The sequence below is a fragment of the Bacillus cereus group sp. BceL062 genome (genome assembly GCF_051780025.1).
Classification (GTDB): Bacteria; Bacillota; Bacilli; order Bacillales; family Bacillaceae_G; genus Bacillus_A; species Bacillus_A toyonensis.
Genome location: NZ_JBPWGY010000002.1, coordinates 57672 through 115342, shown reverse-complemented (window position 1 = coordinate 115342; position 57671 = coordinate 57672). Strand labels below are relative to the sequence as shown.

Genomic DNA, 57671 nt, shown 5'->3' with positions numbered 1-57671 from the left:
ATAAGAATAGACTCCATAATTGCTGCATTCGTTAACGTTCCTGTTTTTATATTATCAATCGTAACCCCTAGTACTTTTGGGGGAATGACTTCAACTATATTTACAATTAAAAGCGCACCAATTGCGATACTATATCTCTTCCAATGCTCTTTAAAAAACCATCTTAACTTTAGTAATACTGAAAACAATGTAACCTCTCCCTTCTCGTTTTCGTTCCACTCTCATTTCTTTATCCGCTATCCAAACCAATCACATTTACATTTCGTAACCCATACAATCTCATCACATTTTTCCACCTTCCAAATTTCAGTTTTATAGTAACCATACAAAGTATGGAAACAAGCAAATTGGACAAAAAAAAGCATACCGTCGCTTGACGATATGCACAAAAATGCATAAAAGCGTACGTTACGATATACGCAACGTACGCTTTTTATAAGACAAAAATGCCCTATATATCCGTACGGGTTGCGTAATGATATGAATGTTTTCCGTTATTTAACAGAGCTAAGCCCATTACATTTACGATTACAATCATTACGCACACCCCTTTCATTTATTTTCCATTTATAATCTTATAACTTCTTTGAGTATTCTGTCAATTGTTTTTTTTGCAAATTGAAGAAAATAGATACCAATCACGATAAAATGAAGAGGATTTATGACGAGATAAAGCAGTTTGAAATAAGGGAATCTTCTGTAAGAAAGGGCATACAAAATAAAAAAAGAATAAGAAATCGTTTTCACAAACATTTCATTTGAAAAATATTATCAAACCCCCTACAATCACCTTATACTCACTCTTACAAGTTGCTATTTTAGGAGGACTAATCATGACAACTAGCAATACGTACAAATTTTATTTAAACGGAGAATGGAGAGAAAGCTCTTCAGGACAAACAATCGACATTCCATCTCCATACTTACACGAAGTAATTGGTCAAGTACAAGCAATTACTCGCGGAGAAGTAGATGAAGCAATTGCATCTGCAAAAGAAGCTCAAAAATCATGGGCTGAAGCTTCTCTACAAGATCGCGCAAAATATTTATATAAATGGGCTGATGAGCTCGTAAATATGCAAGATGAAATTGCCGATATTATTATGAAAGAAGTCGGTAAAGGATATAAAGATGCGAAGAAAGAAGTTGTTCGTACAGCTGATTTCATTCGTTACACAATTGAAGAAGCTCTACATATGCACGGAGAAAGCATGATGGGCGATAGCTTCCCTGGCGGAACAAAATCAAAACTTGCGATTATCCAACGTGCACCACTTGGTGTTGTATTAGCAATCGCACCGTTTAACTACCCAGTAAACTTATCTGCTGCAAAACTTGCACCAGCATTAATTATGGGTAACGCTGTTATTTTCAAACCAGCAACTCAAGGTGCAATTAGCGGTATTAAAATGGTTGAAGCACTTCATAAAGCTGGCCTTCCAAAAGGTCTTGTAAACGTAGCTACAGGACGCGGTTCTGTAATTGGTGACTACTTAGTAGAACACGAAGGTATCAATATGGTATCGTTCACAGGTGGTACAAACACAGGTAAACATTTAGCGAAAAAAGCTTCAATGATTCCACTTGTACTAGAACTTGGTGGGAAAGACCCTGGTATCGTTCGTGAAGATGCTGACTTACAAGATGCTGCAAACCATATCGTAAGCGGTGCATTCTCTTACTCTGGTCAACGTTGTACAGCTATTAAACGTGTACTTGTACACGAAAACGTAGCGGACGAGCTTGTTGAATTAGTAAAAGCGCAAGTAGCTAAACTATCAGTTGGATCTCCAGAACAAGACAGCACAATCGTTCCATTAATTGACGATAAATCTGCTGACTTCGTTCAAGGCTTAGTTGACGACGCTGTAGAAAAAGGTGCTACGATCGTTATCGGTAACAAACGTGAGCGTAACTTAATTTACCCAACATTAATCGACCACGTAACTGAAGAAATGAAAGTTGCTTGGGAAGAGCCATTCGGCCCAATCCTTCCAATCATCCGCGTTTCTTCAGATGAGCAAGCAATTGAAATTGCTAACAAATCAGAGTTCGGCTTACAAGCAAGTGTCTTCACAAAAGACATTAACAAAGCATTTGCAATTGCTAACAAAATCGAAACTGGTTCTGTTCAAATTAACGGACGCACAGAGCGCGGCCCTGACCACTTCCCATTCATCGGTGTAAAAGGTTCAGGTATGGGCGCACAAGGTATTCGTAAGAGCCTTGAGTCTATGACACGTGAAAAAGTAACTGTATTGAACTTAGTTTAATCTTATATAGAAGCTGATCTAGTTTTAGATCAGCTTCTTTTTATTTCACGAGTTGTTTTTCCATAGGTAAATTCACACATTCTACAGAAATTTCATATCCTAGCCAACGCTCAGCAATATGTTCAAATGATAAAACAGAGCCTGTTGTAAAAAATCGATGCTTCGGATTCAAATTGTCAGACAGGATTCCTTTGTGCTGTAAAATTGTGCTTAATTCTATCGCTGTTTCTTCTGCAGAACTAATAATCGTTACATCTTCTCCTAGTTCCTTTTTTATATAGGACTCTAAAAGTGGATAATGCGTACACCCAAGAATTAACGTATCTATATCTTCTTTCGTTAATGGCAGTAAAGCTTGTTTCACTTGCTGCGTTACATATGCTGTATCTTCTAATTGATTTTCTACAACTGTAGCTAAAGTCGGGCACGCGTGACTATGCACTTCCAAATATGTATCAAGCTCGTGTAATGCTTTTTCGTACATATTAGACTGTATCGTACCTACAGTTCCAATTACTCCGATTTCCCCTTTCTTTGTCACTTTAATTGCCGCTCTTGCTCCCGGATGTATAACGCCAATAACCGGAATAGACAGTGCTTCTTGCAGCGCAGTCAATGCAGCAGCTGCAGCAGTATTACATGCTACCACTAGCGCTTTTAACGGAAACTGTTTGAGGAACTCAACCATTTCAAATACGAAAGATTGTACCTCTTCTACACTTCTTGGCCCATACGGACAACGCTCATTATCACCAATATAATAAATGCTCTCTTTAGGCAATTGTCTTATAATTTCACTCGCAACTGTTAATCCCCCAACTCCCGAATCTAGCACACCTATTACTGAATGTTTATGACATACAGACATATACTTCATCCCCTTCTCAATCTTCTAGCGTCAATAACATTTATTATATTATGAAAATTCAATATTACATAATAATCCCTCTCTCTTTTAATCACAAACTCTTCTCTATAATCTGATTATTACTATATCCATTGACGTATAAAAATACATTTGTTACTCTTAAATACGTTAATTTAATATTTAAATCCTCATTCGTATCTCGGTGAGGTAGAGGTTGCAGTCATTAAGAGTATCATTTCAGGAGATGTAGTGGCATTGATGAAGAAATGAGAAAGGAATGATTGCCGAAGTAAGTCGTGTCCACCATGCACACTTGCTGGGTCTGCATTTAATAAGTGCAGAACTGTCACAAACGTTTCGTTTGTGGAGAGCTATCGAGAGGTATGTCGTGGGTTTCTTATAAGATAGAAAGCATGTAGCGGCAGATTACGTGCTTTTTTTGTTTTGTTTGGGACTTCTCTTCTCTAATCGGAAGACATACATATCTCCTCGCTTGACTTGGTTATACTAACTTTGGAGGTATTTTCTATGCAACAAAAAAAATGGGGCTTTTGGGTACTAACAGCTTTCGTTGTCGGTAATATGGTTGGCGCTGGTATTTTCATGGTGCCAAGTACGTTGGCACAAACAGCAAGCCCTCTCGGTGTCACTTTAGCTTGGTTAACAACAGGGTTTGGTGTTTTAATGCTAGCTCTTGTTTTCGGTAATTTAGCAATTCGTCGTCCTGATTTAACGACAGGACCACAAAGTCATGCATATGCTTTATTCTCAACACCAAAAAAGAAAAAAATGGCTGGTTTCAGTATGGTATGGGGATATTGGGTTGCAAACTGGGCAAGTAACGTTGCCATTATTACATCTTTCGCGGGATATTTATCACTCTTCTTCCCAATTATGAAAGATACACGACTACTATTTTCAATCGGTTCGTTTAACATAGAAGTCGGAAAACTAATTACATTTACGATTTGTTCCATCTTACTTTGGGGAACTCATATTATATTAACTAATGGTGTAAGCGGAGCTGGAAAGCTAAACTTCTTAGCAACAACAACGAAAGTAACTGGATTCCTTTTATTTATCGTCGTTACGTTATTTGCATTCGAAGCTTCTAAGTTTGGACAATGGTACACACCGATGATCGATAAATCAGGTGTATCACACGGTCTTCTTTCACAAGTAAATTTAGCCGCTCTTACAACGCTTTGGGCGTTTATCGGAATTGAATCAGCCGTTCTTTTATCAAACCGGGCTGTTTCTCCAAAAACGGTAAAACGGGCAACAGTTGCGGGATTACTTATTACAGTTGCAATTTACTTAGGAATTACAATTTTAACAATGGGTGTCCTTCACGTTGATACATTACAAGCTTCTGAACGTCCGTTAGCAGATGCACTAAATGCTGCAATGGGTCATGGCGGCGGGAAACTGATGGCATTACTTGCTCTTACTTCCCTATTCGGTTCTATCTTAGGCTGGATTTTATTAAGCTCAGAAGTACCGTATCAAGCAGCAAAAGAAGGTTTCTTCCCTTCCTTCTTCACAAAAACAAATAAAAAAGGAAGTCCAATTTACTCATTACGATTAACAAACATTATGTCGCAAGTATTCTTATTCTCAACATTATCAGGAACTATTGCGGAAGCTTATACATTCGTTATTACCGTATCAACACTGGCCTACCTCATTCCATATCTCGTTTCACCGATCTTCCAGTTAAAATTAGTCGCAACTGGTGAAACATATAAAAATGAAATGCGGGCAAGAATTACAGATGGTATAGTCGCAGTGATCGCACTTTGCTACGCACTATGGGTTATTAAAACCGGTGCATCCGATATAAAAACGTTCCTTCTCGGAATTGGTTTATTCGTAATTGGATTTGCTTTCTATCCATTAATGAATCGTGATCAGAAAAAAAATAACGAAAAGAAAAACGGGCAAGTTGCATAACGCAATTTGCTCGTTTTTTCTTTTGTAAAACATATATAATAGAACAAAGAGGTGAAAAACATGTCAATCGAATCACTATGGAGCAGTCGCTTCCAACAACACATTCAAAATATCATTACATACTTTGCACGTATGATTAACGGTTTATTATATAGCTTTATCTTTATTTCATGCGTTGGCGCATATTATTATGCTCAGTTTCTAAAAGCATCTCCTTCTAAAGGAATATCTCTCATACTCATAACGACCGTTCTTACATTTATTATAATGAGATGTCCCATTCGCACCTTTATTCAAAAACCGGATGCCGTCTATTTACTTGCGTTAGAAGAGAAATTAACATCTTATTTTAAAAAATCTCTTCTATATAATTACATCATTCAACTTTTCCCATTATTATTTACGTTCCTTATTCTCGTACCGCTTGCTATGCAATCATTACAATTAACTGTACCGTTCTTATGTACAATCTTTATCGTTTTAATGATTACGAAAGCTTGGAACCTGTACATATATTGGATGTGGCGTGATAGCCATGAAAAAAACATATGGTTCATTATTCGTATTGCTTGTAACGCCCTAATCATTTACATGCTATTTTACTCGGCACATGTTCTCATATTAGGCGGATTGCTCTTACTACTTGCTTTCCTACTTCTATATACGAAAAAACAGCCTACAAAACGAATACCGTGGGATTACATAATCGAGCAAGAAGAAAAAATGGATGTTCGCTTTTATCAATTTGCTAGCATCTTTACTGATGTTCCGCAACTTAATAAGCAAGTAAACAAAAGAAAATGGCTTACAAATTGGATTGAACCTTTATTACATAAAAAACGAGAAACTTTCTTCTATTTACATACACTAGCATTTTTACGCGGGAATGATTATTTCGGTATATATATTCGCTTAGGGCTGATTGGTGCCTTCGCCTTATATTTTATACCAAACACATACGTAAAAGGCGCTATCGCATATATCGTCCTATATATGATTTCTATGCAGCTTCGTTCCCTTTGGAAATATTTTTCGGGAAATATTATTGTAGCATTGTATCCGATTGATACTGAAAAACGAATGAATCAATTTCTTCGCTTAATCTTTATATTGCTAAGCATTCAACTCATTGTATTTTCGAGTGTTATACTCATTGCTACAGGTCAATTACTACATACCTTGATTATTATGATAATCGGGGTAATCTGGATCAAATTTATTATTGTACCAAAAACGAAGCAGCGTGTTTCTTCGTTTTAACGAAAAGAATTATCTTAAAAGCCAAGGAGAAAATAAATTATCTCCTTGGCTTTTTTATTTTTCTTCCTCAAACAACCGATATTTTATGATTTTTACATACAAAAACGATAATACATGTTTACGTCCTAATAAAAAGGGTATTTATTAAATTAACAGGGCAAAGGAACTGGAGGGAATGAAAAAACATGAATTAAAGTTTCACTTTATAAAAGGCATTGCTCAAGGATGATTCTGGAACCGATACTATAATATAAGGAGCTGACTGCAATGAGTAAAAAAATTGCTATTTTAATAACGGATTATTTCGAGGATACAGAATACACAGAGCCAGTAGAAGCTTTTAAGCAAAAGGGATATGAATTAACAACTATTGAAATGGAAAAAGGTAAAACCGTACACGGTAAGCAAAGAAAAAGTGAAGTCGTAATTGATAAAAGTATTGATGATGTTTCTCCAGAGAACTTTGATGCCCTCTTCATACCGGGCGGATTTTCCCCAGATATACTTCGTGCAGATGAACGTTTTGTTCACTTTAGCAAAACATTTATGGATGCGGAAAAACCCGTTTTCGCTATTTGTCACGGACCTCAGCTACTCATCACTGCACAAACACTTGAAGGACGCGATGTGACTGGATATAAATCCATTGAGGTCGATTTGAAAAATGCTGGCGGAAACTTTCATGATAAAGAAGTAGTCGTATGCCAAAATCAGCTAGTCACAAGTAGACAACCGGAAGATATCCCCGCTTTTATTGAAGAATCGTTGCGTATATTAGGATAGCTACTTTGGTTAACCTCTTTTATTTGTATGAAAAACAAAATGTAATCAGTGGGGGATTTTTTTCATCCCCCACTGATTATTAGTTCACACTCATCGCGTGTTTATGGGCAACCCGACTCCCACAAATACACCTCTTATCTCACTCTAAAATTCCCAATCACTATTCATAGGCAGTTCTCATATAGTGAAAATGACTATATAATTCCTATCCATAAGTTAAATCATGATTTTACACATATATAAATACAAAAGATGGGAGCCTAACTATGAACAATACTCCACCTTCAACGCCCCCAAATCCAACGGAAACGAATAATAATGAAGTGAGCTTACAAACGTTACGCGTCATTGGGCTTATTGTACTGATTAGTGGCTACATATTAGTAGCACTTTCTGAAGTAGGAACGTTAAAAAATCTTTTACTACAGCCGAATACCACTCCAAATTTAGCTGAAGTTGATCCGTTTTAAAAATGGTATAAAAAGCGCTCCTCATTATAACTGGTTCGCTTTTTATATCGTTTCACTTTATCCGATCTGAGAAACCTTCCCTTCATCTTGATATTTCTCTTTCCCTATCGCCTTCATAAATAATAAAATACTGCTCATACCAACAATAAAGTACAGAGCACTCATGCCCCAAGATGCAATAAATGAACCTAACATAACACCTAATGCCCCGTTCATTTTCGCCATTTGAAAGACCATCCCGTTAATCGCCATATAAGAACCTCTTGCCTCATCCGGCACCATATCTGCCATAATAGATTGACGCACTGGCACATACATCATCTCGCCTACCGTTTGGAAAAGCCCTGCAATTAATAAAATCCATAAACTATTGCTCGTTCCGAGTATTGTAAATCCAATTGTATAAATGAATAAACCTACATATAAGATTTTCAAATCGTTGAAGCTTTTCAGCATTTTAATAAGGAGTGCCGAACATAACACAACTAAAATTGTATTCTCTGCTGAAATCCAGCTCATCATTCGAATACCTGTTAAATCAAACGTCACACCATTCCTAAAGAAAAAGTGCACCGTTTCAAATTCCCGCTGCAAACGTACTCCTAAATAATTATTAACCTGAAACTCTAAAGATAATGTACATATACTTGCTGCACAAAAAATTAAAAACGCTTTATCTTTCATTACAACTTTATAACTATCTGCCATATCTTTTAAGACATTTTTCTTCTCTACTGTTTTTCTCGCTACATACACCTCTTCCATATATACAGCCATCACATATAAAGTAATAATGGCAACAAGCGTTAATACGATAAACAATTGTAATCTATAGTTTTCAAATAGTAGTCCTCCAAATATCGCTCCAATTGCAATGGATAAATTAATCGCCCAGTAGTTAATGCTGTACATCACTTTTCGATTTTCCGGTGTACTCACATCAATTAACATCGCCTCTGTCGCAGGATTCATAAGACCAGACCCTAAACTATTCACTAACATAAAGATAAATGTTAGCCACGGTGAATCTACATAATCTGAATTTGCAATCCCCATACAAGCGATTGAAATGACTTGTATACTTTGACCGATAATCATTACTTTTTTACGACCAAGTCGATCCCCAACATATCCACCGTATAAACCAATTACTAATGAAGCTATTACATTAATAAGTAGTAACGCACCAGCAATTGCACTACCTAATTTTATTGAAAAATAAATCGCCATAAATGGAAAAATCATCGTGGATACAGTACGTGTTAAAAACGAAGTTATAATTCTAATTTTTATATTTCGATGCATACTCCAAAACCCCATTGTTTCCCCCTCCTTATGCTTACTTATTTTACTTTGAAAAAAAGGAAGAAAAAGGTTAGAATATTCTAAAGAGTTTCCCCTTTTATGATAGAAGGAAGTGTATATATGAAAATTATGGACTATTACATTAGACTAAGACTACATGCACAAGATCAACAAAATATTCGAAATAGCTTACAAGAATTAGCGGATGTTTTATATTGCAGTACGAAAAACGTAAAGATTTTATTAAAGAAAATGAGCGAGGAGCAATTAATTAACTGGACTCCAGGGCGAGGCCGCGGGAATAAAACGGAAATTCTATTTATACATAATTTCGTAGAAGCGATTGAGTCCTATACAGATGAACTGTTAGCGCAAGAAAAATTAAAAGATATCTTTCTTCTTTTAAAAGAACCCCTACCCCTTGCACTTCAAAAAAAGATAGAAAATAAACTACATCATCATTTTGGATACGAACCTTCAAATGATATGTACGACATATTAAAGATTCCTATATCGAGAAAGATATTTCCATTAGATCCGGCTTTTGTGGCTGTAACTACAGAGAGCCATCTTACGAGTCAAATTTTTGATACGTTAGTCGTTTATAACGATGTTACTGAAAAAATGGAACCACACATTGCGCATACGTGGGAATTAAGTGAAGACGGGCTTACGTGGAATTTTTATTTACGAAAGGATGTATATTTTCATAACGAAACAGTTTTAACTTCTAAAGATGTACGATTTTCATTTGAAAGACTAAAAGAAATTCACTCTCCTTTCGAATGGTTAACAGAAGAAATTGTTCAAATTGAAACACCATCACCATTGCAAATTCGATTCCATTTAGCAAAACCAAATCTATTTTTCTTACACTATGTAAGTTCCATACAACTAGCAATTTTGCCACATGATGCTAGTATTGAAAATCATCATTATATAGGTACTGGACCTTTCAAACTTGCTCATTACTCTGAAGATAATATCGTGTTCGAAGCGTTCACTCATTATTTTAAAGAGCGCGCGTTATTAGACCGTATTGAATTTTGGGGTATTCCTGATCATGTACAAATCGATGCTGATTATGAACTACCAAATGAAGAAGAAAATGAAAGGCATAATATACAAATAGAAGAAATAGGTTGTATTTATGCTAGCTTCAACTTTAAAAAAACCGGTCCTCATCATGACATGTACTTTCGAAAGGCTTGGAGAGAACTATATGATGTTGAAACGATACTTCGTAGCATAGAGGGTAGACGAACAATTGCTGCATCAAGCTTTTTCCCTGAAAGAAGTCGCCAAGTTCCTAATAGGTCCTACTCTTTAGAAAAAGCGAAAGAGTATTTGAAAAAGAGTACCTATAATGGAGAAACGATACATATTTATTTCTTCGCATTTAAAGACAGTGCAAATGACGCACATTTCCTAAAAGAACGTTGCGAACAATTAGGAATACGCGTAGAACTTCACCCATTTCTCGTTTCAGATTATATGGATTGTTCTATCGATAAACATGCCGATATTATTTTCATGGGAGAAGTGTTTGCTGCTGATCATGAACTCGCATTCTTAAATGTGTTTAAAAATAAAAGTTGCTTCGTAAATCGATTTATGGACCCACACTATGAAAACCAAATTAACTGTTTACTCGATACCTTCTTATTAGAAGAAAATAAAATGAAGCGCTATGAGCTCATGTATGAAATCGAAGAATTTTTACAAGCAGAATACATCATTTTATTTAACTATCACGTTTTAAAAAGAAAAACATATCCTTCTGCTTTAAAAAACGTAACGATTGATTCATTCGGTTGGGCAAATTTTGCAAAGTTATGGATACAGCCATCCATGTCTTAAAATGTGAGTCATTATAAAAGGAGAGGAACTATGAAACGCAACCTAGAAAAAAGACTTTCCTATCTATACACAGGTGAGTTATTTTCAGTCATTACTTTTATCTTCACAAGTTACTTACTTAATTATGCTTATCCTACATTACATTTATATTCCCTATATTCTTTTTGGGTCTCATTTCTTCTTTTAGAGTTTATCTTATTACAAGGAGTAATTTACTGGTACGTAAAGTGGAAACGACTAAAAAAAGAGAAAACATCTGTTACGCCCATTAGGATGATTCAATATTTAAAAATACTTAAAAAGATAAATATAGCATTAATTATCACGGGATTTATTACGTTTACTATTGATTTTGTAATTTGGTATCCCCACTTACCTTTAGGTGGGCTATCATTCACCCTATTTATTTATATTTTTGCATTACTTGAGTACATTAACTATTATCATACTCAGCTTTCATACGATAACATCTCTGATATGAAACATTTAATCAAATCAAAAAAACTAAAGCAGTCCTGTATAAGTAAAGATTTTCAACGTATTTCATAAAAGAGAAGGTACTACATCCTTAGTAGTACCTTCTTCACAATACAAACTATTATTGAATTACTCCATCCAAGTGATTTTTCAAGTTCAATAAATATTGCTCAATATCCGGATTCTTCACCACATCATAACAAGCAAAACTCTTTAACGGACTCATACCGAGAAACTTCTGCACACGGTGTAAATGACTAAGCGTAGATTCTAAACTTTCTCCTTCAAAAAACTTCGTCTTATCTCCAAATGCTTTCTCCGGTGCGTTCCAAGTTGTAGAAAACATATACTCTTGCTCTTTTAATAAACCACCTGTTCCATATTCATCAGCACCTTTAAAGAACAAACCGTATTCATATACTTCATCCATATATGTTTTAAATAGTCCAGGTACACTAAACCAATAAATTGGTGTTTGATAAATCACAACATCCGCCCATAAAAACTTCTCTTGCTCTTCTTTAATACTATAGCCATCTTGAATCGTTGTTGTTTTCACATTATGATTCTCGCTTAATACCGTTACCATATAATCTACTAACGTTCTATTTAATCGTCCTTCTTTCGTACCGTATTTCTCATGTCCATTTATAATAAAAATATTTTTCATCGCTTTTCTCTCCCCTATATGATCTACTCTTCAGCTATTAAGCCCAGTTGCTGCTTCAGCGTAAGATTATCTTCTAAATGCCAGTCTTCCGTGATCTTTCCGTCTTTCACATGTAACATATCAATGGCGAAAAAATTGATTTTCTTATCATTATGCGTTCCTGTAAAAGAAAGACGAGCTGTTACTTTATCACCAACGACTAATAAATCTTCAATCTCGCAATGTATATTAGGAACGACTTTACGAAAATTTTGTGCCGCAAATTTTAGTCCTTCAGTGCCTTGTGGTCGCCCTTTCGGCAATGTATTATCGAAAAAATCTTTAGTAACAGTCTGCGGAATAAGTTCCTCCTTACCTGTATCCCAAAATGCATAAAAACGCTGCGCTGCATGAACCATTTCTGTCGCTTCTTTTTTACTTAGTGAGGGATCAATTGTCATTGCTTTTGGCTTTGGCATCTCTTTTAATAACTGAATTTCAGTTTTTTGCTCACCACTACATGCTACAAACACAATACAAATGACAAAAAAATTAAGGAACATAAACAACTTTTTCATACTCATGGAAATCACCTCCTCCTCATACAAACCCTTTGTATTTCGTATTGCTATTGTATATGCACTAACTTCCTTTATGGAAGTAGTGATATTTTTTTCATATAGTTACCAAAAGTATAGTTTTGTGATACTATAAAGCAAATTCATTCAAAAAATTTTTATGGAGGCTAGTTCCATGAACAATATAGATTCAGTTGTATTAACGAAAGGTTTACCTGGCATACCTTGTCCTATCGCTAAAACGCTTGACGTAATCAGTACAAAATGGACGTTTTTAATCATTCGTGACCTTCTTATTGAAGGAACTTTACGTTTTAGTGATTTACAAAAATCAATGGACGGCATTAGCCCAAAAACATTATCGCTTCGCCTAAAAGAATTGGAAGCACAAGGGATTATAACGCGAAAAGTATATCCAGAAGTTCCGCCCCGCGTAGAGTACACTTTAACGGATAAAGGAAAGCAATTAGAGGGGATTTTTATTGAATTAAAGCGGTTTGGATTAAGTTTATAAACGAAAAGCCCCTTACCATACAAATAGTAAGAGGCTTTTCATTATTCACTACATTACTTCGCAAAACTTTCAGCTAGCTGTTTCTCTCTCCACATAAATGTAATGCCGAGACCAACGATTAAAACAACTCCTGAAAATGCATATGGATAATGAATATTCATATCAAATAATATTCCGCCCATAGCAGGTCCTGCGATATTTCCTAAACTCGTATACGTTGAGTTCATACCAGCAACAAATCCTTGCTCTTTTCCAGCTGCTTTTGATAAAAACGTCGTTAAAGCTGGACGAAGTAAATCAAATGCTAAGAAAATGAAGCAAGTAACGAGAAGTACAATCCAATAATTAAAGACTACAGTGGATACAAACGCTAACACTGCTCCCACAATTAAACATATTTGAATTAACACTTTTTCACCAAACATGTCAACTAATTTTCCAAACATAAATACTTGCACAACTACCCCAAAGATTGAACTAATTGTAATAATTGCAGCAATATCTTTCGGCGTGAAACCAAATTTATGATCAGAAAACAGACTAAACACAGTTTCATATGCTGATAATCCAAATGCGAGTACAAATACAATAATAAATGCAATTGCATACATTGGGTTTAATGATTTCTTTAAATCTCCAATAAAGCTTGATTCTTTCGTATTAGAAGAAATTTCTGCAAGCTCTTCTTTCGTTAACGGTTCTTTTAAAATAAAGATCGAAATCACACATGCTATAAAGGCAATCACTGCTGCCACAAAGAACGGCACACGTATTCCGTATTCTGCAATAAACCCGCCGATTCCAGGCCCTATAATAAATCCAGTGCTAATAGCTGCTGAAAGATAACCCATCGCCTTTGGTCGTTCCTGAATCGATGTAATATCCGCAACATATGCTGTAACTCCCGGCATAATAAACGCAGCACTAATTCCGCCTAACACCCTCGCTACATAAAGCATCCACACATCTTTTCCTAATCCAAAAAGCAGCTCTGAAACACCAAAAATAAATAATCCAATGATTATCATTTTCTTCCTACCGTAAAGATCGACCCAACGACCTGTAATTGGTGAAGTTATGAGCTGAGCCATTGCAAACACTGCAACGAGATAGCCCATCGTTTTACCTGTTAAATTCATATCATTCATAAAGGACGGCATAACCGGAATGATTAACCCAATCCCTAAAAAAGCGATAAATATATTGCTTAAAAGAATGACCAATACCATCTTTTGTTCTTTTATCGGTTTCTTCACTTTTTAACACCTCTTCCCGTAAGTTCCTCTCAAAAATAATGCCCAAGAAACTTTTTCTTTATCCTGCTATTTGTGGGCTAATAATGAGTGGAGATACCCCCCACTCATTAAAGTTTCACTTTATCCTTCCACACATACACAAATACAGGGTGAATGACTATCATTCAGTTTTTCGTAGAAATGAACCTACCGTCTTAAGATAGGTTCACCTAACTGTTTTGTCCCCATTAATGCGGGCTAATAATCAGCAGGGAATGCCCCTACCAATTAAAGTTTCCCTTTATTTCTTTATATGTAGTGCATGTATTAAAAAATCTAGTACTTCTGCCTTTTGAAGCTCCACTTGCTCATCATCTTTATGATCGTATAAATAAACTTGTTCCGCTGCTGATTCAACAAGAGCGATAAATAACTTGGCTGTTCGCTCTGCGTGAACCGAATCACGAATTTCACCAGCTTCTTTTGCCTCGCTTAAAAATTCGCTTAGCCACATATAAAGAGGCTCATATACAGCTTCCCATTCTTTTATATGTTCAGTAGATGCAAGACCCGCATACATTAATGCTTGTATTTCACGATATTCAGCTATAAAGTTAAATACTGCATCTATTACTTGCTCAACTTTACTTGAAAAAGATGCATCGTTCTGTACTTTTTCTTTCACTGCAAGTATCATCTTCTCAACCATCACTTCTGCTATTGCAGGCATAACAGATAGCTTAGAAGGAAAATATAAATAGAAAGTTCCTTGTGCAATGCCAGCCAATTTCACGATATCAGAAATCTTCGTTTTTTCAACGCCCTTTTCCTGAAACACTTCAATAGCTGCATAGACAATTTTTTCTTTTTTATTCATCATCTAAACCCTTTCACACTCATATTGAATGACTGTCACTCATTTTATAAAATAACTAGCTGTACTGTCAATCATCATGTACTTTCATAATAAAAATCTCCCAACAGATCGTTAGGAGATTTAGCTTTAATATCCTTTTCTTATGAAAGGGCCTTTAATCCCGTAACTCCACATACGATAAGAGCTACGCTAATCAAACGTGCCTTACTTTTTGATTCACCAAACAGAAACATATTTAATAAAACTGCGCCTGCTGTTCCAATACCAATCCAAACCGCATAAGCCACACTTACTTGTAAGAACAAGAAAGAAGTGTATAAGAATGCGAAGGACGTTGCAAATCCACCTATATAAATCGCTCCATTTGCTAACGTCTTATCTTTACTATACATTTTAAGTCCTATCACACCGACTATTTCACTAATTGCGGCACAAAATACGAAAAACCAACCCATTTTTAAGCAGCTCCTTTCACAATTTCTTCCGCGGTTTCTTCTTTATTATCAGCCAGTTTTAAACCGATAACACCCGCTACGACCATCACGATAAAGAATAATTTCCCTACACTGAAACTGCCGCCGAAAAGGAATACATCCATTAGGAAAGTACCTACCGTACCAGCTCCGGCAAACACAGCATATACAGTCCCTGTTGCAAGATGTTCACACGCTTTAGAAAGAAAATGAAAATCAACAGCAATAACTCCTACAATAACAACCCAATGCCACCAAGTATGGGCTGTATTAAAACCGAACACCCAAAATATTTCAAAGATACATGTTAATATCACATATAACCAAGCTTTATTTTTCATATCTCTCACCTTCTATTATTATATGACTGACCGTCAGTCATTTATAATTTAAAAAATATAATCTCACGCAAACTACTATTTTAAAAAAACAATATCAGCCTCATTTATCCTTATATTTGTTCAGTTATTAAAAATTACTTATCTACACCCTTTCATAACAAATGACTGAATGTCATTCATAAATTATTTTACACGAATAATTTATAAAATGTCAATACCAACATTCCATAAACAATTTAACTACTTGTAATACTTTACATTTTTAGAAACCGTAAATTGCTTAACTTGATGGCAACAATGTCTCTTCCTCCATCAATCAACTTAATAAAAATCGGTACTCATTATTGTTAAAAATGTTATTCTTTCTTTATTAATAGGGGGCTAGCGTAAAAAAGACACCCTCACAGGTGTCCTTTTCATTATGGAAATCTCTTAAAATACATTTCTATTTAAAAACCTTTTGTTACATCATAATACCGTTATGTTTGAACGTATACCATTTTCCATTAATTAAATGTTTTCCAACTGCCATGTCACCGCTAGACTGTAAATAATACCAATTTTTATTTTCTTGTAACCAACCTGTTTTCATTGGGCCATCTTCAAAGTAATACCATTTCCCTTTATTGCTAAACCAACCTTGTTCACTTGCACCAGATTGATCATTAAAGTAATACCATCCTTCTTCTAGCTGTTTCCATCCTGTTAGCATTGAACCATCTTCATTAAAGTACCAAACCGTACCGCCTTCAGCTAGTTTCCCTTTTCGCATAGCACCAGTGTCATCAAAAACATAACGCTTTCCGTTTTCTTCTAACCAGCCTTCGTTCCAGTTATTTTCTGTGCTTTTCATTGATCCATCTGTATTTAAGTAATACCATACGTTATTATTTTTTAACCAGCCTGTTTGCATGACACCAGATGCATCAAAATAATACCATTTCCCTTTCACTTGTGCCCAACCTGTTGCCATAGCGCCATCTGCATTATAGTAAAACCATTTCCCTGTATAAGGCCCACTTTTAATCTCTTGCCAACCTGTAACCATAGTTCCATCTGCATTAAAAGTGTATGTTTTTCCTCCTATAGTCCTACGGCCATCAGACATGTAACCATCTTTGTCAAAGTGATACCATGAACCATTGATTTTTTTCCAATCTTTAGCCATAGAGCCATCTTCGTTAAAATAATGCCAAACTCGAACTTTCTTCCATCCTATTTGCATTGAACCATCTTCATTAAAATAATATGTTTTTCCTTGAATATTTTTCATATATGTAGCCATCATGCCTGTTTCATCAAAGTGATACCATTTTCCATTAATATTTTTCCAGCCTATGGCCAAAGAACCATCTTCATTATAGTACAACCAGTATCCCGTCCCTTGAAACCAACCACGTTTTTCTTGAACTTGCTCAATTGTATCCGCTTTCTTTTGAGAAACTACATTTTCTTCTGCATGAGACACTGCTGGTATGATAAACATTGAAGACATTAAAATCGGCAAAATAACTTTCTTCATTTTCCAAATCCCCCAATTAATGAATATTTTTAGTTTTTATTTCCACAAACAGAATTGTATTACGTTAGTTAAATATAGTCAACAGTTTTTGTAATGTAATTGTAATATTTTTTATAAATTAGAAACATATGAGTTTTTAATGTAATTATAATTACATAATCGTTATAATTAATCATCCATTTTTTCAAGTAATTCATTCGTTCCAAATATCAAAAAGATAAAAAGTATGGATTTCATAGTAGTCAAAACTTTGAGCGTATACATGAACTTTTTAATACTGTTATAATTTTAGTTAACACAATAGTCTTTCAAATTTTTAATCTAGTTTAATAAAATCAATATTCCGTCAATAATATTGATAATACGATACTTTCTCCACTCCCCCTTGGAGAGATCCCTTGAATGGAGCAGTTAGCTTTTGCTAGCTGCTCATTTTTATTTATCGACACACTATGGTGAAATACTCATAGATCAAATCCATTTTTCATCACGTAACAGGAAACAGCGTATTTTTTAATCTATTTATTTTTCACCGAGTCTTTGTATGCAATGATTTTATTTTCAAGCATCTTCTCTGTAACTTCTAAGTTTTCTCTTTGAATCTGAATAGATTTCCTGTGATCTTCTAGGAGCTGTAAACGAGCTTCAGTTGTATGCCCCCCTTCTAAATATAATCTAGCGTATTCTCTTATTTTCGCTATTGGCATTTGCGTTTGTTTTAACTTCATTACAAACTGCAACCACTTTATATGTGATTCTTCATACAGTCGATTTCCATTTGTATCGCGATTTGCAATTAGTATGTTCTCTTTTTCATAATAACGTAATGTATGTGTGCTCACTCCTAATAATGTAGCTACCTCGCTAATTGTGTACATACTCATACTCCCTCCGCATGCCATTTGCCCTCATATATTTTGCGTTCTTATCAAATTTATAAAAAACATTTGACTTAGAGTATACTCTAACAAATACAATCTAACCATAAATGAATTTGAACTTAGGGGGATTTTATATGAAATATACTGTTATTACTGGTGCTAGTTCTGGAATCGGCTATGAATCGGCTTTAGCCTTTGCATCTCGTGGAAAAAATATAATACTTGTAGCTCGAAGAAAAGAAGAATTAGATGGATTAAAATTGAAAATTAACGAAATGTATCCGGAGTTAGATGTTGTCATTCGAAGAACTGATTTATCCGTCACGGAAAATGTTTATAAACTTTATGAAAGTCTCCAAAGTTTTCAGATTGAAACGTGGATTAACAACGCAGGTTTTGGTAATTTTGCCTCAATCGCTGAACAAAATTTAAATAAAATAGAAACGATGTTGCATGTAAATATAGAAGCACTAACAATACTCTCTTCCCTTTTCGTTCGAGATTATTCAATGATTGATGGAACACAGCTTATTAACGTTTCATCAGGCGGTGGATATACGATTGTCGCTAATGCTGTTACGTATTGCGCTACGAAATTCTATGTAAGTGCATTTACAGAAGGATTATCTCACGAACTGAAAGAACAAGGTGCAAAATTACAAGCAAAAGTTTTAGCTCCTGGTGCAACTGAAACAGAGTTCGCGAAACGATCATTTGATATTGATGAATTCCAATACGATAATGTTGTACCAAAATTCCACACTGCAAAACAAATGGCACAATTTATGCTCGACCTTTATGATAGCGATAAAGTTATAGGGCTTGTCGATGGTTCTACTTATAACTATGAGCTTAAAAATCCCATTTTTAATTTTGCAGTAAGAAAAACAAATTCAAATTCTTAACAACATCTCATTTCTGCCTAAAATATAGATACCCACTATTTCTTAAATAATAGTGGGCTTTTTTCTCTCTAAACATTTCACCCAACATACCTAATCATCGCCACTTCATCACAATAATCAACTTTTGGACAATGTCTGCAATCAATCCACACTTTCTCTGGCAACACTTCCTTATTCACAAAATCAAACCCACACTTTTGAAAAAATTCCGTTTCATATGTTAAAGAAATTACCCTGTTCACTTTTATCTTTGCCGCCTCATCCATAACATGATTCACTAACATACGCCCTATCCCTTTCCCTGCATATGTATGCGAAACTACTAAAGATCGCACTTCTGCAAGATCCTCTCCTAATACATGTAAGCCAGCAACTCCAACGACTTCCTCTCCTTCTTTCATAACATATAAACATTGCAAATATTGATAGAGAGACAAAAGAGAACGCGGTAAAACAACCCCCTCTTTTGCATAAACTTCAATGAGACTATAAATTTCTTTCACATCACTCGTAACCGCATTACAGATTTTCATATTATATCCCCTTGCCCCCAATATTAATATTTATAACTTTAAATGAATTTTAATACATAATTTTATATAATAATACATCTCTCTTTTCTCCTCGTCAATCACTTTATACAAACAAAAAACCAAGCAATCTAATCGATGCTCGGTTCCTCATTTCGTATCGGCAATACCGTCGAATATTTAATTTCACGCAGTGCTAAACTTGTCTGTATCCGTGTAATACCAAGCTTGTTCAACTTTCTAATAAACTGCTCCAGTTCTTTACGATCACGATTTGCAACTTTTAATAAATAATCATATTCCCCTGTTAAACAATGACATTCTAACACTTCAGGCATCGATTCTAATTCTCGTTCTAGCACTTCAAGCTTTTCATACTGATGAATATTCGTACTCATAAAAATGAAGCATAGTAAATCAAAACCGAGCTTTTCTTGATTTAAAATTGCTACTTGCTTATCAATAAAACCTTCTCCATCTAACCTTTTTATTCTTGCATGCATCGCAGCTGGAGATAAATTAACACGGCGTGCAAGCTCTGCATTACTTACTTGTGATTCTTTCTGCAATATATCTAAAATTTGTACATCCAAATCATCTAAAACTTTAATAACAGATGACTCCATTATAATTCCCCCTTTTTTCTTACCGATGATTATTCGAAAAAACATCCCTTAATTCAAACGAAACTGAATATTATTCTTTAAGATACAAACAAAACGAAATATTTTATTGATTTTTAACCATTACACAAAAGAATATATTACACAATAAAGAAAAATGCTAAAATTATTTACAATTCGTATTGATTATAACAAAGGGGATTTTAATATGCCTTATTTTTATGTCTTTTTACTATTATTAACGAGCTTATTATGGGGAGGGAATTTTGTCGTTGGGAAATCTCTCGTCGATCATGCCTCGCCGATGACACTGACGAGTTTAAGATGGATCATTGCGATCGTTTGTTTATTACCTATGGTATGGTTTAAAGAAAAGAAAATCCTGCCACCGCGCGCTGCGATACTACCTTTAATACTGATGGGGATTTCAGGAGTCGCTCTCTTTAACATCTTTCAATTTTTAGCATTAGAAAAAACATCCGCAACGAATGTGGGTCTCATCTCTACATTGAATGCAATTTCAATTGCACTATTTTCGGTATTATTTCTAAAAGAAAAAGTAAATACACTTCAAATATTATCCATGACCCTTTCATTCTTCGGGGTTATCCTCGTTCTATTAAAAGGTGATTTCTCACTTTTATTTTCACTACATTTTAATAGCGGAGATTTATGGATGATTGCGGCAGTTTGTATTTGGGGGATATATTCTGTGTGCAGTAAATGGGCAACAAAAACAACTACACCACTAATGGCGACGTTATATTCTGGTATTTTCGGCATTATTTTATTATTGCCATTTAACATCGGAAACTTCACTGTTTCAAATATAAATACATCATTCATTACATCGCTTTTATATACAGGAATCATTTCAACAGTACTTTGTATGGTATTTTGGAACATTGGTGTACAAAAATTAGGAGCTACAACATCGGGAATTTTTCTAAACTTCAATCCGATTTTCACAGCTATTTTAGCATTCCTTTTTCTAGGAGAAGAATTAACATGGATACAAATTTTAGGTACAATTGTCGTCGTGACAGGATGTTATTTATTTTCTCATTTCAAAACAGTTGCTGTTCAGCCAACTAGAGCTTTACTGCGCAAACATTCTTAATCAAAAAAACATCGCCACCAAAGTGGCGATGTTTTTATTTACCTTTCATTTCTTTCACATACTTCTTTTCTTCTTCTGGCGATAAACGTTCTGTTGCCTTTCCAGTATCACCACCTTGAATTTCCCACAAAAAGTTATGCTCCTCAACCGTTTGTGAAAAATCCCCTTTCTCCCAGCGCTCCAAAGTAGCAAGTAACTTTGATTTATTTTTAAAATTTGTACTGCTTTCTACCGCTTCCTTCGCACTACGAATTTCCTTATTTGTCATTTCAATAAATCCCCATTTTTCAGAGGATTTCACTTTTTGATGTACCATCCTATGCATGGTAGAAATAATTTCATCTTCACTAGCTTGTTGCTTCTCTTCCTTTGCTTTCTTCCCTTGTTGCCCCGTTACATTTTGTGCTTTCAGACTCTTCTCCTCTTCTTCTATATAATTAAGAAGTTTCGTAACACCGAATACAGCTCCTATTGCAATTACAATCATTGTAATTGTCCCTATAATCCATTTTTTCATATTATGTATTCCCCATTCCCCTAATAATCACATAAACAAATGGAATCGCCTGCGCACAGCCGATTCCATTTGTTTCCTTATTATATTTTAAACCTTCATCGCTTCTCGCACAATAAAACTATCCACATATTGCTTAAATTTTATAATTTTCCCATTTTCAAGCTGCCATATATGAACAAATTCTGCTTCAAACAATTTTCCCGTTTCTTTATAAACTCCTGAATAAACACCTTCAGCAATAATTACATCTTTTCCGTTTACTTCATGATACATATTTACACTCGCTTTATAATCATCCCATTCTGATCCTAAACGACTAAATACATTTTCCATTATATCCTCTGTACCTATATACGTCCGCCGTACGGGAAACCTTTTGCCTCTGTCCATTCTATTTTTTCAGAGAGGGCTTCTGCTAAATGTTTTGCATTCGAAGAAGCTGATCCTTCATACGTACTTTGAATAATTTCTAAATTTGATTTAAGCATAGTAATTCCTCCCTCGTTTATTTATTCTTTACACAAGTCGTAACTAATGTAGTTACAACTTGTGTAAAAAAATATGCTAATTCATTTCATTCTTAACTTAGTTATTGTAACCATTATAGTTACAATAACTCTTTAAGTCAACAATTTATAAATAAAATTTACTTCGTTTTCATTACTTTCTCTTTTAAGAAACGATCTACATATCCTTCTGCTTTTACAACGAATAAATACGCACCCATTGATAATAATGCAAGATCTAATTCATATCCTGGATTCTTGCCATCTCCTAATAATCCTGCTGCTCCATTTACCTTTACGATAGCTCCAGCTAAAATAAGAGCGAATAACAATCCTACATATCGAACACCTAAACCGATAATTAATAATATACCACCAACTAATTCAACTGTCGCTATGCCATACGCAAGGCCACCTGGTAAACCGATACTTGTAAACCATCCTGCTACGTTATCTATACCTGATTGAAACTTTGCTAAACCGTGTGCAAAGAACGTAACTCCTAACACGATACGAATAATTAAATTCCCAATATATTGATTCATTTTGAACTCCCCTTTTTTGTTTTGTTATGGTGAACATTTATTCACAAGACAAAACAATACGGTATTTCGTTTCATTCGTCAAATGCTTTTTTTAAAGAAAACAAAAAACATTATCCGTTTTACGAATAATGTCTTTTATAAAATAGCGCTAATTCAAGCTTTTACTCAATCGCACAGAAAAAGTTGAAACTTTTTTCCAGCACCAATATAAGGCAATAACAGCACGTCCTCTTCCACAACCATTCCGACAACATTCACCTTCTCATCTGTAGGCAAATCATTTATAACAACTTGCATCTCCCCGGCATATCTACCGTACAATTCATTATCAATTGTGATACTGCCTTTCTTTCTTGCGATTGCATGCATCGGCTGTAAAATCACTTTATTTCCTTCCCTTGATTCTACTGAGCGAATGACATCACGTGCTGGGTCTAATCTATTTGTATGCACTTGCTCTACTACTTTTAATACTTCATTTTCATTTATAAATGACTCATATCGCAGCGGAATAATCCCTCTACTCACGCTCGCAATTTCTTGTACACTTTCTAAACTAGCACTTATATCTCCAATCAACACTTTATCGACATCACAATCTTGAACAAGTTCTAAAAACGCTTCAAGCGGGCGCATATTGCGGTGCTTTTCTAACGTTGGTAACCCTTCATATAACGGGCCACGTTTATCCTCATCTCCCGGAATAAATGCCATCGTTGTTATTCCACACGCATGTAAATATTGATTTTGCTTTTGTAAAAAGGACCTTGCTAGTCCTGTTTCTGGGCGCGGATAAAAATTATGCCACGCTTCTACATTCTCTACCCGTATATTTTCCGCAAGTAACTCTTCCCAGAAAGATTCTGTAATCGTACTCGCATTTAAAGCTACTTTCATCTTATGAGATACACGCGCAATTTCCTTCGGCGCAATGCCATAATCCATTCGTAAACCAGTAATACCAAAGCCCAATAACACTTCCACATTTTCATACGTTATTCCTAAATGATTTAACGACTTTGGAGATATATCCACCATTAATTCCATTTCATTTTCGAGAGCCTGTTTCCCTAATGTTTGAATTAACTCTTTATACGTATCTGGATCGTCTTCCGGAATATGAAGTGATGTAAAAATAGATGAAAATCCGTTTTCCTTCGCTATTTTTAGCCACTCTTTTTGTTTGTCTGCTTGCCCTTTTGAAAGATAAATTGAAACTCCTATCATATGAATCTCCCTTTCTATGAATAGAAAAAGAGAAAGGAATCCCTTTCTCTATATGTTTTCTGCCATTTCTTCTTTAAATCCGAAGAAGTACGTGAAGATAAATCCGAAAGTATATGCAATGACTAAACCTAAGAAATATAGTAAATATTTATTATCAGCAATTAACGGGATTAAAGATAATCCTGATACGCCAATTCCGAGTGAAGCCGTTTTCATAACTGCTTGGAATGCACCACCGACAGCCGCTCCTAAACAAGCAGTGATAAAAGGTTTTCCAAGTGGTAATGTAACCCCGTATAATAACGGCTCACCAATCCCTAAAAACCCAACTGGCAATCCACCTTTAATTACGTTACGAAGTCGTTTATTTTTTGTTTTTACATAAATTGCAATCGCTGCGCCCACTTGACCGGCACCAGCCATTGCGAGTACTGGTAATAAAGGTGTTACGTGCGTTTGATTAATAAATTCCATATGAATCGGTGTTAAACCGTGGTGTAATCCGACCATAACGAGTGGTAAAAACGTTCCGGCTAGCACTGCTCCAGCAAATGCCCCACCAACATTTAAAATTGCGTTAATACCGCTCGTAATACCATCAGATAAAAATCCCGCTGCTGGCTGAATCGCTAACATCGTTACTATACTTACAGCTAATACAGTAATAAGCGGTGTTACAATAATATCTACTGCATTCGGCACTGCTTTTCGTACTCTTCTCTCAACTACTACCATAAGCCACGCTGCAAAAATAACTGCAAACAATCCGCCCCGCCCAGGTACCATTGCCTCACCAAATAATTTCACATTTGCCATCGCCGGATTGAAAATTAAAATACCCGCAATCGCCCCAAGAACTGGTGTCCCGCCAAATTCTTTCGCTGTATTCCAACCGACTAAAATCCCTAAAAATGTAAAGATACCGCCGCCAATGAGTAGTAACATTTGTAGCCATGTAGCATTCGGATCAGCACCAGCGTTTTTCGCAAAGTTAGCAACTCCGTTTATAATTCCTGATGCAACAAGACCAGGTATTAACGGAATAAAAATGTTACCTATTTTTCGTAAAAAGTTCTTCACTGGTGTATTATTTTTCTTCTTCATCTCTGATTTAATCTCTTGACCAATATCTTCAAGATGATGATCTGCAACCTCACCAATTCGTAATCCTGTTAAAACTTCCATTTCAGCTGCTACTTTATTTACAGTTCCTGGACCAACAACAACTTGAAGTGTTTCATCTTCAATGACGCCCATAACGCCTTCAACCTTTTTCAAAAGATCCATATTCACTTTACTTTCATCATGAAGCGTTAACCTCAGTCTCGTCATACAATGAGCAATGCCACGAATATTTTTTATTCCCCCAAGTTGCTCTGAAATTTCTTTGGCCATTCTCTCTTCTTTCTTCATAATAGAATCCCCCTCCCTATTCTTATCGTTTCACTTTATAATGCTTTCTTCACAAAGCCTTTCGCTTCTTTTAGTTTTTCTAGTGCTTCCCCATACTCACACTGTAGTAATACCATAACGATAGCAACTTTCACATTACGATTTGCTTTTTCGTAATACTCTGCTGCTACTTCATAACTAACTCCTGTTGCTTCCACAATAATTCGTTTTGATCGTTCTACTAACTTTTCATTCGTAGATTGAACATCTACCATTAAGTTTTTATATACTTTTCCTACACCAATCATTGACGCTGTTGAAATCATATTGAGCACTAATTTTTGCGCTGTACCAGCCTTCAAACGTGTTGAGCCTGTTAATATTTCTGCACCTGTCTCCACTTCTACATTGAGTTTTGCATACTTACTTATTTCAGCATTTTTATTACAAGAAATACTCGCCGTACTTGCTCCCACACTATGTGCGTATTTCAATCCGCCAATTACGTAAGGGGTTCTACCACTTGCGGCAATACCAATCACTGTATCTTTCTCGTTTAAGCCAATACTTTTCAAATCTTCTTCTGCTAATTCTTCGCGATCTTCGGCACCTTCCACCGCCTTAGTAAACGCTTTCAATCCACCTGCTATAAATCCTTGCACCATTTTATCATCTGTTCCAAATGTTGGTGGGCATTCAACCGCATCTAAAATACCTAAACGGCCACTCGTACCAGCCCCAATATAAATTAATCGGCCCTCTTCTTCAAAAGATTTAATAACAGTCTGTACAGCCTTTTCAATGTGTTCTATTTCTTTTTCAACTGCTAACGCAACAGTTCGATCTTCTTCATTCATACTTTGTAACACTTCTTTTATACTCATCTCATCTAGATTCGTCGTTTTCTCATTACGGTGTTCTGTCGATAAATTTTCTAACATATTGCCACCCTCTTTGAAATTATATTTCACACTTTTATTATAACTTCAAGAAATTAAAAATCAATAACTCTTTCTTATTTTATGAAATAAAATTTCACAACATGACATATTTTTGTCAAAGATAATAAAGTGAAACTTTAATCAGCCCGACCCCCACCTAACTTTCTTTGCTTCCGCTGAATTTTGAGGGAGGGGTCTTACTGCCCGGCAAATAGCGGGATAAAAAAAGATGAGTCCCCTCATCTTTTCTTCTACTTTAACTTCCGTAACCGCAAAGCTTCTTCTCGCGTCTCCATAAATTGATCCAGCACTTTATTGCCAATTCGATTAAAAGTAATCACATATAAAGCATCAATCATATTCAGTTGCGTCATTCTCGAAGCAATACTCGCAATACGATGATCTTGCTCTACATCCGGCATACAAAGGCGAATGTCCGCTTCTTTATATAAAGGTGATGATTGGTCAAGTTTCGTAATTCCGATAACAGTTGCACCTTGTCTCTTTGCATATTGCGCCATTTCAAGCACATCTTTCGTTCGCCCAGATGTTGAAATCGCCACAAATATATCGCCTTCTTTTAAATTCGTCACAAGCGGCAACATCATATGAAAATCAGATAGCATCATCGCTGTAAATCCGAGCCGTGTAAATTTATACGCCCCATCCATCGCCGGTGTCGCTGACCCACCTACGCCGTAAAATAAGATCTTATCCGCATTTACAATACGATCTGCAGCTTTCTCAAGTTCCTTCTTATCTATCGCCGTAACACTTGCCTCAATTGCGGCTTTATTCACATACGTAACTTTATTAAACAAATCGTACGGTCCATCTTCCTTATTCATTACTGAAAAATCGTTAATATTATAATCAGCAATCGTTAATTCACGAACAAGCGCTATCTTAAATGCTTTAAAGCTTCCAATACCGATTGTTTTACAAAAACGTACAACACTCGCCTCACTCGATCCCGCATTTGTAGACACTTCTTTTGTCGTTAAATTTGGAACAATCTCTGCGTTCTCCATTATGTACATGGCAACCTTCTTTTCAGCTGGTGAAAATTGATCCATATTATTTTCAATTTTAAATAGTAATGTTGAAGCTTTCACTATTTAACCTCCACTTCTTACGGTTGCGTATATTCTCTAATATCATTTGTATCATATAGATAAAAACCATCATTACCAGGTAGATGATGAACAATTACAGTTCAATCCCCTTTTTAATATGACGTTATTTCATCTTCAGATCTCTGTTTTTCCCATCCATGTATCCAAACTGCAAAGTCAGGTACAAAAGCAGTGTACTTATAGTCTTTCGGTTTTCATCTTCTACATAGGAAGAAAAAATAGAAACTGGAAAATATTTTACTTTTGATTCTTTCCATGCGGTAAATGGTATACATAGTGCAATAAGTATGATTACGCCTATAACCTTCCCCTTCGTAATCTTCACACATCCCTCTCCTCGTCCACATCATATACATAGATTTTACCATAATTACAAACCACTCATGCTACATGCCCATTGCTTTTTGAAATAAAAAAAGCTTACCTACGTTAGATAAGCTCTTTCCCTCTATACAAAATACTTCTTTAAAAGTGGCGGTGTAATAATCGTCGTCAATATAACAACAATCACAATCGCTGTGAAATTTTCTTTCGCTAATAAATTCGCCGTAAGTCCGTTTGCTGCGATAATCAGCGCTACTTCTCCGCGTGACACCATCCCTGCACCAATACTAATAGAAGATTGGAGGTTGAATCCTGTCAGTCTTGCTCCTAAACCTGATCCTATTAACTTTGTGAAAATCGCAACGAGCGTCATAATGATAATGAACCAAAGCTGACTCCCGATTCCTTGAAATGTAATTTCCATTCCGATACTTACGAAGAACACTGGTACAAATATCGCATAAGCAATTGGTTCAATTTTATGTTCCACTTCATGCTTATACTCCGTTTGAGAAATGGCAATTCCTGCTGCAAATGCTCCAATAATACCTGCAATTCCCATCATTTCACTGTAATACGAAAAAGAGAAACAAATAATAAGAGCCGCGCTAATTAAAGCTTCTGTTACGCGAAGCGGCACAAGCATTTTCATAATCCAAGGAACGACTTTCCATGCGATAAAAACAATACTTACAAAGAAAATAATTTTCTTTACAATGACAAGTGTTATATTCACATCTTGCGTTCCTAAAAAGCTCATAACAAACGCTAATAAAATAACGACAATTACATCATCAAATACGGCAGCACCTAAAATCGTTGTACTTTCTCTCGTATTCATCTTCCCTAAATCTCTTAGCGTTTGCACTGTAATACTAACCGATGTTGCACAAAGTAATAATCCTAAAAAAATGGCATGAGATTGCAGTAATCCAAACAACAGTCCTGTCACATATCCACCGATGAAAGGAAAAATAATTCCACCAGCCGCTACTGCAAACGACGATTTCAAATTCCGATTTAACTCTTCTAAATCTGTTTCAAGTCCCGCCATAAACATAAGTAGCAAAACACCAATTTCACTAAGCTCATCAATAAGTTCTGAACTATTAATAATACCTAGCACCGCAGGACCGATAATAATACCAACAAGTAATTTACCAAGTACTGAAGGCTGACCGAGTCTAACGCTAATATCACCAGCTAATTTCGTACAAAGTAAAATGACGACAAGTTCAAAATAAAATAACATAGCATCTTCTCCTACTATATAAAGTGAAACTTTAATCAGCCCTCACCAATCGGGCGTTTACGGGCAGCCCGACCCCCATCTAACTTCTTTGCTCCAGCCGAATTTTGAGGTGGGAGTTTTACTGCCCGTTAATGCGGGATAAAATAAATCTATTTGTTAACCCGCATCCATTTCCGCACATAGTTTCCCCTATTCATCCGCATTTTATTTGTTAAAGTTTTATTTGACAAAATATTCTGAATTATAATAAAGTTAATCCAGAAACTTTAAAAAACTACATACCATAACTGTACCTCCATTTACTTACGTACTCTTTTGTAATGGGCTCATACTATATTCGCAGTTATGGAAATGAAAAACGGGGGGAGAGTCCAAAATGAAGTCATTATTACGAAAAAAACCGCTCAGTACTGAATCACCAAAGCAACTAGATAGAACATTAACTGCACTCGATTTAACGTTTTTAGGAATCGGCGCCGTAATTGGAACAGGGATTTTTGTATTAACAGGTATTGTCGCAGCAAAACATTCTGGTCCTGGTATTATGCTATCATTTCTTATCGCTGCATTTACTTGTGCTTGTGTAGCCTTTTGTTATGCTGAATTTGCTTCTTCTATACCTGTCTCAGGAAGTGTGTATACTTACGCATATATGACAGTCGGAGAAGTCGTCGCCTTCATCGTCGGATGGTGTTTAATGCTCGAATATTTACTTGCCGTTGCAGCTGTAGCTGTTGGGTGGTCTGGTTATTTACAATCTTTACTACAAGGATTTAACATACACCTTCCCGCCATAATCGCCTCAGCCCCCGGTGTTGGAAAAGGTGGTATCATCGATTTACCAGCTGTCTGTATTTTACTTCTTATTACTGGCCTTTTAAGTTTCGGTATACGTGAAAGTGCACGCATTAATAATATTATGGTTCTTATTAAACTAGCTGTTATCATTGCCTTTATCGTTGCAGGCGCAAAATATGTAAAGCCTGAAAATTGGACACCGTTCATTCCATTCGGATACGACGGTATTATTACTGGAGCTGCCACTGTATTCTTCGCCTTTTTAGGGTTTGATGCAATCGCAACCGCTGCAGAAGAAACGAAAAAACCACAGCGTGATTTACCAATTGGCATTATCGGTTCCCTTCTTATTTGTACTGTTTTATACATGATTGTATCTTTCGTTTTAACAGGCATGGTTCCTTATACACAATTAGATGTTTCTGATCCAGTTGCATTTGCATTGCATTTCGTTGGTGAAGATACAATTGCAGGATTACTCGCTGTTGGTGCGATGACTGGAATGACAACCGTTCTCTTAGTCGTTATGTATGGACAAGTTCGTGTTTCATATGCGATGAGCCGCGACGGTTTACTTCCAAAAGCGTTAGCACGCGTAAATAAAAAAGTGAAAATCCCTTTATTAAATACGTGGATTACTGGCGTTGTTGCCGCTTTATTAGCGGGACTTTTAGACCTACATTTACTCGCGAATTTAGTAAACATCGGTACGTTAACAGCCTTCACATTCGTTTGCTGTGCTGTACTTATTTTACGAAAAACACATCCTGACTTAAAACGCGGATTCCGTACTCCTTTCGTACCTGTACTACCAGTTGTCGCAATCCTTTGCTGTTTATATTTAATGATCAATTTGTCTAAAACGACATGGATTAGCTTTGCAGTTTGGCTTATAGTCGGCTTATGCTTCTATTTCTTCTACTCTAGAAAGCATAGTCATTTAGCTACTGAAAAAACAAATGATGAGACGAAAGAAGCATAATAAAATAGCTCGCCGATGAAACGGCGAGCTATTTTCCTGTTTTATTATGTTTTCTCGTTAACGATTGTAAAATGATGAATATGCCGATGCAAGCTATAAGCGATGCCCAATTCCCTATTGGTGTAGCGTATTTAAAAACTCCAATACTTACAAGCAATAAGAAAATAATCACCTGATATATAAGCTTCCACTTTTGCATAGCTTCCCTCTTTACTTCGTCTCCTTCTTTTTCTTCCACGCATTTACACTATCAAAGAAGAAATTAATAAATAACGTGCCTAAACCCGCTAATAAGAAAGTCATTAAAAATAGAATCCATATACTTTTATCTTTTAATAAATAATATCCTACAAGGAGCACAACCGCGATCCATACATATTCAAGAATTCTTTTTAGCTTTTTCTGTTCCAAATTATTCGCTCCCTCTTTCTATACTACTTTTAGTATAACAAAAAAGAAGCCTATCATGATAAGCTTCTTTTTCTTCTCTCTTATTTGTTCATGCTTTTTTCAACGAGTGAAATCGCATGCTCTATCGTACGATTCATCGTTTCTACCTGTTCGTCTTTCACTTTCGCATCTTTTAATACAGCTTCTGCAACTGTAATTTTTTGTTGTAATGATTTCACTGAACCGTCCGTTACATTCGCAGCTTGCGCTTTCTGTACTACAACTTTTGCAGATTCAATATTGATTTTTAATTTTTCTTTCGATGTTTTTGGTTGCTCTTCTGCTACTTTAGATTGTACAAAGGTTACATTAGCTGTTTTTAATTCGTTATACGTTTGAATAATTTGTTCCCCAGTACTTCCGATATTTTCAAACGCTTGCTTTGCAGTGTTATAGCTTTTCTCTAGTTCTTGAAATGCTTCCTTTGAGTATTGACCTGGCTTATCACCAAATTCATATGTACCAGCTAACACTGCTTTTACTTTTCCTAGCTCTTCATATAACGCGTTTACTTGCTCTAACTTCGTACGATTAAAAAACTCATTGTACGCTGCTAATACTTCTGAAGAACTTAATGCTTTACTATATAATTTTGCTAGCGCAATTTGACCATTTAACGGAATGCCACCATTTCCATTGCTATCTGGATCAGCTCCAAATGCAAACGGTACGTTCGGGTGATACACTTTTCCTTGAGCTGGTTGGCTATTTATTTTTTTACCATCTACATAAATTGCTATTTCACTTCCGTTATACGTTCCTGTTAAATGATATGTTTTGTTCGCTTCTAACTGAACGCCAACACGTTTATAACTACCACCAATATGAGCCCACAATTCAACATTTCCACTTCCTGTAGACTCAAAACCAATTCCACCACTCTCTGTATTTTGCAAAATACCTTGTCCACGAATTTCATTCATTGAAAATACAGTTTCTAACGTAAATGCATTTGCTACTTTTTCTTTTTGGGCTGCTGAAAACGGCAGATACCCAAATGTATTTGCTTTCCCGTTTAACTTCATAACATTCTTTTTCAAAGCTTTATCATATTCAATAGTCACATTGCCCTTCACATCACCTTTTGTAACAAATGGTGAATTGTCTTTAAATGTACCATCTGCAAAGTTCACATCGAAAACATCAGCCTTTGGCACTTTTACATTCGGATCGATATTATCTTTTTTCGTAGTAATTTCTGCCGTTAACGGCTGCACACTTTCATTACCAAACGAATCAATCGCAACTACTTCAAGTGTATATGTTTTCCCGCCATCTAATCCAGCAAGCGTAAACGTAAGGTCTTTCGGCACTGGGTCACGGTAAAACTCTGAGAATGCTAATAACTTATTTTTAATCTCACCTGTTTGTTTATCCTTCGCTTGTACACGATAAGAATGAACAAGAAGGTTGTCCAATGCTTGCGGGAATGTTACTGTTGCTGCGTTTTCCGTTACATTTGATACAGCAAGCTTTGCATCCTTAGCGAAGTATGGCTTTTCTTTATCACGATTTTCTACATGTGTAAATGTTTCTTTCTTTGCTGGCAATTTAATTTTCCAAGGCTCACCTGTCCAAGCATTCGTATGGAAATCACGACGATTAATCGTTACCTCTTCATCATCTACTTCTACTAATAAACCTTGGCTTAACGTACTAGCTCCTGGCGGGATATTTCCTTGTACTTTACCGCCTTCAACTTCCATATAACTTACAGAAGATGTACCAACAGACGTAAAGTCTTTTTGATGAATTGATCTTGGATCATCTAACGGATAATGAGAATGACCTGAAAACGTAATGACTTGTGGGTATTCTTTTAATACTGCATTAATTTTCGTACTATCTTTCGTTCCCCACTCTTGGCTACCGTATACTGTATCTTTAATATGTTGATGTAAAAATACGAAAATCGGCTTTTCTGGATCATCCTTTTGCGCTTTTGCCATTTCTTCTTTTAACCAATTAATTTGCTTGTCTGAATAATATCCATGAGTTGTCCCATCTTCCGGAGACATAACAAGGAAGTGATACCCTTTCACCACTTTATGATAATAAATCGATTCCATTCCTGTTTTTTCTAAGAAACGCTTCTGCGCTCCCTCTACAGATAAGCCGTTCCAATAATCATGATTACCGAGAGAATTCATTCGTACCGCATCTTTATTTGCATTTTCATTATACACTTGCATGAAGCGATCATATTGTTGTACCGATCCTGAATCAGTAAAATCTCCTACAATTACAAATGCATCTTGTTTTGGAGCAAGTGTATTAAACTGTTCAATCGCTCTTTTCCAACGAAACGTATCATCCGTTCCACTGTTTTTAATATGTACATCACTTACAACTGGAAAAACTAACTTCTTCTCACTCTGCACCTTTTCTTGTTTCTTCTCTTCCGCTTTGACTGATGTACTCCACGGAAATGATACAAACGCCAATACAAAAATCATTAATAATCCAATAAGGCCTTGTACTTTTCTTAAAGCAGTTCTGTCCACGTGAATCCTCCTCATAATAATTGATTCATTACAAGGGCTATTTTATCTAAAGCATATTAATGTCGTTTAAATAACAAATGGATTTTATTAGATTTTTGTAAATATACAGTTAATTATAAATTAAGTCCCACATTCCTCGTACTATTGTATACAACCACCTTTTGTCTAAAAGATTCTGATCATTCTTTTCCCATGTCTATTCACATATACTCTTTTCTATAACATGAATGATACGTTAAGATGTAAGCCTATTAGACAATCTTAATTTTTAACATTTTCTTCTTTTCTTAACACATCGGCCATGCTTCTACATTTAATAGTAGTAAAAGACAACTTAAAAAGGAGGGGTTGTATTGAAGAATAAAAAAAATATTGGCTGTTTCGCTCCTTTATCTATCATTTGTCCAGACCCTTGTCCACCGCCCCCTCCTCCAAATCCAAGTTGCGAGCTAGTAACAAATGAATTTGCAGGGAATTTCCTCATAACTAATAGCACCATTCCCTCTGCCAAAGATGCATTACAATCAATGATACTATGGCAAAGTGATGGGATACTCCTTATATCAGGTACTGTCTCGGTTTACAATAGTACTAGCAGCACTGAAGCAATTACAATTCAAATCGTTGGAGCAGTAACTAATATTTTCACTGTGTTTCCTGGCAATACAATATCTTACACAGGTAAAGGTTTAATATCCGTTAGTATTATTAATATACAAAGTAATTCTTCACTATATTTAGAAGGCAAGTACTGTTGCCAATTTACATGTTGCTTATAAAATACCAATTTCATTGCTTTCTCAATAAAAAAAGCATACCCTTTACGGTATGCTTTTTTATGAAATCGGATAACGTACTGTAATACAAAACTCTCCTTGATTAACAGTTGTTCCTGTCGTAGTAATTCGAATCGTAGTAAAATATCGTACAGTGAAAGTACCGCTACTTTGCGGTTGAACAGTAATCGTATCAACTACTGTAGCACCTACTAAAAAATCAACTGTAATTGGATTTGCGCCTACATCATATTTCACATAACCTGAACCATACACTTCTTGCGTAATATTATTCGTATATACAATTTGAGTACCAGCACCTGTAATAGACCAGTCTGTACATACTTGATCTTGTACAAGCGTTTTATTAGAACAACAAGACAAACTGGAACTTCTCATTCCCATTTTGATCCTCTCCTATTCTGCTATGAAAGTGGATAACGTGTTGTAATACAAAACTCTCCCTGATACGTTCCAGCAGGTGTTGCCGGTAACACAACTTGTATACTATCAAAGCGGCGATACGTAAAAGCAATACTCGTTCCTGGGTTTAATGTTTGTGTATCAATTGTAGCCCCAGCAGAATCAAGTGCTTCTACAGTGATTGGGCCCGGTCCAACATCATATTTCACAAAGCCAGTACCAATTACATTTTGATTAATATTATTTGTATAGAGAACATTATCAATTGCTGTTGCAACTACAGTAGCAGACCACGGACTACACACTTTATCTTGCACATAATTTTTATCTGGACAGCAAGTTAACGCTGACCCTGAGCACTCACAAGACATAGTTGTTTCCCCTCTCTCTTTTATATTCCCTATATGTGTATGTCCTTTAGAGTCTTTTGCCTGTACTATTCATCCATTTTCAAAAATTATTCAAAACTCAGTGCTAATAACTAGATAGATTCCGTTTTGTTTCGTTTTTTCATAAATTTATAGATAAAGATACTAGCCACGATAAGAAGAACGCCTCCTAATATCGGTAGCATATATTGTCCAACAACATCCGCTGCTTTTTCCCAATGCGGACCTAATTTCATTCCTACATATATATACAAAGCCGTTAACGGGAACATCGCTACAAATGTATATATGCTAAATTTCCATATGTTCATTTTCGCCATACCACATGGAACGGAAATAAGTGTTCGAACTCCTGGAACGAAGCGTCCAACAAATGCTACAACCGGTCCGTATTTCTCAAAGAAATCATCTGCCTTTTGAATTTGTTCTTCTTTAATGAAGAAGTATTTTCCGTATTTTATTAATAGAGGACGACCACCGTAATAACCGAGTGCATATAACGTTAATGGTCCTGTCGTTCCACCAAGCGTTCCAGCTAATACAGCTAGCCAAAAATTCATATCTCCCTCGTACACCCAATATCCAACCATGGGTAAAACTACTTCTGCTGGAATAAATTCAAACGTTAATGCTAACACAACTCCAAAATAAGAAAACTGCTTTAAAAACTCGATTATATCTAAAATAATTTGCTCCATTCTTTTAACTCCTATCCAATATTTACATTATGCTTTTCTTGTAATTGCACTGGTGCCATTTTTACAATTCGATTCAAAATGAATAACACAATTCCAATATCATCTAAAATACCGATAAACGGCAGGAAGTCTGGAATTAAATCAAGCGGCATCGCAACATAACCAACTAAAAAAGCAACAGATAAAATTTTCTTCTTTATTGAAACCTCTTTTGAAGTGAAAAAGTCAAATAGGAATGGAACAAACTTGCGGACATGAAATACAACTCTTAATCTACTAATAAGTTTTTTCATTTTTTATCTCCTCTCTTTGTATACAAAAAGGCCCCTACCAAATATGGTAAGGGTCCTAAAAAAGACAATAAGGGGCCTGTACCATTGCTGGTAAAGGTCTCACTAACAACGAAACGTTGCCAATAAAGCCGAGGGTTTCTCCCTGTAATGACGACTTTACTGTAATAAGTTACTCCCCTTTATATACACAATTTTATACAATCACATTAAAATATTTTAGAGGGCTTGTCAATACATTTTATGACTCGAACTATCTAGCTTACCCTTGACTAAAAATAAAAAACGTATATGAAATTTCTTACTATCTCATAATATACATAATCATTTTTGAATGAAAGGAGAGGCTTCATTTGCATACTGTATGGAAAGGTGCACTTTCACTTGGGCTATTAAATATAGGAATCAAACTATATAGTGCCGTAGAAGAAAACGATATAAAATTTTTAAGTCTCCATAAGGAATGCCTAACACCTATTAAATATAAAAAGTTTGCTCCTGATTGTACGGATGAAGAAATCGATGATAAAGATATTGTAAAAGCCTATGAATATGCACCTCATAAATACATCATTATTGATGAAAAAGAATTAGCTGAGCTGCAAAAAGTTCATGAGCCACGGTCCATTCGTATTATATCTTTTGTCCAAAATAGCGAAATTGATTCTGTTCTCTATGACCGTTCTTATTTTATAGGCCCTACGCCGGGACACGAAAAGTCATATTTATTATTAAAAGAAGCTCTTGAACGTACGAATAAACTTGGTCTTATTCATATTTCTATCAGAAAAAAACAACATTTAGCTATTATCCGTAGCTTTGAAGATGGGCTTATGTTACAAACCATTCATTACCCTAATGAAATTCGCAATATAACAACTACACCTAATTTACCAAGTAACGAAGATCATCCTATTCAAAAACAAGAACTCACCGCGGCAATCAATTTAATTCCTCATCTTACAAATCCTTTCGAACAAGAGCTATTTACAGACGAGTATAAAGAAGCTCTTACCGAATTAATCGAAAACAAAATTGAACAACAAGAAAAAACGAAACAATCTCCCCAGCTCCAAACATCATCAATATTATGGAGACATTACAGGCAAGTATTGAGCAAGCAAAAATAAAAAGAGATAATAAAAAAGAACAAGAGGCCAACTGAAATCGACCTCTTGTTCTTTAAAGTGGATTACATTTTGGCATCTCAAGTCCAGATGATTGTGCTAACTTTAATAAATAATAACATTCCTCTCTTGCCATATGATCTGCCATTCTCGCTGATAATGCACTTAATATTTCATTCGATAATTCTAACTCTTCTACTTCATGTAGAAAATGCGAAAATAGTTTGAGTTCAAGTGAAACATCTTTTGTAAACTTCTTTAACGCCGGAAAATGATGAAGCTCTGTCCGTAAATATCCGGTCATTTCAACCGCTTTTAAATAAAATTGTTCAAAGTGCTTCGTGAATTCTTCACTTTTCTCTTTTAATTTTTTTTCAACAAGATCTAACCCACCAGAAATAGAGCCCGCATGACCAGCCGCATCCGTTAACCAAACGAGATGGTAATGCAGTTCATGAAAAACAGGCAGAACTTCTCCTTTCTTTAAAAACTCTAACACCGTTATATACTCTTCTACTTCATTTACCATATGATTAATAAAAGTTGGCGTAAAATGAATAGTAATTTTCCCCTCCAACTGTTTCTGTATAATATTTAATTTAAACGTTCGTATCTCCTTAGCAGCTCGCTCTGCCTCTTTTGAGAATGCAATGAGATTGACAGTATGAATTTTATTTAAAAACCCTGTAAACGTCTCAACAAAATAAGTAGCTTTCTTTATATCTTCCTTTTCCTTTGGAGCTAACGCATCAAGTAAAAATTGCGCATGATCACTCAGTACCTTTAGCCAAAACTTATGCTCAAACAACGCACTTTCTTCGTAATTTCTCTCCATCAAATCGCCTCCCTATGTTCCTTTCTTTCTATCACTTGAACTTTATATCCATCTGGGTCTTGTACTACAATACTCTTCGTACACTCGTTTTCTGTATATACAATTTCATAAAACTCTAATTTCTTCTTTAACTTCTCTATGTTAGAAATTGAGAATTTTAGTACATCACACAAAGCTGTAATACTCTTCTCACGTCCACCTAAACTTCGATTCATAACAAAACTAATTCTCATTGAATTAGCATCATACCAAACCCCTGTTATATCTAATTGAGGTCTCTCTGAACTGGGGCTTATTCCTAAAATCCCTTCGTAAAAATACAGCGTTTCCTTTAAGTTCTTTACTTCTAGCACAATGAAACTCTTTACATTCTCCACATTCATTCCCCCTGTACTTATTACTTTTTTATATGTGTCATAAATGCCTGTTATGTCTGAATACAATACGTAGTGATGAAGAGTTAAGGAGGTTTATTCATGAATAAATATATGAGATCATTCGTGCCATACCATAGCCCTCAAGATCCTTGTCCTCCTATCGGAAAAAAATATTATTCTACTCCTCCTAATTTATTTTTAGGTTTTCAACCGCCAAATTTACCGCAATTCACACCAAAAGAGGCATTACAAAAAGGAACTTTATGGCCTGTTTTTTATGACTATTATGAAAATCCTTATAAAAAAGGGCGGTGACTACTGACGTGACTCAATCGCTACCAGAAGAATATTATCAACTTTTACTGGAGCTTCAAGAACTAGACTTTGTACTAGTTGAACTAACTCTTTATTTAGATACACATCCAGATGACACTGCTGCGATTAATCAATTTAATGACTTCTCCTATAAACGAAGGGTATTAAAACAAAAGATGGAAGAAAAATACGGACCACTTCAGCAGTTTGGAAATAGTTATTCTAACGCTCCATGGGAATGGAGCAAAGGTCCTTGGCCATGGCAAATATGAAGGAGAGAAAATATGTGGATTTATGAGAAGAAATTACAATACCCGGTTAAAGTAAGCACCTGTAATCCAGCCCTTGCCAAATTATTAGTTGAACAGTACGGTGGTGCTGACGGCGAACTAGCTGCTGCCCTTCGTTACTTAAATCAGCGTTATACTATCCCTGACAAAGTCGTTGGCTTGCTAACCGATATCGGCACCGAAGAATTCGCACACCTAGAAATGATCGCTACAATGATTTATAAATTAACAAAAGATGCAACACCGGAACAAATGAAAGCTGCCGGATTAGACGCACAGTACGCTAATCACGATAGCGCTTTATTTTATCATAATGCAGGTGGTGTTCCTTTTACTGCTACTTATATTCAGGCAAAAGGAGACCCCATCGCAGATTTATATGAAGATATTGCCGCTGAAGAAAAAGCGCGCGCAACATATCAATGGCTCATTAACTTATCCGATGATCCAGATATAAATGACAGCTTACGCTTTTTACGTGAACGAGAAATTGTGCATTCACAACGCTTCCGAGAAGCAGTTGAAATTTTAAAAGAAGAACGTGATAAAAAGATTTTCTTTTAACACACATATCGTAACGATATGTGTGTTTTTTTATATGTAAAGTTAAATCCTTCCTAATTAACATATAAATAGTATATTTATTCAATTTAATGCATTATTTTTTAATTTTTATAAAATTCCCTCTTGCTTTCTAGTCATCAGACCTTTAAAATAATAACAGTTACTCGACAAATTATTTGAATTTTCGACAAAAATACTCATTAGGAGGATTTTCTTTATATGCGTACAACTTTAAAACCAGCGCAAATACTTTCGATTAGTTTACTACTATTCGCAGTTTTCTTCGGTGCTGGTAATATGATTTTCCCGCCCCTTCTCGGTCTTTCTTCCGGAGAAAACATGTGGGTTTCCATTACAGGATTTATTATTACAGACGTCGGTTTATCTTTACTAGCTATCGTCGCTGTTGCCCTTGCCGGTGGTAGTTTTAACACTTTAGCAAGCCGTGTTCATCCAAAATTCGCAGCAGTATTCGCTATCATTATTTATCTTTCAATCGGCCCACTATTTGTTATTCCACGAACTGGATCTGTATCTTACGAAATTGGGATTGCACCACTTTTCCCAGATCAATGGTATTCTATGTTGGCTTTTAGCGCTATTTTCTTTACAGTCGTTTACTTCCTATCATTAAATCCATCCAAATTAGTAGATCATATCGGTAAAATATTAACGCCAATTTTACTTGTAATTATTGCAATTATGGCAACAAAAGCAATTCTTTCACCAGGATCATTCACAGAACCTATCGGTGACTATAAAGACATCCCATTTTTCAAAGGATTTCTTGAAGGGTTTTTAACGTTAGATGCAATTGGGGCGCTCGTATTATCAACGATTGTTGTAAATGCAATTCGCCAAAACGGTATACAAGATAAAAAATCCATCGCAAAATATACAATTATTTGCGGAAGCATTGCTGCCCTTTTCTTAACAATTGTTTATTTCTTACTCGGTTATATCGGGGCTTCAAACGGAAACTTAGGACAATTTGAAAACGGTGGTCAGCTATTAGCTACGATTATGTATCAATTCTTTGGGACAAGCGGTAATGTTTTATTAAGTATCGCAATTATTTTCGCTTGTTTAACGACTGCAATCGGTGTTGTAAGTGCATTCGCAAACTATTTCGCAACAGTGTTAACGAATGTTTCATACAAGAAACTGGTACTATACGTTTGTATATTTAGCTTCATCATTTCAAACCTAGGCTTAAGCTTATTAATTAAAATTACATTACCTGTATTAATTATTTTATATCCAATTACAATCATTTTAATTTTCGTATCATTTATTGATAAATATACGAAACGTAAACCTTCTGTCTATATCGGAGCAATGATGGCTGCATTCCTTATTAGCTGTATTCATGCACTTGATAATGTGGGAATGATTCCAAACTTTATCGCTAATATCGTACACACAATTCCTTTTTATAACTTAGGAATCGGCTGGATTGTTCCGGCAATTATCGGTGGTATAATCGGATACTTTATTCCGCAAACAGAAGCTGAAGGTGAAGTTTCTACGAAATAAAAAAAGAAGCAAGCATTGATTATGCTTGCTTCTTCTTTATTTTCACATCGTATGTTTAAAAGTAAATAACTCTTCTTTTGACTGCACAACAGATTGTTCTTCTTCTACAACTGGCTTCTTTATCTCTCCGCCTAACCTTACTTTTAACATCGCCTCTTCTATACTTTTTACAATCATATTTCCTGAAAAAATAGTAAGCCCGAAAAATGTAATTGGGACGAGAGGAATCCATGGATGCACTGTTAATGACCTAAAATAGACTCCTATTAACCCTGACCATTCATGTGTGTAAGAGTCTATTTCTTTTATCCCTATCGGTCCACCAAACTGGACTGTCCCACCAAAAAACACCTCAAGTAACCCTAAATGAAGTAAAATAGTCAAGGTTTGAGTAAACTGCTGAAGAAATACGAGTATAAACGTCATATTGAGATGCGGAAAAAGGTGCTTTATAACAATATGTCTTCTTGATCCACCTAATATGCGCGCAGCATCAATAAATTCTTCCGTTTGTAATTTACGAACTTCCTTCGCCACATAAAGTGCAATAACTGGCATCACAAGCAGTACAAGTAATACAACTTGGAACGAAGCCCTTTCAAAAAAAGTTGTTGTTTCCTCTCCACTTCCAAATCTATTCACAGCTTGAAGAAAGAAATACGCAATCATAACTGTCGGAATAACTGTGAAACTATCAAAAAAAGCCTCAATCTTTGAAAAACCTCTTTTTATATATGTTCCGAGTATAACACCGAAAAACACACCTATTACCATTCTAAGTGCCGCAATTAAAATAGATATACCAATCGTCCACTTCGCACCTTCAATGACTAAATGTAAAAGGTCATATCCTTTCAAGTCTGTCCCGAGTAAAAATTGTAGTGAAGGTGAAAACGGTGGCACTTCTGGATTTCCATCCGCATCATATTGCAGTGTAACTTTTTTAATCTGTCCATCATTCCATATCGTATTTCCGATGCTCAAAAGAACTAATAGGAGAAGAAAACCAATGCTTATCCAAAATCTTTTATCGCGTTTTATATACGTCCACATATTATAATCTCTCCTTCATCGCAGCTGGAATGAGATAATGAAACAATTTAAATATAATAAAAATCGGAATATAAATAAGCAGCACACTAACGATGAAAACCTCAATCCTAATACCCATATACGATTTCAAAAACATAAAAACACCACTCGTATTAAAAATCCATTCTATAATATATAAATTAGATAGCATAAAAAAAACATTCGTTTTCGCAAAGAAAAGTGTACTAAGCAACACGTTTCGTAAAATATGACGATTTAAAATATGAAAGCGATTCAGACCTTTCGCTTTAGCAAATAGTACATAATCTTTTTCTAGCTCATTTTCAAAACGAAGCACTAACATTTTTACAAACATAATCGTTGTCGGTATACTCAAACATAATATTGGCAATCCTCTAATCGACTCGCCTCCAATTGACGCAATTTGAAAAGGTAAAAAACCTGTTTGTTTAAAAAACCATATAACTAAAATTTGTGATACTAAAATAAGAAGAATGTCTGGAATGGATTCTAGGAAGATAAGAAATGATTTAATTCGATGTTGTATACGCGGTGAACTACTCATAATCATATAAACGATACAAAATGCTACAAATAATGAAATGAAAAAAGCGGCCAAAAAAATAACAATCGTCTCTTTATAATGGACAAACAACTGTGGGAATAAAAATTTATCTCTCACATATTGCAAATTGGAGAGATCCATTAAGTTCAAAAATACTTCTTTTAAACTCTTTATGTACTCTGATACATGCAGCTCAAATCCATAAAATAATTTCGGCAGTGCTCCTAAACAAATAATCCCCAAAATCGAAATAATAAATTGAATCGTCATTTCCATCCCATTCAAAAATACTTTTTTGACCATTTTTCCCCTTCTCTCTCTATGATTTACCCTTTAATTTTATTCTTAATTTTCTGAATTGTAAATATTCAAACATAAAAAACCACTAGGTTATGATCCTAGTGATTCTTTATGTACATGTTTTTCTCTTTTCGCAAACGGCATATACACAATAAAACATCCAATAAGCGCTGCGAGTTCTAATGAAATAATATAGTAAGGATGCGTTCCTAACATATCGAGTAATGAGGCAGTTTCTGGCTTATGAGCTAAAAACATATAATTTCCACCCGTTTTGTAATTCACAAACGAAACAATTGGAATCAATATGTTTAAAAATATCATTGTGCGTTTAATAGATTGTACTGTCGGACGATACCCTTCTACCCAGGTCATAAAGAGCGGTGCCCAAATGAGCAATACATGCGCAATGAAATATTCAATGAAACGAAAATGCGGAAAAGCATACTGCAAGTTTGGCGTTAAAATGGCTTGTGATGCACCGATAATTCCTGTGAAAAACACAATCTCATATATGCGATAACTTTTCGTTACAATCATAATTGACGCTAATAATAAACTAATCGTACATAACTCAAATGGTAATGAAGTGCCTAGGTCAAAAATCCCGGCTTTCCATTCCCACATATGAAGCCCAATTTCACTTCCTATAAATAGAAATGCAATCGCATATCTAACCGTTATATTCCACTCAATTTGACGTAATACATCTTGGTATTGATATAGAAAAACGATCCCCACCAACATAATAAATAATATAATGGCATGTTGCCTTGAGTATGGAATAAATGGCTTTAATGGATGCGCACTAAAATAAGCTTCCATCTTCCTTCCTCCTCTCCTTCCTACAATATTATTGTAGGAAAGAAACAACGAGTCAATTCATTTGCTTAAGCTAGGACAACCTCTACCTTACATTTACATATTCATACCTTACAAAACTGTAAGGTTATTGTAAGCTAAAACGATTTGTCAGATTCTTCACCTCTTCTATACTTAATGTAGATACTAAAACGAACGAAAAGGTGATAAATAGATGAAGAAGAAAAATAAAGTGTTAATTACTAGTGTAGTAGCAATCGGAATTGCAGCTGGATCATACTTTGCATTTGCTGGTGGTGGTTCAGATGTTGCAATGGCATATAGCAGTTATAAAGTAACAGAAAAACAAATCGAAAACGCGCAAAAATTTGGCGGTGAAGTTATTCCAAACGGAATTGAAACTATTTCATTTGATCCAACAAAAGGCACGTATGAATTAGCGGTTAAAAAAGGCGATGAAGTGAAAAAAGGGCAGCTTCTGTTTAAATATAATGACCCTACTGCTAAACAAGGTGTAACGGAAGCAGAAATGCAAAAGAAAATCGCACAAAAAGAAGTAACATTGTTCCAAAAACAAATCGATGCAGCGAAACAAAAATTACAAAAAGATAAAAATGCAGGTCTTCCTCAGGAAGCATTAAAAGCATCGGAAGTCGAAGTGCAACAATTAGAATCGCAACTTGAAATGAAAAAATTTGAAGTTGAAAAATCTGATGAAATGATTAAAGCAGCAAAAGAGAAAGTAAACAATCTTTCTGTAACAAGTCCTGTTGATGGTGTAATTGATGATATCGTGAAAACTGCTGATGAAAAAACAGGTATGAGTGGCATTACTCTTCGTCATGCTGGTCAATTTAAAGTAAAAGGTCAACTTTCTGAATATGAGCTTGCTAGTATGAAAGTTGGGCAAGAAGTAACTGTTTCATCAAAAACGGTCGCTGGTAAGACTTGGACAGGAAAAGTAACGGAAATTGGTTCTACACCATTAAAGAGCATGGACGAAAATAAAACTGTTTCTAACTATCAATTCACTGTCACATTAGATAATAGTGAAGAATTACAAAACGGCTTCCACGTTTACGTAACAAGTAAATCTGGCGAAGCAACTGGTACAATTGTTCCGAAAAGCAGCATCGTGAAAAAAGGTGACAAAAATGTTGTCTTCGTTGTAAAAGATGGTAAAGCGAAAGAACAAGCGATTACTGTTGAATTCGAGACAGATAGCGAAGCAAAAGTTTCTGGAGTGAAAAAAGGAGAACAAATTATCTCTAAACCTGAAAAAGACTTAAAAGATGGTATGGAGGTTGTCGCCCAGTGATTAACTTAAAAGGCATCACGAAATCCTTCCAAAATGGTGCAGAGTCCGTTCAAATATTACACGGAATTGACGTAACACTAAACCAAGGAGAATTCACTTCTATAATGGGACCTTCTGGTTCTGGTAAATCCACTTTAATGAACATTATCGGTTGCTTAGATAAACCAACGACAGGTGCGTATGAATTAGCAGGACAAAATATTTCAAACATGTCTGAAACCGAACTTGCACGCGTTCGTAATAAAGAGATCGGGTTTGTATTTCAAAACTTCATGTTATTACCGAGACTTACAGCACTTCAAAATGTAGAACTACCTCTTATTTACGCTGGAGTCGATAAAAAAGAAAGACGTGAACGCTCATTAGCCGCTTTAACAAAAGTTGGTTTAGCAGATCGAGCTACTCACTTACCGAACGAATTATCCGGTGGTCAAAAGCAGCGTGTTGCCGTTGCCCGTGCAATTGTAAATAACCCAAAATTCATTTTAGCTGATGAACCAACGGGTGCACTTGATACGAAAACGAGTACACAAATTATGGACCTCTTTTACGAATTAAACAAACAAGGCTCAACAATCATTATGATTACCCATGATCGTGAAATCGGGGAAGCTGCAGCACGTCAAATTGTAATTCGTGACGGAAATATCGTCCAAGATTGGAGAGGTTAATTTTGAACACGAGTGAAAATATACGCATGGCCCTTTCCTCTATCTTTGCTCATAAAATGCGTTCTATATTAACAATGCTAGGTATTATTATTGGTATTAGCGCCATTATTACTATCATTTCAATGGGTGATGGTACAAATGCAAAGTTTAAAAAAGAATTAGGCCAAGGAAAAGATACAGAAGTAACGATTTACTACAACAACCCTGATTACGGAACTGATAGTGCCAAAATTACAGCTGATATGTTAAAACGTCTTCAAACTGTGCCAGGCGTTAAAGATGTTTATCCAGATGTAAGTATGAAAGTAAAAGCATCTTCTGGTTCAAAAGATGTCTCTCTTGATTTAAGAGGTGGAACAGGCGCCTTCATGACAGATGCGAAAATAAAATTAGTTCACGGTCGTGAATTAAATGATAGTGAATTAAAGCAAGCGATTCCTGCTGTTATTTTAAATGAAGAAGCTTTCAATAAATTATTTAACGGCTGGGAATCAAATTTATACACTGACATAAAAGGAAAGCCATATAAAGTAGTCGGTGTGTATGAAACGAAAAATGATTTCGGAATGGCTATGTCAGAAGGTTATACATCACTTGAAAACGCTCCTGTAATCTCAGGAGTAACTGAGTATGACTCTGTAAGATTAATATTAACTTCACCAGCAGAACGTAAAAGTGTAGAAAAACAAGCCGCTTCTGTTTTAAACGATATGAAAGCTCCTAAATTTGAGCATAAATTTGAAGCTCAAGATATGGGTGAATTTACGAAGCAACTAGATGAATCAATCGGTATGATGAAAATGGTATTCGGTGGTATCGCTGCTATTTCATTACTTGTTGGTGGTATCGGTGTAATGAACATCATGCTTGTATCTGTAACAGAACGTACACGTGAGATCGGTATTCGTAAAGCACTTGGTGCAACACGCGGTAAAGTATTAACGCAATTCTTAATCGAATCTTGTATTTTAACAGGACTAGGTGGTTTTATCGGATTCATGCTCGGTATCTTCTTCGCTTGGATCGTCTCAATCTTTGCCGGATGGCCACTTGTTATCTCAAAAGAACTTGGACTTCTTTCAGTAGGTATTTCAATGCTAATCGGTATTGCATTCGGACTACTACCAGCTAACAAAGCTGCAAAACTTGATCCAATTGAGTGTTTACGATATGAGTAAATAAAAAACGTAGGAGTGTACACTCCTACGTTTTTTATTTACCTATCAAATTGTGTTTCTTCTATTATATATGTTTCACGTTACAACTATCTTTCTAATACTCTTCATTCTTTATAGATACTCGGGCTATTATCGAATCCTATTATTGCAAAAATAATATGTAATAGACAAAATACAAGGCGTAATTTTTTCCATGCATCGACTTATTTTGTAACAATTCTATCGATATTTCATTAAATTTCACCTCATTTATATATTTCCACAGTCAAAAATATTATTATTTTATAACTAAATTTTCGTTTCGACAGTAAAACACACCATTTTTGTAATACCGCAGAAAACAATTAGAAACATTACTGTAATACTATTAACGTTATAGAAATTGAAATACCAATCATTTTATGTTTCACACGCTCTAATCCTCCAAAAAACAATAAGGAAGCGCTATCAGGTTATTTATGGAATTATTACAGAATATTAATGCCCCGTTACGAAAGCTTTGTAATTTTATGTTTTTCGCAAATAAGAAAATAATGGTTGCTATAATGAGGTCAACGAAAACAAATGCAATGGAGGCTATTATGAAAAAATTTATGGGTATAGCAACAGCAGCGGTTTTTGGTCTTGGGATTTTCACAACATCTGCTAAAGCAGAAACAATCGTAACGACTGACGTACTAAACGTACGAGAAAACCCAACTACTGAATCAAAAGTTGTAGGAAAATTATTAGATGGATATAAAGTAAATGTTTTACATACAGAAAACGGATGGTCAAAAGTTAAATTGAATAGCGGTAAAGAAGCTTTCATAAGCGCTGACTATACGAGAGATACTTACTACGTAACAGCAAACGTATTAAACGTACGTGCTGGAGCAAACACAGATTCAGAAATTCTTGGTAAGTTGAAACAAGATGATGTAATCGAAACAACACACGAAGTGCAAAATGACTGGATTCAATTTGAATATAACGGAAAAACAGCTTATGTTCATGTTCCTTACTTAACAGGTAAAGCACCAGTTAAAGTTCAACCAGCAGTTAAAGTTGAAAAAGCAATTAAAGTTCAAGACACAGCTAAAGTTCGTGAAGCAGTTAAAGCTGGTGAAGTAGCTGAAACTCAAGCAAAAGCTAAAGCAGAGGAAGCAACTAAAGCTCGTGAAGTAGCTGAAGCTCAAGCAGAAGTTAAAGCTCAGGAAGCAGCTAAAGCTCGTGAAGAAGCTAAGGCTCAAGCAGAAGCTAAAGCTCAGGCAGATGCTGAAGCTCAAGCAGAAGCTAAAGCAGAGGAAGCAGCTAAAGCTCGTGAAGAAGCTAAAGCTCAGGCAGATGCTGAAGCTCAAGCAGAAGCTAAAGCAGAGGCAGCGGCTAAGGCTCGTGAAGAAGCTAAAGCTCAGGCAGATGCTGAAGCTCGTGAAGCGGCTAAAGCTCAAGAGGCAGCTAAAGCTCGTGAAGCGGCTAAAGCTCAAAAACCAGCTACACAACAACCTGTTGCAAAAGAAACTGAAACAAGCACACCATCATCTTCTCGTGAGTTAAGAGTTGTAGCAACAGCTTACACAGCAGATCCACTTGAAAATGGTTATAAAGCAGGCGACCAAGTAAAATCAGCTTTAGGTCACAACTTAACAGCAAATCCAAACATGAAACTAATTGCAGTTGATCCAAGTGTCATTCCATTAGGTTCAAAAGTATGGGTTGAAGGTTACGGAGTAGCAATCGCTGGTGATACTGGTGGAGCTATTAAAGGAAATAAAATCGACGTTTTAATGCCAGATAAAGGCACTTCAAGTAACTGGGGACGTAAAACAGTTACAGTGAAAATTTTAAACTAATTACTATAAAAAAAGAGTCAGTCTCATTGTTGAGGCTGACTCTTTTTTTTACTCTATTAAACTACTGAAAAATGTCACAGTAAATGAAATTATATCAACGATTTTTCAAATATATCTATCGTAACCTACAATATATCAACGATTTTTCGAATATATCTATCGTAACTTATAATATATCAACGATTCGACAAGAAATATCGATTTATCGACAAATTTTTACATTAAAAGCACTTTACTATTAAAAAAGCGTTCCAAAATTTAGAACGCCCCCTATCTTCCCTATTCCACACAAGTAAACTGCGTCCAAGCTCCTACATAATCTAGTAAGAATAACTCCTCTTCCGCAATTGTACCGACGATATTTTTTCGTTCATCTATCGGCATCTCTTTCAAGATGATTTGCAGTTCACCTTTGTACTTTCCGAATGAGTTATTACCAATTACAACTTGCCCTCTTTCCTGTAGCACACTTTCGCGCATCGGGAAGTCATAGTCTTTGTACTTTTTACGCACTTCTGTAGAACGTACCATATATTCTGTTATGTCGCCGCGTCTTACGTGTAATTCTTGCAGCGTCGCTTTCTTCTCTACTTCCGTCGCTTCATCTACAAATTGTACTTTCAGCTGCAGCATGTAACGATTTAAGTTTCCTAATTTCTCTAACTCTTCTTCACTCGCATAAGCATTTCCGATAATGACATCATCAATTAGCCCTGTTGCCCATAAATGCTTCGCTTGTACTTCAATTGGTAAATTACGATGCTCTTCTAACGTACATAAACCGTCGTTAATATCCCATGGACCGATGTTTGCGGCATTTGATGTAATAAAGGCTGCACTGCGAATACCGTGCTTTTTAAAACGTTCACTACATCGAATGAAATAATCGTACGGAAGACCAGTAAACTTTTGTGGATAAAAATTATGGCAACCGATTAAAGCTGATTTATTCGCTTGATGCGAAAGAATATTTTCTAAGTACGCAATATCGTTACTTACATTTAACTCAATTTTTAAACCGTACGGATTATTCGTCATTTTCGCTTCCGTTAATCCGTCAAAACCTACATCTAAACGAATACCGTCTGCGCCTAATTCTGCGAAAAATAATAGATTGCTATAACTAATACCAAGCTGATCAAACACAGCTGGAGCTACATCTAAAATAACTTCCATATTGTTATCTTTTGCGTGATTAATAATCTCTTTAAATTCAGCTACAATTTCTTCTTTTGGACGATTCACAGATAACAAACAAGTAAATATTCTTGAAAAACCGTGTCGTGCCGCTGCGGAAATATAAGCCATATCTTTTTCTTTCGTTGAATGCTCTGGATAAAGTGAAATTCCTAATTTACGCTCCATGCTTTTGCATCTCCTTCACACGTTGTATTAATGCCATGCTCGTAAATCTATATTTTGCAGATAAACATGTTGCACATAAAATTGTCGGTACAATAATTACGTACGGTGAGTGTAGACCTAAAATTACATATGCACCCATTGAACAACCGATAAACAAAACTGATACGAGTAGTAAAACTAATAAAGATTTACTTTGTACCCATTTCGAATAATGAGCAATGCATTGTCCGATCACAAATGTAATTAAGATGATAATTGCTCCGAGCATTCTGTTTTCTCCTCTCCTGCTATTTGTTGTTTCTCATACATTTTGAAGAATGGATAATAAATAATAAATGAGATTACAAAGTTAATAATTACAAGTACGCCAGCCATAATTGTCCAGTCCGTACTAATCACTGCTGCAATTGGCGCTAACATCGTAAATGGCAACTTCGCCATCATAAGTGGAATCATACCTGAAACAACTGCGAAATATGATACCGTCGTTGTAACTAACGGTGTAATAACGAACGGAATAATTAAGATTGGGTTCATTACAATCGGTGCCCCGAAAATAATTGGCTCGTTAATATTGAATAAACCTGGCACGAATGATAATCTACCTAACTCTTTTAAGAACTTAGATTTAGAGAACATAAACATAATGACTAAAGCTAACGTTGAACCCGACCCACCAATCCATACGAACCATTGAATAAATTGCTCTGTAAATAAGTTTGGTAACTGATGTGCATTTCCTGTAGCTGTGAACACTTCCATATTTTCAAGAATTGCTGAATCCCACATCGGACGAATGATTGGTCCTAAAATCGCTGGGCCATGAATACCGAATGACCAGAAGAACACGATTAAAAATACTGTTAATAAACCGCCGAATAAATTGTTTCCTACTAATACTGACTTTAATGGTGCGATTAAATATGTGATCGTTGTATTTACATCAAATTTTAAACCGTAACGAATACCCCAGAATAAAAGAATAACTACTAGAGTTGGAATTAATGCTGCAAACGAGTTTGCAACTGCTGGTGGTACACTTTCTGGTAATTTAATCGAAATATTATGCTTAATCATAAAATGATAAATTTCTACTGCAATTAATGCAGTAACAATTGCGCCGAATAAAGACGTGGCACTTAATGTTCCTACCGAAATGTATCTACCCGCATCAATAACACCTGGTACAGCTTTCGTAATTTGAATTGGTTCAACTGATGCTAATAAAAAGGCGAGTACAGAGAGTAACCCTGCGCTTAATTGATTGAGCTGATAAAAATTAGCGAGCGAAGCCCCTACCCCAAAAGCTGCGTATAATGCCATTAAGCCTACTGTAAATCGGAATGGAATATCTAAAATATGACGAAACGGTGCAATCCACTCCATATATGCATCAATTGGTAAGTTTAAAAAGATAACGAAAAATGATCCGACGATCGTTAATGGTAATGTAGAAATAACCCCGTTTCGAATTGCTAATAAATGTCGCTGTCCTGCAATCTTTTGCGTTGTTGGCATAATCTTCTGTTCCATAAAACTCATAAACCCATTCATCAATAGCCCTCCCTTTGTTCAATATAACCAAAAGTTATAACATTATAATGTTTATGTTTAAAAAAATATAATTACGCTAAAACTAATTCTTCTGCCTGCTTAAGTACTTTCAAACCGTCACACATGCCATAATCTCGTTGGTTTATAATAGCAACTGGTATATCGTATGACTTTGCAAGAAACGCTACGGCCGGAAATAAATATTTCACTTGCGGACCAATTAAAACGACATCTGCTTCCTTAATTTCAAGCTTCACAAGTTCTGAATCAACTGCCTTAATTTTATAATCCTTCCCTTGTTTCTTCGCCTCTTCTTGCATTTTTCTTACAACCATACTCGTTGACATACCTGCAGCACAACATAATAAAATATACATATTATACTGTCACTTTCTCTTCCACACGTTTATGAAGAGCGATAAATTCTTCAGCAAGTTCTTTCACTGTAATTGCATTCATTAAATGATCTTGTGCATGCACTAACAGTAAACTTATTTCTGCATGATTTCCTCTTGCTTCCTCTTGAATTAAATCCGTCTGAATACGATGAGCTGCTGAAATTTCTTCACTAGCAAGTTCCATCTTTTCACTCGCATTCTCAAAATCTCCTTGTCTTGCAAAAGCGATTGCTTCAAGCGCCGCGCTTCTCGCGTTGCCACCATGTAAAATTAACGCAAATGGAGTTTGCATATCAGTCATTTTAACTTCCCCCAAGCTTTGTTTTTCTATATGTTCATCTTATTATGCAAACGCATACAATTAAACATAAAAAACTTCCGTTATGTAACGGAAGTTTTTATATACTTTTTCAATACGATAATAAAATCTCTTGAAAACCTTCAATTAATTCAGCCTGAGTTAAATTCTCTATCGTATTCTGATTAGACATAATATCATATAAAAAATCATAAAGCCGTTGCAAATCTTCATTATTATTGCGCTTCACACTAAATAAAATAATCAATTGTACTTTTTTATCTCCCCAATCAACAGCCTTATCAAGTGTACAAAACATCAAAAATGTTTCCTCACTTAATAACTGCATCGGATGCGGAATCGCCACTAAATTCCCAACCGCTGTCGGAGATGTATTTTCTCTTTCCATAACAGAAGCATAAAAATTTTCTGGCACATAGTTTTTCTCAGCGGCTTTCTCACATAAAAATTGAATAACTTCTTCTTTCGTAGAAGCACTACGATTTAAAAAGATTAAATCTTCTTTTATATATTGCTGCACACTATTATTCACATGCGTAAACAATTGCTGACCAATCGATTTAATCTCTTTATCATCAAATATTGAATTCACCTTTATAACTGGTACAGGCAAACCACTCGGTATATGAATCGTACTAATAATACAATCTATTTTATCTTTATAAAGGTCTTCTACTTTCAATTGATAATAACCTGTAATACCTACAATCTCTAATTTATCTCGAAATTGTGATAAAATTTTATATTTTAATAGTTGTGCACTCCCTTGACCAGTCGCACAAACTAGTAAACATCTTTTCTTTTGATTCTGCTCCTGCAAACGGCTCATCGCTCCGCCGAAATGAATAGCAATATAACCAATTTCACTTTCCGGAATCGTTTCACCCGTATATTCACCAATTATATCTCCAACGAGAACCGCAATTTCAAAAGCATACGGATAATTCTTTTTCACTTCTGCCAAAAGAGGATTTCTCGTATTTAACTTATACTTCAAACGATTTAATAACGTTTTTAAATGAACACCAAATCCAAATAATAATTCTTCATCATAATAAAAAATAAGATTCCGTTCTTCCGCTACTTTAAAAAGAATATGTTGCATAAATGCATATATATCTTTTCCTAATAGCTCTTCTACATTTTCATAGCGATCTCTCGCTGTAACAGCAGTACTTAACAAATGCACCGTCACATATAATACTTCTTCTTCTGGAAATAAAAGTTTTAACTCTTTCTCTAAATCTCCTAAAATCTGCTTCGCAATTGTATATTCTTTCTTTATTATAAGTTCTGATTGCTCCACATGCAGTCCCGTCATATAATGTTGACTTTGACAACGCTTTAATGCGATTGCAATATGAATAACTAGATTATCAATTTCTATATCAGATAAATATATTGTTCCACCCTCAATATACTTTAATATAATTGAACGAATGAGTGATATATGAGGTAACGATACATATGTATCCGTCTGCTCAAATTGCTCATGAAACGGAGTATGTTCATAACGTGGTAAACCATATTGTGATAAACAAGAACGAATATTAAATTCCTCTCCCACAATACGTATACCATAATACGGTCTCTTTTCAATTTGCAATGTATAGCGACCGCATATATCTGTAACATCTTTCATAATTAAATTTACAGTTGATTTACTCACGTAAATTTCTTCTGCTAACTGCGAAAGCTTCACATATCCTTCTGTCGTTAAAACACGTTGTAAAATATACGCAACTCTTTCTTCATAAGAAGTTGGGATCTTTTCCGTCTGTTTTTGAAATAGACTCACACAAAACTCTTCAAATATCTTCGTTTGTATAATTTCTAGTTCATATCCAGTCCCTCTTTGCGATTCGATTTTCGCTCCGTTTTCTTCCAATATATCATTTAATAATTTTATATCTTTTTGAATCGTCTTCGTTGATACATGTAATCGGTTCGCTAAAAAAGCTCGATTTAACATCGATTTCTCTTCTAAAAACTCCTCTAAAATAGAAATTAATCGCTGATGCACCTTTGTCATAGCTCTTCCTCTCGCTCTTTATATATAAAGGGGGAAAAGCTGCTGAAATCAGTAGTTTTTCCCCTTTATATTCTCTCTATTTCTTTAATGTAAATCCGAATTTATCCCAAGCATGTAAATAATCTAGTAAGAAAATCTCTTCTTCTATAATTCGACCAACTACATTTGTTTTTCCTGTATTCACCATATCTTTTAATGCAATTTGTAATTCACCTTTATACTGGCCATATTGCTCATTATCAATTAAAAGATCGCCACGCTTAATTTCACGCGTATTATGAGGTTTAAACTCTTCTTTTTTATATTTCACACGACTTTGTGTAGAACGAATCATATATTCAGATACATCCCCGCGATAAAAATGAGGTTCTTCTAATACGATAATTCTTTCTAAATTTGTCGTTGTATCGTATAGTTCTATATCAAATGTTTGTTTCTCTTTATTTAACGCACCTAGTGCTTGTAATTCTTCTTCTGATGCATAAGCGTTCGCAATAATAACATCATCAATTAATTCTGTCGCAAATAAATGCTTCGCTTGCGTTGTCATCGGTAATTCACGATGCTCTTCTAACGTACATAAACCTTCTGTTACTGGCCAAGGTCCGTATGTTGCATCAAATGATGAAATAAATGCAGCTGTTCTCATGCCGTAATCTTTAAATTGTTTCGAGCATGTAATGAAATGATCGTATGATAACCCCGAATAGCGGTGCGGATAAAAATTATGACAGCCAATTAAATTTTCACGATTTGGTCTATGACTCATAATGTTATCTACATACTTCGTACCATTGCTCATATTAATCTCAATTTTCAAACCATACGGATTATAAGTCATAATTGATTCTTCTAATCCTGAGAAACCAACATCTAAACGAATACCGTACGCACCTAATTCATGGAAGAATGATAAATCATTATACGAAATACCTAATTGTTCAAAAACAGATGGACTAATATCAACTAATACTTGGAATCCTAATGCATTCGCATGAGAGATCGTTTCTTTAAATTCTTCAATAATTCTCTCTTTTTCTCCATCCACAGATAGTAAACATGTGAACACACGTGTAAATCCGTATTTACTTGCTAATGTTACATATTCCTTATCTTTCTCTACCGTTGAATGTTCTGGATAAATAGAAATACCTAATCGTCTCATATGTACACGCCTCTTTCTTCATTGTTTTGTAAACCTTTTCAAATATATGTAGCGAAAAAGTATATATCCCCTTCTCATTCACTACCTTTTGAATCCGCTTTCTTTAAAGAAAAAACAATTTCTATCATTCATAACAACTACAAGTCTATACATCTATACTTTACATCTTTTTTTCATAGTTGTGTAGCGTTTACACAAATTTGTCAGTTTTTCATTTTAAAAATTGTTATCCGCTTTCAAGACACCTTCCTTGACTGCTACATTGACCAATACATATACTCAAAAGAAAAGAGATAAAGTGAAACTTTAATCAGTGGGGGTTTTGTTCATCCCCCACCGATTATTAGCCTTCACCAATCGGGCGTTTGCGGGCAGCAGGGCTTCCACCTAACTTCTTTGCTCCAGCCAGATTTTGAGGTGGGAATTTTACTGTCCGCAAATAGCGGAAAAAATGTATATAGGGGATGAATATATGGGAGAGGCAATACTCGTAAAACGAGAACCGTTATGGACAAAAGAGTTTGTTGCTTTAATTTTTGCAAACTTATGTATGTTTTTAGGGTTTCAAATGTTAATTCCAACTTTACCTGTTTATGTGAAAGAAATCGGTGGCACAAGTTCAAATATCGGATTGGTCGTCGGTATGTTTACCGTTGCGGCACTTTTTGTTAGACCGCTAACTGGAAACGCCTTACAGAAATTTAATAAAAAAATCATTTTAATGATCGGTACTGCTATTTGTTTACTCGCTATGGGCAGTTACCTTTTCGCCTCTACCATTTTTCTCTTGCTTGCCGTTCGTATTTTACACGGAGCTGGCTTCGGTATTACAACGACTACATATGGAACTGTCGTTTCTGATTTAATTCCAGCAGCTCGCCGCGGAGAAGGCATGGGATATTTCGGACTTTCTGGAACCATTGCAATGGCTCTCGGCCCACTAATCGGACTATGGCTTATGCAAGCATATAATTTCAACGTTCTTTTTTTATGTGCACTTTCATGCACAATCGTTTCATTAATTTTAACGAAACTACTTCAAATCCAAAAAACGAAACAACCACCAAAACAATCATCTGGTACTTTTCTCGATGGATTTATTGAGCGCAAAGCTTTACTTCCTTCATTATTAATATTATGTATTACATTAATGTACGGAGGAATCGGCAGCTTTATCACACTATTTGCTACCGAAGTTGGCATTGCTGATATTAGTCTCTTCTTTTTATGTAACGCGCTAGCAATCGCTGTAACTCGTCCATTTTCCGGAAAGTTATATGATGCGAAAGGCCATACATTCGTCATCATTCCAGGGGTTATTATAACGTTCGCAGGTATTATTTTATTGTCGTATACAACGACAATTCCGAGCTTAGTTATTGCGGCAGCCTGTTACGGAAGTGGCTTC

The 57671-nt window shown here is 35.4% G+C and carries 60 protein-coding genes, 3 pseudogenes and 1 riboswitch (2 of these 64 cut by a window edge); of the genes and pseudogenes, 22 read left to right on the top strand and 41 right to left on the bottom strand.

All coding sequences use genetic code 11. From position 1 onward, the window contains the following. Window positions 1-188: the beginning of an ABC transporter ATP-binding protein gene (locus tag ACS2MN_RS05760; RefSeq protein WP_000493209.1), read on the bottom strand. It extends 1573 nt beyond the left edge of the window; 188 of the gene's 1761 nt are visible here — the first part of the coding sequence; the start codon lies at window positions 186-188; its stop codon lies beyond the left edge, outside the window. 645 nt (window positions 189-833) lie between these two features. Between ACS2MN_RS05760 and gapN the strand changes: the two genes are divergently transcribed. Next, window positions 834-2273, top strand: a complete 1440-nt coding sequence (gapN, locus tag ACS2MN_RS05755) for an NADP-dependent glyceraldehyde-3-phosphate dehydrogenase (protein WP_000213650.1) — start codon at window positions 834-836, stop codon at window positions 2271-2273. 40 nt (window positions 2274-2313) lie between these two features. Here the strand turns inward: gapN and racE are convergent, their stop codons facing one another. Further along, window positions 2314-3141, bottom strand: a complete 828-nt coding sequence (gene racE, locus ACS2MN_RS05750) for a glutamate racemase (protein ID WP_000109657.1) — start codon at window positions 3139-3141, stop codon at window positions 2314-2316. Window positions 3142-3341: 200 nt separating this feature from the next. After that, a riboswitch (Lysine riboswitch) is annotated at window positions 3342-3523 on the top strand. A 146-nt stretch (window positions 3524-3669) separates the two neighbouring features. Here racE and ACS2MN_RS05745 point away from each other — a divergent pair. From ACS2MN_RS05745 to ACS2MN_RS05730, 4 genes are all read left to right on the top strand, one after another. Beyond that, window positions 3670-5094: an amino acid permease gene (locus ACS2MN_RS05745; protein WP_001186296.1), complete on the top strand. Its 1425-nt coding sequence runs from the start codon at window positions 3670-3672 to the stop codon at window positions 5092-5094. A 60-nt stretch (window positions 5095-5154) separates the two neighbouring features. Beyond that, window positions 5155-6354: an ABC transporter permease gene (locus ACS2MN_RS05740; RefSeq protein WP_087950929.1), complete on the top strand. Its 1200-nt coding sequence runs from the start codon at window positions 5155-5157 to the stop codon at window positions 6352-6354. Window positions 6355-6621: 267 nt separating this feature from the next. Further along, window positions 6622-7137: a type 1 glutamine amidotransferase domain-containing protein gene (locus ACS2MN_RS05735; RefSeq protein WP_000037539.1), complete on the top strand. Its 516-nt coding sequence runs from the start codon at window positions 6622-6624 to the stop codon at window positions 7135-7137. A gap of 266 nt (window positions 7138-7403) precedes the next feature. Further along, window positions 7404-7607 (top strand): hypothetical protein, encoded by a 204-nt coding sequence (locus ACS2MN_RS05730; protein WP_001066489.1) that lies wholly within the window; start codon window positions 7404-7406, stop codon window positions 7605-7607. Window positions 7608-7664: 57 nt separating this feature from the next. Here the strand turns inward: ACS2MN_RS05730 and ACS2MN_RS05725 are convergent, their stop codons facing one another. Then, window positions 7665-8927, bottom strand: coding sequence for an MDR family MFS transporter (locus tag ACS2MN_RS05725; RefSeq protein ID WP_000508192.1), 1263 nt, complete (start codon window positions 8925-8927; stop codon window positions 7665-7667). A gap of 84 nt (window positions 8928-9011) precedes the next feature. On the opposite strand from ACS2MN_RS05725, the gene ACS2MN_RS05720 reads away from it, so the two are divergent. Together ACS2MN_RS05720 and ACS2MN_RS05715 are read left to right on the top strand one after the other, a co-directional pair. Then, complete coding sequence (locus ACS2MN_RS05720; RefSeq protein ID WP_346994906.1) at window positions 9012-10772, top strand: SgrR family transcriptional regulator; 1761 nt, start codon at window positions 9012-9014, stop codon at window positions 10770-10772. A 30-nt stretch (window positions 10773-10802) separates the two neighbouring features. After that, a complete protein-coding gene (locus ACS2MN_RS05715; RefSeq protein ID WP_000827930.1) occupies window positions 10803-11321 on the top strand; it encodes a hypothetical protein in 519 nt (172 codons plus the stop codon). A 49-nt stretch (window positions 11322-11370) separates the two neighbouring features. On the opposite strand, the gene ACS2MN_RS05710 is transcribed toward ACS2MN_RS05715, so the two are convergent. Then, on the bottom strand, window positions 11371-11919 hold the full coding sequence (locus ACS2MN_RS05710; RefSeq protein WP_098709111.1) for an NAD(P)H-dependent oxidoreductase: 549 nt from the start codon (window positions 11917-11919) through the stop codon (window positions 11371-11373). 23 nt (window positions 11920-11942) lie between these two features. Continuing rightward, the gene (locus ACS2MN_RS05705; protein ID WP_052943458.1) at window positions 11943-12482 is read right to left on the bottom strand and encodes an ester cyclase; all 540 of its coding nucleotides are present in this window, start codon (window positions 12480-12482) and stop codon (window positions 11943-11945) included. Between the two features lie 169 nt (window positions 12483-12651). On the opposite strand from ACS2MN_RS05705, the gene ACS2MN_RS05700 reads away from it, so the two are divergent. Beyond that, window positions 12652-12990: a winged helix-turn-helix transcriptional regulator gene (locus tag ACS2MN_RS05700; protein ID WP_001059478.1), complete on the top strand. Its 339-nt coding sequence runs from the start codon at window positions 12652-12654 to the stop codon at window positions 12988-12990. A 53-nt stretch (window positions 12991-13043) separates the two neighbouring features. Here the strand turns inward: ACS2MN_RS05700 and ACS2MN_RS05695 are convergent, their stop codons facing one another. From ACS2MN_RS05695 to ACS2MN_RS05670, 6 genes are all read right to left on the bottom strand, one after another. Beyond that, window positions 13044-14246: an MFS transporter gene (locus tag ACS2MN_RS05695; protein WP_000742963.1), complete on the bottom strand. Its 1203-nt coding sequence runs from the start codon at window positions 14244-14246 to the stop codon at window positions 13044-13046. A 280-nt stretch (window positions 14247-14526) separates the two neighbouring features. Beyond that, the gene (locus tag ACS2MN_RS05690; RefSeq protein ID WP_002038002.1) at window positions 14527-15105 is read right to left on the bottom strand and encodes a TetR family transcriptional regulator; all 579 of its coding nucleotides are present in this window, start codon (window positions 15103-15105) and stop codon (window positions 14527-14529) included. Between the two features lie 137 nt (window positions 15106-15242). Then, window positions 15243-15557, bottom strand: coding sequence for a DMT family transporter (locus ACS2MN_RS05685; RefSeq protein ID WP_000539672.1), 315 nt, complete (start codon window positions 15555-15557; stop codon window positions 15243-15245). A 2-nt stretch (window positions 15558-15559) separates the two neighbouring features. Further along, window positions 15560-15916 (bottom strand): DMT family transporter, encoded by a 357-nt coding sequence (locus ACS2MN_RS05680; RefSeq protein ID WP_000790623.1) that lies wholly within the window; start codon window positions 15914-15916, stop codon window positions 15560-15562. A 463-nt stretch (window positions 15917-16379) separates the two neighbouring features. After that, window positions 16380-17438 (bottom strand): glucan-binding protein, encoded by a 1059-nt coding sequence (locus ACS2MN_RS05675; RefSeq protein ID WP_000755815.1) that lies wholly within the window; start codon window positions 17436-17438, stop codon window positions 16380-16382. A 518-nt stretch (window positions 17439-17956) separates the two neighbouring features. Next, the gene (locus ACS2MN_RS05670; RefSeq protein WP_098805975.1) at window positions 17957-18316 is read right to left on the bottom strand and encodes a MerR family transcriptional regulator; all 360 of its coding nucleotides are present in this window, start codon (window positions 18314-18316) and stop codon (window positions 17957-17959) included. 137 nt (window positions 18317-18453) lie between these two features. Between ACS2MN_RS05670 and ACS2MN_RS05665 the strand changes: the two genes are divergently transcribed. After that, window positions 18454-19224, top strand: coding sequence for an SDR family NAD(P)-dependent oxidoreductase (locus tag ACS2MN_RS05665; protein WP_000878091.1), 771 nt, complete (start codon window positions 18454-18456; stop codon window positions 19222-19224). A 77-nt stretch (window positions 19225-19301) separates the two neighbouring features. On the opposite strand, the gene ACS2MN_RS05660 is transcribed toward ACS2MN_RS05665, so the two are convergent. Both ACS2MN_RS05660 and ACS2MN_RS05655 read right to left on the bottom strand, forming a co-directional pair. Continuing rightward, complete coding sequence (locus ACS2MN_RS05660) at window positions 19302-19757, bottom strand: N-acetyltransferase (protein ID WP_000686677.1); 456 nt, start codon at window positions 19755-19757, stop codon at window positions 19302-19304. Window positions 19758-19885: 128 nt separating this feature from the next. Then, window positions 19886-20380, bottom strand: a complete 495-nt coding sequence (locus ACS2MN_RS05655) for an Lrp/AsnC family transcriptional regulator (RefSeq protein WP_000446110.1) — start codon at window positions 20378-20380, stop codon at window positions 19886-19888. Between the two features lie 205 nt (window positions 20381-20585). Here ACS2MN_RS05655 and ACS2MN_RS05650 point away from each other — a divergent pair, with 205 nt between their 5' ends. Next, window positions 20586-21497: a DMT family transporter gene (locus ACS2MN_RS05650; protein ID WP_001146259.1), complete on the top strand. Its 912-nt coding sequence runs from the start codon at window positions 20586-20588 to the stop codon at window positions 21495-21497. A gap of 34 nt (window positions 21498-21531) precedes the next feature. Here ACS2MN_RS05650 and ACS2MN_RS05645 read toward each other — a convergent pair whose 3' ends face one another. The 9 genes and pseudogenes from ACS2MN_RS05645 to ACS2MN_RS05605 form a co-directional block, all read right to left on the bottom strand. Next, entirely contained in the window at window positions 21532-22014 is a 483-nt protein-coding gene (locus tag ACS2MN_RS05645; protein WP_000758760.1) for a PRK06770 family protein, read from the bottom strand. An 87-nt stretch (window positions 22015-22101) separates the two neighbouring features. Continuing rightward, window positions 22102-22496 (bottom strand): annotated as a pseudogene (locus tag ACS2MN_RS05640) (nuclear transport factor 2 family protein); the annotation flags it as partial. A 164-nt stretch (window positions 22497-22660) separates the two neighbouring features. Then, the gene (locus ACS2MN_RS05635; protein WP_001077742.1) at window positions 22661-23065 is read right to left on the bottom strand and encodes a DoxX family protein; all 405 of its coding nucleotides are present in this window, start codon (window positions 23063-23065) and stop codon (window positions 22661-22663) included. Between the two features lie 165 nt (window positions 23066-23230). Continuing rightward, complete coding sequence (locus ACS2MN_RS05630) at window positions 23231-24292, bottom strand: DUF871 domain-containing protein (protein ID WP_000580649.1); 1062 nt, start codon at window positions 24290-24292, stop codon at window positions 23231-23233. A gap of 48 nt (window positions 24293-24340) precedes the next feature. Further along, the gene (locus ACS2MN_RS05625; protein ID WP_000711285.1) at window positions 24341-25705 is read right to left on the bottom strand and encodes a PTS transporter subunit EIIC; all 1365 of its coding nucleotides are present in this window, start codon (window positions 25703-25705) and stop codon (window positions 24341-24343) included. Window positions 25706-25740: 35 nt separating this feature from the next. Next, window positions 25741-26625: an N-acetylmuramic acid 6-phosphate etherase gene (gene murQ, locus ACS2MN_RS05620; protein WP_000892372.1), complete on the bottom strand. Its 885-nt coding sequence runs from the start codon at window positions 26623-26625 to the stop codon at window positions 25741-25743. Window positions 26626-26876: 251 nt separating this feature from the next. After that, entirely contained in the window at window positions 26877-27740 is an 864-nt protein-coding gene (locus tag ACS2MN_RS05615; protein WP_000648150.1) for a MurR/RpiR family transcriptional regulator, read from the bottom strand. 17 nt (window positions 27741-27757) lie between these two features. Further along, window positions 27758-28086 (bottom strand): annotated as a pseudogene (locus ACS2MN_RS05610) (outer surface protein). A 123-nt stretch (window positions 28087-28209) separates the two neighbouring features. After that, window positions 28210-29337 (bottom strand): cation:proton antiporter, encoded by a 1128-nt coding sequence (locus tag ACS2MN_RS05605; RefSeq protein ID WP_087950919.1) that lies wholly within the window; start codon window positions 29335-29337, stop codon window positions 28210-28212. A gap of 376 nt (window positions 29338-29713) precedes the next feature. Between ACS2MN_RS05605 and ACS2MN_RS05600 the strand changes: the two genes are divergently transcribed. Continuing rightward, window positions 29714-31117, top strand: coding sequence for an amino acid permease (locus ACS2MN_RS05600; RefSeq protein WP_000838742.1), 1404 nt, complete (start codon window positions 29714-29716; stop codon window positions 31115-31117). A gap of 28 nt (window positions 31118-31145) precedes the next feature. Here ACS2MN_RS05600 and ACS2MN_RS05595 read toward each other — a convergent pair whose 3' ends face one another. The 3 genes from ACS2MN_RS05595 to ACS2MN_RS05585 all read right to left on the bottom strand — a co-directional run bounded on the left by ACS2MN_RS05595 (window position 31146) and on the right by ACS2MN_RS05585 (window position 34071). After that, window positions 31146-31316 carry a hypothetical protein gene (locus ACS2MN_RS05595; protein WP_087950918.1) on the bottom strand — a complete coding sequence of 57 codons (171 nt, stop codon included), beginning with the start codon at window positions 31314-31316 and terminating at the stop codon, window positions 31146-31148. 11 nt (window positions 31317-31327) lie between these two features. Beyond that, complete coding sequence (locus ACS2MN_RS05590; RefSeq protein ID WP_000435798.1) at window positions 31328-31528, bottom strand: hypothetical protein; 201 nt, start codon at window positions 31526-31528, stop codon at window positions 31328-31330. Between the two features lie 80 nt (window positions 31529-31608). After that, window positions 31609-34071 (bottom strand): LamG-like jellyroll fold domain-containing protein, encoded by a 2463-nt coding sequence (locus ACS2MN_RS05585; RefSeq protein ID WP_000376192.1) that lies wholly within the window; start codon window positions 34069-34071, stop codon window positions 31609-31611. A 353-nt stretch (window positions 34072-34424) separates the two neighbouring features. Between ACS2MN_RS05585 and ACS2MN_RS05580 the strand changes: the two genes are divergently transcribed. Beyond that, on the top strand, window positions 34425-34850 hold the full coding sequence (locus ACS2MN_RS05580; protein ID WP_000791321.1) for an S-Ena type endospore appendage: 426 nt from the start codon (window positions 34425-34427) through the stop codon (window positions 34848-34850). A gap of 57 nt (window positions 34851-34907) precedes the next feature. Here the strand turns inward: ACS2MN_RS05580 and ACS2MN_RS05575 are convergent, their stop codons facing one another. The 4 genes from ACS2MN_RS05575 to ACS2MN_RS05560 form a co-directional block, all read right to left on the bottom strand. Next, on the bottom strand, window positions 34908-35252 hold the full coding sequence (locus ACS2MN_RS05575; protein ID WP_000525818.1) for a DUF3992 domain-containing protein: 345 nt from the start codon (window positions 35250-35252) through the stop codon (window positions 34908-34910). A 20-nt stretch (window positions 35253-35272) separates the two neighbouring features. Next, complete coding sequence (locus tag ACS2MN_RS05570) at window positions 35273-35641, bottom strand: DUF3992 domain-containing protein (protein WP_001277536.1); 369 nt, start codon at window positions 35639-35641, stop codon at window positions 35273-35275. 110 nt (window positions 35642-35751) lie between these two features. Further along, window positions 35752-36357, bottom strand: a complete 606-nt coding sequence (locus ACS2MN_RS05565) for a DedA family protein (protein ID WP_000435006.1) — start codon at window positions 36355-36357, stop codon at window positions 35752-35754. 11 nt (window positions 36358-36368) lie between these two features. Continuing rightward, entirely contained in the window at window positions 36369-36650 is a 282-nt protein-coding gene (locus ACS2MN_RS05560; protein WP_000733839.1) for a YkvA family protein, read from the bottom strand. A gap of 350 nt (window positions 36651-37000) precedes the next feature. Here ACS2MN_RS05560 and ACS2MN_RS05555 point away from each other — a divergent pair. Next, window positions 37001-37812, top strand: a pseudogene (locus tag ACS2MN_RS05555) (Ku protein). A gap of 17 nt (window positions 37813-37829) precedes the next feature. On the opposite strand, the gene ACS2MN_RS05550 reads toward ACS2MN_RS05555, so the two are convergent. Next, the gene (locus ACS2MN_RS05550) at window positions 37830-38609 is read right to left on the bottom strand and encodes a DUF2935 domain-containing protein (protein WP_000440951.1); all 780 of its coding nucleotides are present in this window, start codon (window positions 38607-38609) and stop codon (window positions 37830-37832) included. After that, entirely contained in the window at window positions 38609-39052 is a 444-nt protein-coding gene (locus tag ACS2MN_RS05545) for a lactoylglutathione lyase (RefSeq protein ID WP_015000171.1), read from the bottom strand. Before ACS2MN_RS05545 ends, ACS2MN_RS05550 begins: the two co-directional genes overlap by 1 nt. Window positions 39053-39085: 33 nt before the next feature. On the opposite strand from ACS2MN_RS05545, the gene ACS2MN_RS05540 reads away from it, so the two are divergent. From ACS2MN_RS05540 to brnQ2, 4 genes are all read left to right on the top strand, one after another. Continuing rightward, window positions 39086-39301: a spore coat associated protein CotJA gene (locus ACS2MN_RS05540; RefSeq protein WP_001046260.1), complete on the top strand. Its 216-nt coding sequence runs from the start codon at window positions 39086-39088 to the stop codon at window positions 39299-39301. Between the two features lie 8 nt (window positions 39302-39309). Further along, window positions 39310-39573 (top strand): spore coat protein CotJB, encoded by a 264-nt coding sequence (locus ACS2MN_RS05535; RefSeq protein ID WP_000194492.1) that lies wholly within the window; start codon window positions 39310-39312, stop codon window positions 39571-39573. Between the two features lie 12 nt (window positions 39574-39585). Further along, on the top strand, window positions 39586-40155 hold the full coding sequence (cotJC, locus tag ACS2MN_RS05530) for a spore coat protein CotJC (protein ID WP_000265285.1): 570 nt from the start codon (window positions 39586-39588) through the stop codon (window positions 40153-40155). Between the two features lie 219 nt (window positions 40156-40374). Next, the gene (gene brnQ2, locus ACS2MN_RS05525) at window positions 40375-41691 is read left to right on the top strand and encodes a branched-chain amino acid transport system II carrier protein BrnQ2 (protein ID WP_001260923.1); all 1317 of its coding nucleotides are present in this window, start codon (window positions 40375-40377) and stop codon (window positions 41689-41691) included. 42 nt (window positions 41692-41733) lie between these two features. Here brnQ2 and ACS2MN_RS05520 read toward each other — a convergent pair whose 3' ends face one another. The 3 genes from ACS2MN_RS05520 to ACS2MN_RS05510 all read right to left on the bottom strand — a co-directional run bounded on the left by ACS2MN_RS05520 (window position 41734) and on the right by ACS2MN_RS05510 (window position 44434). After that, entirely contained in the window at window positions 41734-42744 is a 1011-nt protein-coding gene (locus ACS2MN_RS05520) for an ABC transporter permease subunit (RefSeq protein ID WP_000269942.1), read from the bottom strand. A gap of 1 nt (window position 42745) precedes the next feature. Further along, complete coding sequence (locus ACS2MN_RS05515) at window positions 42746-43612, bottom strand: ABC transporter permease subunit (RefSeq protein WP_346994904.1); 867 nt, start codon at window positions 43610-43612, stop codon at window positions 42746-42748. Window positions 43613-43699: 87 nt separating this feature from the next. Further along, a complete protein-coding gene (locus tag ACS2MN_RS05510; protein WP_000388685.1) occupies window positions 43700-44434 on the bottom strand; it encodes a YwaF family protein in 735 nt (244 codons plus the stop codon). 211 nt (window positions 44435-44645) lie between these two features. Between ACS2MN_RS05510 and ACS2MN_RS05505 the strand changes: the two genes are divergently transcribed. The 4 genes from ACS2MN_RS05505 to entC all read left to right on the top strand — a co-directional run bounded on the left by ACS2MN_RS05505 (window position 44646) and on the right by entC (window position 49430). Beyond that, window positions 44646-45749 (top strand): efflux RND transporter periplasmic adaptor subunit, encoded by a 1104-nt coding sequence (locus tag ACS2MN_RS05505; protein ID WP_098705981.1) that lies wholly within the window; start codon window positions 44646-44648, stop codon window positions 45747-45749. Next, the gene (locus tag ACS2MN_RS05500) at window positions 45746-46420 is read left to right on the top strand and encodes an ABC transporter ATP-binding protein (protein WP_000609098.1); all 675 of its coding nucleotides are present in this window, start codon (window positions 45746-45748) and stop codon (window positions 46418-46420) included. The genes ACS2MN_RS05505 and ACS2MN_RS05500 overlap by 4 nt, the downstream gene beginning before the upstream one ends. 26 nt (window positions 46421-46446) lie before the next feature. After that, window positions 46447-47598, top strand: coding sequence for an ABC transporter permease (locus ACS2MN_RS05495; RefSeq protein WP_002038017.1), 1152 nt, complete (start codon window positions 46447-46449; stop codon window positions 47596-47598). 458 nt (window positions 47599-48056) lie between these two features. Beyond that, on the top strand, window positions 48057-49430 hold the full coding sequence (entC, locus tag ACS2MN_RS05490) for a cell wall-binding protein EntC (RefSeq protein ID WP_142336481.1): 1374 nt from the start codon (window positions 48057-48059) through the stop codon (window positions 49428-49430). Between the two features lie 279 nt (window positions 49431-49709). Here the strand turns inward: entC and ACS2MN_RS05485 are convergent, their stop codons facing one another. From ACS2MN_RS05485 to ACS2MN_RS05455, 7 genes are all read right to left on the bottom strand, one after another. Further along, the gene (locus tag ACS2MN_RS05485; protein WP_000440065.1) at window positions 49710-50795 is read right to left on the bottom strand and encodes a DUF871 domain-containing protein; all 1086 of its coding nucleotides are present in this window, start codon (window positions 50793-50795) and stop codon (window positions 49710-49712) included. Then, window positions 50785-51063, bottom strand: a complete 279-nt coding sequence (locus ACS2MN_RS05480; RefSeq protein WP_000900038.1) for a hypothetical protein — start codon at window positions 51061-51063, stop codon at window positions 50785-50787. The genes ACS2MN_RS05485 and ACS2MN_RS05480 overlap by 11 nt, the downstream gene beginning before the upstream one ends. After that, window positions 51039-52349 carry a PTS sugar transporter subunit IIC gene (locus tag ACS2MN_RS05475; protein ID WP_001013063.1) on the bottom strand — a complete coding sequence of 437 codons (1311 nt, stop codon included), beginning with the start codon at window positions 52347-52349 and terminating at the stop codon, window positions 51039-51041. The genes ACS2MN_RS05480 and ACS2MN_RS05475 overlap by 25 nt, the downstream gene beginning before the upstream one ends. A gap of 71 nt (window positions 52350-52420) precedes the next feature. Next, complete coding sequence (locus tag ACS2MN_RS05470; RefSeq protein WP_000275635.1) at window positions 52421-52726, bottom strand: PTS sugar transporter subunit IIB; 306 nt, start codon at window positions 52724-52726, stop codon at window positions 52421-52423. Window position 52727: 1 nt separating this feature from the next. Then, window positions 52728-53048 (bottom strand): PTS lactose/cellobiose transporter subunit IIA, encoded by a 321-nt coding sequence (locus ACS2MN_RS05465; protein ID WP_000131325.1) that lies wholly within the window; start codon window positions 53046-53048, stop codon window positions 52728-52730. Window positions 53049-53157: 109 nt separating this feature from the next. Further along, window positions 53158-55098 carry a BglG family transcription antiterminator gene (locus ACS2MN_RS05460; RefSeq protein WP_000169812.1) on the bottom strand — a complete coding sequence of 647 codons (1941 nt, stop codon included), beginning with the start codon at window positions 55096-55098 and terminating at the stop codon, window positions 53158-53160. Window positions 55099-55174: 76 nt separating this feature from the next. Beyond that, a complete protein-coding gene (locus ACS2MN_RS05455) occupies window positions 55175-56263 on the bottom strand; it encodes a DUF871 domain-containing protein (protein WP_346994903.1) in 1089 nt (362 codons plus the stop codon). 472 nt (window positions 56264-56735) lie between these two features. On the opposite strand from ACS2MN_RS05455, the gene ACS2MN_RS05450 reads away from it, so the two are divergent. Further along, on the top strand, window positions 56736-57671 hold the 5' portion of the coding sequence (locus tag ACS2MN_RS05450) for an MFS transporter (RefSeq protein WP_000503252.1). The gene runs 267 nt beyond the window's last position; 936 of the gene's 1203 nt are visible here — the first part of the coding sequence; its start codon is at window positions 56736-56738; the stop codon falls past the right edge of the window.

What these genes read in the sequence shown, in the direction of transcription:
- ACS2MN_RS05715 (WP_000827930.1), top strand. Translation starts at nt 10,803, where the DNA reads ATGAAACGCAACCTAGAAAAAAGACTTTCCTATCTATACACAGGTGAG.
- ACS2MN_RS05660 (WP_000686677.1), bottom strand. Translation starts at nt 19,757, where the DNA reads ATGAAAATCTGTAATGCGGTTACGAGTGATGTGAAAGAAATTTATAGT.
- ACS2MN_RS05470 (WP_000275635.1), bottom strand. Translation starts at nt 52,726, where the DNA reads ATGTATATTTTATTATGTTGTGCTGCAGGTATGTCAACGAGTATGGTT.
- ACS2MN_RS05600 (WP_000838742.1), top strand. Translation starts at nt 29,714, where the DNA reads ATGAAGTCATTATTACGAAAAAAACCGCTCAGTACTGAATCACCAAAG.
- racE (WP_000109657.1), bottom strand. Translation starts at nt 3,141, where the DNA reads ATGTCTGTATGTCATAAACATTCAGTAATAGGTGTGCTAGATTCGGGA.
- ACS2MN_RS05575 (WP_000525818.1), bottom strand. Translation starts at nt 35,252, where the DNA reads ATGGGAATGAGAAGTTCCAGTTTGTCTTGTTGTTCTAATAAAACGCTT.
- cotJC (WP_000265285.1), top strand. Translation starts at nt 39,586, where the DNA reads ATGTGGATTTATGAGAAGAAATTACAATACCCGGTTAAAGTAAGCACC.
- ACS2MN_RS05655 (WP_000446110.1), bottom strand. Translation starts at nt 20,380, where the DNA reads ATGGAGTCATCTGTTATTAAAGTTTTAGATGATTTGGATGTACAAATT.
- ACS2MN_RS05480 (WP_000900038.1), bottom strand. Translation starts at nt 51,063, where the DNA reads ATGCTCGGAGCAATTATCATCTTAATTACATTTGTGATCGGACAATGC.
- ACS2MN_RS05475 (WP_001013063.1), bottom strand. Translation starts at nt 52,349, where the DNA reads ATGAATGGGTTTATGAGTTTTATGGAACAGAAGATTATGCCAACAACG.
- ACS2MN_RS05560 (WP_000733839.1), bottom strand. Translation starts at nt 36,650, where the DNA reads ATGAAAAAACTTATTAGTAGATTAAGAGTTGTATTTCATGTCCGCAAG.
- ACS2MN_RS05735 (WP_000037539.1), top strand. Translation starts at nt 6,622, where the DNA reads ATGAGTAAAAAAATTGCTATTTTAATAACGGATTATTTCGAGGATACA.
- ACS2MN_RS05570 (WP_001277536.1), bottom strand. Translation starts at nt 35,641, where the DNA reads ATGTCTTGTGAGTGCTCAGGGTCAGCGTTAACTTGCTGTCCAGATAAA.
- ACS2MN_RS05625 (WP_000711285.1), bottom strand. Translation starts at nt 25,705, where the DNA reads ATGAAGAAAGAAGAGAGAATGGCCAAAGAAATTTCAGAGCAACTTGGG.
- ACS2MN_RS05515 (WP_346994904.1), bottom strand. Translation starts at nt 43,612, where the DNA reads ATGGTCAAAAAAGTATTTTTGAATGGGATGGAAATGACGATTCAATTT.
- ACS2MN_RS05520 (WP_000269942.1), bottom strand. Translation starts at nt 42,744, where the DNA reads ATGTGGACGTATATAAAACGCGATAAAAGATTTTGGATAAGCATTGGT.
- ACS2MN_RS05725 (WP_000508192.1), bottom strand. Translation starts at nt 8,927, where the DNA reads ATGGGGTTTTGGAGTATGCATCGAAATATAAAAATTAGAATTATAACT.
- ACS2MN_RS05465 (WP_000131325.1), bottom strand. Translation starts at nt 53,048, where the DNA reads ATGACTGATATGCAAACTCCATTTGCGTTAATTTTACATGGTGGCAAC.
- ACS2MN_RS05605 (WP_087950919.1), bottom strand. Translation starts at nt 29,337, where the DNA reads ATGTTATTTTATTTTGAACTTGTCGTCATTTTACTTTGTACGAAATTA.
- ACS2MN_RS05705 (WP_052943458.1), bottom strand. Translation starts at nt 12,482, where the DNA reads ATGAGTATGAAAAAGTTGTTTATGTTCCTTAATTTTTTTGTCATTTGT.
- ACS2MN_RS05665 (WP_000878091.1), top strand. Translation starts at nt 18,454, where the DNA reads ATGAAATATACTGTTATTACTGGTGCTAGTTCTGGAATCGGCTATGAA.
- ACS2MN_RS05690 (WP_002038002.1), bottom strand. Translation starts at nt 15,105, where the DNA reads ATGATGAATAAAAAAGAAAAAATTGTCTATGCAGCTATTGAAGTGTTT.
- ACS2MN_RS05455 (WP_346994903.1), bottom strand. Translation starts at nt 56,263, where the DNA reads ATGAGACGATTAGGTATTTCTATTTATCCAGAACATTCAACGGTAGAG.
- gapN (WP_000213650.1), top strand. Translation starts at nt 834, where the DNA reads ATGACAACTAGCAATACGTACAAATTTTATTTAAACGGAGAATGGAGA.
- ACS2MN_RS05505 (WP_098705981.1), top strand. Translation starts at nt 44,646, where the DNA reads ATGAAGAAGAAAAATAAAGTGTTAATTACTAGTGTAGTAGCAATCGGA.
- ACS2MN_RS05645 (WP_000758760.1), bottom strand. Translation starts at nt 22,014, where the DNA reads ATGAAAAAATGGATTATAGGGACAATTACAATGATTGTAATTGCAATA.
- ACS2MN_RS05710 (WP_098709111.1), bottom strand. Translation starts at nt 11,919, where the DNA reads ATGAAAAATATTTTTATTATAAATGGACATGAGAAATACGGTACGAAA.
- ACS2MN_RS05670 (WP_098805975.1), bottom strand. Translation starts at nt 18,316, where the DNA reads ATGTACACAATTAGCGAGGTAGCTACATTATTAGGAGTGAGCACACAT.
- ACS2MN_RS05510 (WP_000388685.1), bottom strand. Translation starts at nt 44,434, where the DNA reads ATGGAAGCTTATTTTAGTGCGCATCCATTAAAGCCATTTATTCCATAC.
- ACS2MN_RS05630 (WP_000580649.1), bottom strand. Translation starts at nt 24,292, where the DNA reads ATGATAGGAGTTTCAATTTATCTTTCAAAAGGGCAAGCAGACAAACAA.
- ACS2MN_RS05495 (WP_002038017.1), top strand. Translation starts at nt 46,447, where the DNA reads ATGGCCCTTTCCTCTATCTTTGCTCATAAAATGCGTTCTATATTAACA.
- ACS2MN_RS05565 (WP_000435006.1), bottom strand. Translation starts at nt 36,357, where the DNA reads ATGGAGCAAATTATTTTAGATATAATCGAGTTTTTAAAGCAGTTTTCT.
- ACS2MN_RS05485 (WP_000440065.1), bottom strand. Translation starts at nt 50,795, where the DNA reads ATGGAGCGTAAATTAGGAATTTCACTTTATCCAGAGCATTCAACGAAA.
- ACS2MN_RS05685 (WP_000539672.1), bottom strand. Translation starts at nt 15,557, where the DNA reads ATGGGTTGGTTTTTCGTATTTTGTGCCGCAATTAGTGAAATAGTCGGT.
- brnQ2 (WP_001260923.1), top strand. Translation starts at nt 40,375, where the DNA reads ATGCGTACAACTTTAAAACCAGCGCAAATACTTTCGATTAGTTTACTA.
- ACS2MN_RS05540 (WP_001046260.1), top strand. Translation starts at nt 39,086, where the DNA reads ATGAATAAATATATGAGATCATTCGTGCCATACCATAGCCCTCAAGAT.
- ACS2MN_RS05550 (WP_000440951.1), bottom strand. Translation starts at nt 38,609, where the DNA reads ATGGAGAGAAATTACGAAGAAAGTGCGTTGTTTGAGCATAAGTTTTGG.
- ACS2MN_RS05745 (WP_001186296.1), top strand. Translation starts at nt 3,670, where the DNA reads ATGCAACAAAAAAAATGGGGCTTTTGGGTACTAACAGCTTTCGTTGTC.
- murQ (WP_000892372.1), bottom strand. Translation starts at nt 26,625, where the DNA reads ATGTTAGAAAATTTATCGACAGAACACCGTAATGAGAAAACGACGAAT.
- entC (WP_142336481.1), top strand. Translation starts at nt 48,057, where the DNA reads ATGGAATTATTACAGAATATTAATGCCCCGTTACGAAAGCTTTGTAAT.
- ACS2MN_RS05700 (WP_001059478.1), top strand. Translation starts at nt 12,652, where the DNA reads ATGAACAATATAGATTCAGTTGTATTAACGAAAGGTTTACCTGGCATA.
- ACS2MN_RS05680 (WP_000790623.1), bottom strand. Translation starts at nt 15,916, where the DNA reads ATGAAAAATAAAGCTTGGTTATATGTGATATTAACATGTATCTTTGAA.
- ACS2MN_RS05635 (WP_001077742.1), bottom strand. Translation starts at nt 23,065, where the DNA reads ATGAATCAATATATTGGGAATTTAATTATTCGTATCGTGTTAGGAGTT.
- ACS2MN_RS05720 (WP_346994906.1), top strand. Translation starts at nt 9,012, where the DNA reads ATGATAGAAGGAAGTGTATATATGAAAATTATGGACTATTACATTAGA.
- ACS2MN_RS05650 (WP_001146259.1), top strand. Translation starts at nt 20,586, where the DNA reads ATGCCTTATTTTTATGTCTTTTTACTATTATTAACGAGCTTATTATGG.
- ACS2MN_RS05740 (WP_087950929.1), top strand. Translation starts at nt 5,155, where the DNA reads ATGTCAATCGAATCACTATGGAGCAGTCGCTTCCAACAACACATTCAA.
- ACS2MN_RS05675 (WP_000755815.1), bottom strand. Translation starts at nt 17,438, where the DNA reads ATGAAGAAAGTTATTTTGCCGATTTTAATGTCTTCAATGTTTATCATA.
- ACS2MN_RS05460 (WP_000169812.1), bottom strand. Translation starts at nt 55,098, where the DNA reads ATGACAAAGGTGCATCAGCGATTAATTTCTATTTTAGAGGAGTTTTTA.
- ACS2MN_RS05595 (WP_087950918.1), bottom strand. Translation starts at nt 31,316, where the DNA reads ATGCAAAAGTGGAAGCTTATATATCAGGTGATTATTTTCTTATTGCTT.
- ACS2MN_RS05730 (WP_001066489.1), top strand. Translation starts at nt 7,404, where the DNA reads ATGAACAATACTCCACCTTCAACGCCCCCAAATCCAACGGAAACGAAT.